We start from the raw sequence: 57,492 nt of genomic DNA on the forward strand, positions 1-57,492 counted from the left end.
TTTGATTTCTCGCGGAGTAACTTGTGATGCTGATAATCTTGTTGACTATCAGTCTGACTCCACAAGCACCCACACGAATTGCTTGATTCAGTTGTTAAAGAGCGGTTGGTTAAGATCTTTCGTCTCAGCCGAGGCGCGCATTCTACAGCAGCCTCATTTGCTGTCAAGTGATTATTTTCAGAAGCTTTCGAAGAATTCTTCAACAACTTCAACCACTTGCGCTTAAGATCTCTCCGAAGCGGGAGGCGAATTCTACAGCGTTACACGCTGCTGTCAACACCTCTTTTTCAACCTCCTTTTGGCTTCGATGAGCTGAAGCAACCCACTGCCGAAAACCGCGTAACTCATTGTTTACCAAGGAGTTTTCCGTTTCGACTGCGCCGGAAGTGGGGCGAATTATAGACAGATATAATTCGCCGTCAACACCTAATTTCAGACTTATTCGGATTTGAGCGTAATACGCGCAAATGCCTTCTTCCCAGCCTGACAAACGTGGGTAGCGCCCAGCTCATATATAAAGGTGCGATCAACCACCTCACCATCTATACGCACACCGCCCGACCCCAACAGATCACGAGCGACCGCCGAGTTCTTAACCAGACCCGCCTTATTAAGGACGGCCGCAATCGGCATTGCCTCGGTAGCGGTCAATTCAATCTCCGGCAGATCGTCCGGCAACTCGCCATCCTTCATACGGTTACCCGCAGCACGATGAGCACTGGCAGCAGCCTCTTCGCCATGGAAGCGCGCAACAATCTCCTCGGCCAGCTTGATCTTCACATCACGCGGATTCGCGCCCGCTTCGACGTCCGCACGCAGCGCATTGATTTCGTCCATCGAGCGGAAGCTCAACAACTCAAAGTAACGCCACATCAGCGCATCAGGAATGGAAACCAGCTTGCCGTACATAACACCCGGCGCTTCCTGGATGCCGACATAGTTGCCCAAGGACTTGGACATCTTCTTGACGCCATCCAGCCCTTCCAGCAAAGGCATCGTCAGAATGCACTGAGCTTCCTGCCCGTATGCGCGCTGCAATTCACGCCCCATCAACAGGTTAAACTTTTGATCGGTACCGCCCAACTCAACATCTGCACGCAGCGCCACCGAGTCATACCCCTGCACCAGCGGGTAGAGGAACTCATGAATCGCGATCGGCTGGTTGGTGGAGTAGCGCTTGTCGAAGTCATCGCGCTCAAGCATACGAGCCACGGTGTACTGGGACGTCAGACGGATGAAGTCTGCGGGGCCCATCTTGTCCATCCAGGTGGAGTTGAAAGCCACCTCGGTCTTGGCCGGGTCAAGGATCTTGAACACCTGGGTCTTGTAGGTCTCGGCATTATCGAGAACCTGCTCACGAGTCAGCGGCGGGCGCGTAGCACTCTTGCCGCTGGGATCACCAATCATTCCGGTGAAGTCACCGATCAGAAAGATGACTTGATGGCCCAGCTCCTGGAACTGACGCAGCTTATTAATAAGCACGGTATGGCCCAGATGCAGATCCGGCGCAGTCGGATCAAAGCCAGCCTTGATACGCAGGGGTTGGCCGCGCTTGAGCTTTTCGATCAGCTCAGCTTCAACCAACAGTTCTTCCGCACCACGTTTTATCAGCGCTAGCTGCTCTTCAACCGACTTCATAACAGACCCGCAAGGCTCAGATTCAAAAGGGAACCAACCATACAAGATCAGGGACTAATTACAAGTTTTGCCCTGCGCACGGACACCGTTCAGCGAGCCCGGCATTCGCGAGCTTGCGCCACAGATGATTTGGTTATATTTTATACAGTTATTTCATCTTCATCATGTCATTCATCTTTTCCATTTCATCTTCAAAGTCAAATTACCTATGACCACTGAACCGTCTAAAGCGCCGCCGCTTTACCCGAAGACCCACCTGCTCGCCGCAAGTGGTATCGCCGCCCTTCTCAGCCTGGCACTCCTGGTATTCCCTTCCAGTGACGTAGAAGCCAAACGAACATCCCTGAGTCTTGACCTGGAAAGCCCGGTTGAACAACTGACACAAGATCAAGACGCTTCCGACGCTCAACAAGCCACAAACACTGCAACTGAATCACCTTTCGCACAGATCGAAAGCACTCCCGAAGATACCCAGCAAGCCACCCAGGAACCACCTGCGGCAGCCGCCGCCAAGAATCCCCAGCATCGCGAAGTCATCGTGGGCAAAGGCGACACGCTGTCTACCCTGTTCGAAAAGGTTGGGCTGCCCGCCGCTGCCGTAAATGACGTGTTGGCCAGCGATAAGCAAGCCAAGCAATTCACCCAGCTCAAACGTGGCCAAAAGCTTGAATTTGAGCTGACACCCGACGGCCAGTTGAACAACCTGCACACCAGCCTCAGCGACCTGGAAAGCATCAGCCTGAGCAAAGGCGCCAAGGGCTTCACCTTCAACCGCATCACCACCAAGCCGGTTATGCGTTCTGCCTACGTACACGGCGTGATCAACAGCTCCTTGTCCCAATCGGCTGCCCGCGCCGGCCTGTCTCACAGCATGACCATGGACATGGCCAGCGTATTTGGCTATGACATCGACTTCGCTCAAGACATCCGCCAGGGTGACGAATTCGATATGATCTACGAACAGAAAGTGGCCAACGGCAAAGTGGTGGGCACCGGCAATATTCTTTCTGCGCGCTTCACCAACCGCGGCAAAACTTACACAGCCGTGCGCTACACAAACAAACAAGGCAATAGCAGCTATTACACGGCCGACGGCAATAGCATGCGCAAGGCCTTCATCCGCACGCCGGTGGACTTCGCCCGTATTAGCTCGCGTTTCTCCATGGGTCGCAAGCATCCAATTCTGAACAAAATTCGCGCACACAAAGGCGTGGACTATGCCGCACCGCGTGGCACGCCCATCAAAGCGGCGGGCGACGGCAAGGTACTGTTGGCCGGGCGCCGGGGTGGTTACGGCAATACCGTGATAATCCAGCACGGTAATACTTACCGTACGCTGTACGGCCACATGCAAGGGTTCGCCAAGGGTGTCAAAACCGGCGGCAACGTGAAGCAAGGTCAAGTGATCGGCTACATCGGCACCACCGGCCTGTCCACCGGACCGCACTTGCACTATGAGTTCCAGGTCAACGGCGTACACGTCGACCCGCTGGGCCAAAAACTGCCGATGGCCGATCCGATTGCCAAGGCCGAACGCGCGCGCTTCATGCAGCAGAGCCAGCCGCTGATGGCACGGATGGATCAAGAGCGCTCCACCTTGCTGGCTTCGGCGAAGCGTTAAGGTATGCCGCTCTATATCGGCGTGATGTCCGGGACCAGCCTCGACGGCCTGGATATCGCCCTTATCGAACAGGATGCGGCGATCAAGCTGATCGCCACGCATTACATCCCGATGCCAGACACCTTGCGTGCTGAACTGCTGAGCCTGTGCGCCAGCGGCCCGGATGAGATCGCCCGCTCGGCAATCGCCCAGCAACAATGGGTGACACTCGCCGCTCAGGGCATCCGGGCCTTGCTGGAGCAACACCACCTCAAGCCTCAGGACATACGCGCAATTGGCAGCCATGGGCAAACGATTCGCCATGAACCCGCTCGAGGCTTTACCGTGCAGATCGGCAACCCTGCCCTGCTCACCGAGCTGACAGGTATCAGCGTGGTCAGCGACTTCCGCAGCCGTGATGTCGCCGCCGGAGGCCAGGGCGCCCCCCTGGTTCCGGCGTTCCATGAAGCTTTGTTTGGCGAACACACTGGCAACCGTGCAGTGCTGAATATCGGCGGGTTCAGTAACCTCAGCCTCATCGAGACGGACAAGCCTGTAGCGGGTTTCGACTGCGGCCCCGGGAACGTTCTTCTGGATGCGTGGATTCACTTGCAGCGCGGCGAGCACTTTGATCGGAATGGGCAGTGGGCGGCGAGTGGCAAGACTCAACCCCAGCTACTCAACACATTGCTCAGCGACCCGTTCTTCTTGACCAAAGGTCCCAAAAGCACAGGTCGCGAAGTGTTCAATCTGGCCTGGCTGCAACAGCACCTGAGCCAGTTGCCCTTCTTTGCGCCCGAAGATGTGCAGGCCACTTTGCTGGAGCTGACGGCCCTTACCATCGTCGAGTCCCTGCAAAGCGCACAGCCGAACACAGAGACCTTACTCATCTGCGGCGGCGGCGCGCATAACGCGACGCTGATGAATCGGCTGACAACGCTGTTGCCTTCCACCCACGTCAGCAGCACAGCCACTTACGGGGTAGACCCAGACTGGGTCGAAGCTATGGCCTTCGCCTGGCTGGCCCATTGCTGCCTGGAAGGCATCGCCGCCAACCGACCCAGCGTAACCGGCGCCCGCGGGCTGCGTGTCCTTGGCGCGATCTACCCCGCCTAAGCCAGCTTCAGACAGCAAAACGCCGCTTGGCCCTTAAAAGCCAAGCGGCGTTTCTGTATCCGCTACCGATCAGATCGAGAACGAAGACCCGCAGCCACAGGTGGTGGTGGCATTAGGGTTCTTGATCACGAAACGCGAACCCTCCAGACCTTCCTGATAATCTACCTCGGCACCTGCCAGGTATTGGAAGCTCATCGGGTCGACAACCAGGCTGACGCCCTCTCGCTCGACGATAGTATCGTCATCGGCCACATCTTCATCGAAGGTAAAACCGTACTGAAACCCTGAACAACCGCCGCCCGTAACAAATACGCGCAGCTTCAAGCGATCATTACCCTCTTCATCGACCAGGCTCTTCACCTTGTGCGCAGCACCGTGGGTGAATTGCAAAGCCGTGGGGGTGAAGGATTCAACGCTCATGCTGATAATCTCCCGGCGTAGCGCCGCCATATGCGTAATGACCGGCATTATCCGCTTCTCCTAGAAAAGCGGTCAACTATTGTTACGGTATATCAATCGGTGCAGCCACCATAAAAACACGAAAGGCCCGATCAACGGGCCTTCTGCGTAACGACCAAGCTGCGTTAAGGCAACATGCCCGCATGGGCCAGGCCCAACTTCTCATCCAGACCGAACAGAATGTTCATGTTCTGCACCGCCTGGCCCGACGCGCCTTTGACCAGGTTATCGATCACCGACAGCACTACCACCAGGTCGCCATCCTGCGGACGATGCACGGCGATACGGCACACATTGGCGCCACGCACACTGCGCGTCTCCGGGTGGCTACCCGCCGGCATCACGTCGACGAACGGTTCATTGGCATAACGTTTTTCAAACAGCGCCTGCAAATCGACCGAGCGATCAGTGACGGTTGCATAAAGCGTGGAGTGAATCCCGCGGATCATTGGTGTCAGGTGCGGCACAAAAGTCAGGCCTACATCCTTGCCAGCCGCACGACGCAAGCCCTGGCGGATTTCCGGCAGGTGGCGATGACCTTTTACCGCATAGGCTTTCATGCTTTCCGACGTCTCTGAGTACAGAGACCCGACCGCCGCGCCACGACCGGCGCCGCTGACGCCCGATTTGCAGTCGGCGATCAGGCGCGACGCATCCGCCAAGCCCGCTTCCAGCAATGGCAGAAAACCCAACTGTGTCGCCGTCGGATAGCAACCCGGGACCGCAATCAGGCGCGCTTGCTTGATCTGCTCACGATTGACTTCGGGCAAGCCGTACACCGCCTCCTCCAACAACTGCGGGGCCCCATGAGGCTGGCCGTACCACTTGGCCCACTCATCGGCGTCCTGCAGGCGGAAGTCCGCCGACAAGTCGATAACCTTGGTGCCGGCCGCCAGCAACTCACCGGCCAAAGCATGGGCAACACCGTGAGGCGTGGCGAAGAACACCACGTCGCAGGCGCCCAGGGTCTTGATGTCCGGCACGCTGAACGCCAGGCCGTCATAGTGGCCTCGCAGGTTCGGGTACATATCGGCCACGGCCAGCCCGGCTTCGGATCGGGAAGTGATGACTACCACCTCAGCTTGCGGATGCTGAGCCAACAGACGCAGCAATTCGACACCGGTGTAACCCGTGCCGCCGACGATACCGACCTTGACCATAAACCTGCCCTCAACGAACCCACTGGAAAGCCGTCGATAATAGGGGCCGTATCGTCCTGCGACAACCGTCAACGTGACGTACGGGCGCATGAGCCACTACTATCTTCGCTACCGTGAACCTGGGAATAACCAAAATGCTCTATCTATGGGTCAAAGCCTTCCACATCGTCAGCATCGTCTGTTGGTTTGCCGGGCTGTTTTACCTGCCGCGCCTGTTCGTCTACCACGCCCAAAGCGAAGATAGCGTCAGCAAGGAGCGCTTCAGCGTTATGGAGCGCAAACTGTACCGCGGCATCATGGGGCCGGCGATGCTCGCCTCGCTGGTATTCGGTATCTGGATGCTGGTCCTCAACCCCGGCATTTTCCAGTCGGGCGCCTGGATCCACGCCAAGCTGACCCTGGTCGTTCTACTGATCGGCTACCACCACATGTGCGGAGCACAGGTAAAACGCTTCGCGCGTGGCGAAAACACCCGCAGCCATGTCTTTTATCGCTGGTTCAATGAAGTACCTGTTCTGATATTGCTGGCTATCGTAATTTTGGTCGTGGTCAAACCGTTCTAGTTTCAATTACTCGGGGGAACCTCCAATGTCGCTGCCCGCTTTGCTGGAACAACGCCTGCGCCTGCCCGTCGTGGTGGCGCCAATGTTTCTGATCTCCAATCCGCAACTGGTCCTGGCCTGCTGTCGTAACGGGGTGGTCGGCAGTTTCCCGGCACTCAATCAGCGCGAAAGCAGTGGCTTCAAGGCCTGGCTGGAAGAAATTGAAGCGGGCCTGGCACAGTTGGACAATCCCGCGCCCTATGCCGTGAACCTGATCGTGCATAACAGCAACCCACGGCTGGAGGCCGACCTGGCAATTTGCGTCGAGCACAAGGTGCCCATCGTCATCACCAGCCTGGGCGCGGTGAAAGAGCTGGTCGATGCCGTCCACAGCTACGGCGGCCTGGTGTTTCATGACGTCACAACCCGACGCCATGCCGAAAAAGCGGCCGAAGCAGGTGTCGATGGCTTGATTGCCGTAGCCGCTGGCGCGGGTGGCCATGCCGGCACCTGGAGTCCCTTTTCACTGATTGCCGAAATTCGCCAGTTCTTCGATAAAACCCTGCTGTTGGCCGGTTGCCTCAACCACGGGCATGAAGTTCTGGCCGCCCAATTGCTTGGTGCCGACCTGGCCTATTTCGGCACGCGCTTTATTGGCACCACTGAAAGCCAGGCACCGGATGCCTATAAAGAGATGCTGCTCACATCGCACGCCGCCGACATCGTGCACACTCCTGCTGTCTCCGGCGTGCCCGCAAGTTTTATGCGCCAGAGCCTGGAAAATGCCGGTTTTGATCTCGCTGCGCTTCAAGGCAAAGGTGAAATCAACTTCGGCTCCAAGCTCAAGCCATTGAGCGATGAGGCCAAAGCGTGGAAAACTGTATGGTCTGCTGGTCAAGGCGTCGGTGAGATCAACGATTTGCCTGGCGTAGACGAACTCGTTGCGCGCCTGGACGCAGAATATCGTCGGGCACGCGAGCGCGCGGCGCAGTTGCGCTGGCCACGCTGATCCATTTGCAAGGCCTGCCCATTGGGCGGGCCTCAATATTTTCCCTGATTAAGTGACAAGGATGCCCGCATGAGCGACAGCCGTTTCAAGATTGTGTTTGACGGAGCCTTGCGCCCGGGTGTCGAAAGCACCACCGCCAAGTTGAACCTGGCAGAGCTATTCAAAAGCGATGTCGAGGCGATCGAAAAGCTCTTTACTGGACGCCCGGTCGCGCTGAAGCGCGATCTGTCCCGCTCCGACGCAGAAACCTACCTCACGGCGCTGCAAAACGCCGGGGTCGAGGCACGCATCGAAGCAGAACAACCTGTGGCGTTCAGCCTTGCCGAAACCCACGAAACCGATTCTTCCGGCACCGACTTCTCCCGCGCCGCCGCATCTCCGTATGCACCGCCACGCGCAACAGTTGGCGATGACTTGCCAGAGTTCGCCACGCTCAAGGTCTTCACCGTGCACGGGCGCATCGGACGCCTGCGGTACCTGGCCTGGACACTGGCGCTGACCGTCGCCTTGCTGGTGGCCACAGGTATCATCAGTACCGTCGGCTTCGCCGTGGCGACAGCCTCACCCACTATCGCCATCATCCTCGGCTCGTTACTGGGTTTTGCACTGTTTGTTGCACTTGTAGTCGTGAGCGTGCAAATCGGTGTGCAACGCCTGCACGATATGGGCTGGTCGGGCTGGCTGTATTTGCTGAATCTGGTTCCGGTGGTCAATAGCGTGTTCCCCATTCTGCTGCTGGTATTGCCAGGCAACGCGAGTGCCAACCAATACGGCGCACCGCCACCACCGAACTCTACCGCGGTGAAAATCCTGGCCTCGCTGTGGCTGGCATTTATTCCATTGATGCTCATCATCGGCCTGACCCTGGGCATGAACGGCTATCTGGATCAACTTGAAGCCAACATGGACAGCAGCTACGAAAGCAGCACCCTTACCTCCGACGAAGACGCGGATCAAAGCGTCATTACTGATGAAGCCGCAGAGCAAAGTGCTGACGATGCAGCCGAACCTGTAGACTCTGCGCAACAGTGAAGAAACGCCCGCCTGCCTGTGACGCCACTGTCACAGGCAGGCGGCGTTGCGATGGAGAAAGGCATGACCCGTTACGCTCTGATCACCGGCGCCTCCAGCGGCATCGGCCTGGCTTTGGCCGAAGCGCTGGCTCGGCGCGGCCGCAGCCTGATTCTCGTGGCCCGTCAGCGTGATCAGTTGGAAAACATTGCCACTGAACTGACCCAACGCTTCGGCGTCGAGGTGCTGTTTCGTGCCTGCGACTTGGGCGAGCCGCTGCGCTTGTCCGGTTTTTTGCTGGAACTCGAAGAAGGCGAGCGGCAGATAGACCTGCTGGTCAATTGCGCCGGCATTGGCACCAGCGGGCCATTTTTGGCGCAGGACTGGATGACCGAGCAGGATCTGATCGAAGTCAACATCCTCGCGCTGACCCGTATGTGCCACGCCCTCGGAAACTCCATGGCGCTGCAAGGTGGCGGGCAGATACTCAATGTCGCCTCGGTCGCCGCTTTTCAGCCAGGCCCGTGGATGAGCAGCTATTACGCCAGCAAAGCCTATGTGCTGCACTTCTCCGAAGGATTGCGCGAAGAGCTGAAGACCTGCGGTATCAAAGTCTCGGTGCTATGCCCCGGCCCTACGCGCACCGCGTTCTTCGGTACTGCGCAGATGGACACTGTAAAACTCGACCGCAGCCAGCAACTGATGAGCCCGGAGGAAGTCGCGCTCTACACCGTACGTGCACTGGAAAAAAACAAAGCCATCATCATCCCCGGACGTCGCAACCGCTGGCTGACGTTCAGCCCACGTGTGAGCCCCCGCTGGCTGACCCGCAAGATTGCCGGCGCGATCAACAAAGCCTATTGCCAGCGTTGACCGCCTCAGTACACTCACCTTCACTGTTACCCTGGAGAAACAGCTGTGGATACTCTGTTCACCAAGATCATCAACCGAGAAATACCCGCCAGGATCATCTATGAAGATGATCAAGTGCTCGCCTTTCACGATATCGCCCCGCAAGCGCCGGTACATTTTCTGGTAATTCCAAAAAAACCGATTCGTACCCTCAATGACTTGACCGAGGAAGACAAAGCCCTGGCCGGTCATATTTTGTTCACTGCCCAGCGCCTGGCCGTGGAACAGGGCTGCGAAAAAGGCTTTCGAGTGGTGATGAACTGCAATGAAGACGGAGGACAGACCGTTTACCACATCCATATGCACGTACTCGGCCAGCGCCAGATGAACTGGCCGCCGGGCTGAGTGCCCAGGGTCAAATTGACTCAGCGCAAACGCTTCGCCCTCTCTTGCGGTAAACTGGCCGCCGAGATTCCTCCCGGAGGTCAGCATGACTACCCAACGACACTACTCGCCGATTGATCGTCTGCTGCTGCAAGCCGATATGGCCATGCGCACGCTGTTGCCATTCAGTGGCCAACCGTACCGCCCGTCACCCGCCATCGTACAACCCGATGCCCAGATGAGCGAAACGGACACCCGTCACGTCGCCGGCCTGATGCGCATCAACCACACCGGTGAAGTGTGTGCCCAGGCGCTGTATCAAGGCCAGGCATTGACCGCCAAGTTGCCACAGGTACGTGCGGCGATGGAGCATGCGGCCGAGGAAGAGATCGACCACCTGGCCTGGTGCGAGCAACGTATCCGCCAATTGGGCAGCCATCCCAGCGTGCTGAACCCGCTGTTTTATGGTTTGTCATTTGGTATCGGCGCCGCCGCAGGTTTGATCAGCGATAAAGTCAGCCTCGGATTTGTCGCCGCGACGGAGCATCAGGTCTGCAAGCATCTGGATGAGCATCTTGAGCAATTGCCGGCCGAAGATGAAAAGTCTCGCGCCATCCTTGAACAGATGCGCATCGATGAAGAACACCATGCAGACAGCGCGCTGGACGCAGGCGGTTTCCGCTTCCCGGCACCGGTGCGCTTCGGCATGAGCGTTTTGGCCAAGGTCATGACCAAAAGCACCTACAGAATCTAAATCAAAAAAGGGCGCTCCAAGCGCCCTTTCTTTTGCCCGCAGCTGCCGCAATCAACCCAATTCGATGATTTCATAATCGTGAGTAATGCTCACACCGGCAGCGCCCAGCATGATTGACGCCGAGCAGTATTTTTCGGCTGACAGCTCAATGGCACGCTTGACCTGGGCTTCCTTCAGCGCCCGGCCCTTGACCACAAAATGCATATGGATCCTGGTAAATACCTTGGGATCTTCAGTGGCGCGCTCGGCTTCCAGGAAGGCTTCACAGCTTTCCACCGCCTGGCGGGACTTCTTCAAGATGCTGACCACATCAAAATTGCTGCAACCGCCAACACCCAGCAGCAACATTTCCATCGGGCGTACACCCAGGTTACGGCCACCGGCTTCCGGCGGGCCGTCCATGACCACCACATGGCCACTGCCCGACTCACCGAGGAACATGGCTTCGCCCGCCCATTGGATGCGTGCCTTCATCGCCCAGACTCCACTGCTAAAAAAGGGTCGCCAGCTTAGCACAGGCCCTTGGAACAGCAGCGCCCCGGATAAAATCGATAAATGACTGCGTTTGCCGATAAATTGGCTAATCGAGGCAGAATGTGTCTGGTAAGCTGGCGCCAAATCAATGGCGCATTGCCATGATTCTTACAGCGTGCATCAACGCCGATGCCGCTGGATAAAAACAACGCCACTTACACCGCGCAGTCTTTTCGGGATACAACCATGGTTGCTCTTACTCCCACACCCAAGATCAAGAACCTCGACAAGCTATTGATGCATTGCCAGCGTCGGCGTCATCCGGCCAAGCACAACATCATCTGCGCTGGCGAGCGCTCGGAAACCCTGTTCTTCATAATCAAGGGCTCGGTCACCATCCTGATCGAGGATGAAGACGGTCGCGAAATGATCATCGCCTACCTCAACACCGGCGATTTCTTCGGAGAGCTGGGGTTATTTGAACAAGCAGGCAAAGAACAGCAGCGTAGCGCTTGGGTACGAACCAAAGTCGAGTGCGAGGTGGCCGAGATCAGCTATGCGAAATTTCGCGAATTGGCCCAACATGATCCGGACATCTTGTACGCCCTGAGCGGCCAGATCGCCCAGCGCCTGCGTGACACGACGCGCAAGGTCGGCGACCTGGCGTTCTTCGATGTGACCGGTCGCGTAGCGCGTTGCTTGCTGGAATTGTGCAAGCAACCCGATGCCATGACCCATCCCGACGGCATGCAAATCAAGGTCACGCGCCAAGAGATCGGGCGCATTGTCGGTTGTTCGAGAGAGATGGTCGGCCGCGTGCTCAAGGACTTGGAAGAGCGCAACCTGGTACACGTCAAAGGCAAGACGATGGTGGTCTTCGGCACCCGTTAAACCGGCATGAAGCTGGCCAGCATCTGACGGTACAACGTGTCGAGCCGATTAATCGCACCCGGTGCGGGAAAGGCTTCGTGCAGCGCAATGTGGCTCTCGGCGCGAACCCGCTGCTCCAAACCACAGGCTTGATTGAAGCGGTTGACCGCCGCAATCAACTCCTCACGATCGTTCTCCAGCAACATCGCCCCATGCACCAACCCGACCGGGCGGCCACCGCTTTGTCGCCAACGCTGGGCCGTGCCCACCATTTTGCGGCCATTGAGATTGACGTTGTAACGACCGTCGCAAAAGGCACCGTCAATTTCGCCGACGGATGCATCGCCGCCCAATTCAATCAACAGATCACAGATCGGCTGGCACAAGCGCTGATAACCCGTCTCGATGCGCCCTTGGTCGCCTTCGCTATGGGGCGGGGCATAGACCAGGGCGATATTCACCGTGGCACTGGACTGCGGCACCGGCTCACCGCCCGTTTCCCTCAGCAATACCGGCCATCCGGCTTGCGCCGAGATTTGGCTGGCCGCCTCGAAGGCCGGCAGCCGGCTTAGTCGACGCGGCATGACCAGCGCTTGGTCGCTGGGCTGCCAGAACAGCAGCCCGAATTCCTGCTCATGCGCGCAAACGGCTGCCAATAGGGCTTGCTCGGCGGCAAGGCCTGCTTCGACAGTCATGATCACGGGCTGGAGCATCGAGCACCTACCTATCTGAATAAACACAAAACCCAATGTGGGAGCTGGCTTGCCTGCGATAGCGGTGTGTCAGCTACACAGAGGTTGGCTGACCCGCCGCTATCGCAGGCAAGCCAGCTCCCACAGTTTCGAGCGTATTTCACATCAATCCAATGTCGAACTGCTGATCGTCGTACCACGCTCCGGAAAGAACAGGCGCTGCAGTTCCGCTCCCGGGTTTTCGGCACGCATAAACGTCTCACCCACCAGGAACGAGTAAACGCCGCTGATTTCCATCAGCTCCACGTCGGCACGGTTGACGATGCCACTCTCGGTAATCACCAGGCGGTCGCGGGGAATACGCGGCAACAGATCCAGGGTATTTTCCAGACTGACTTCAAAGGTATGCAGGTTACGGTTGTTGACCCCCACCAGCGGTGTGTCGAGGGTTTTCAACGCGCGCTCCAATTCGTCGCCGTCATGCACTTCGACCAACACATCCAGGCCGACGCTTTTGGCCACGGCCGCCAACTCCGCCATCTTCACATCATCCAGCGCGGAGACGATCAGCAATACGCAGTCGGCGCCCAGGGCGCGGGCTTCGACGATCTGGTACGGGTCAACCATGAAATCCTTGCGGATCACCGGCAACTTGCACGCCGCACGAGCTTGTTGCAGGAACAGATCGGAACCCTGGAAGTAGTCGATATCGGTCAACACAGACAGGCAAGTCGCCCCGCCCTTCTCATAGCTGACGGCGATTTCGGCTGGTACGAAGTTTTCGCGGATCACGCCCTTGCTCGGTGAGGCTTTTTTGACCTCGGCGATCACGGCCGGTTGTTTAAGCTTGGCCTGATTGATCAGAGCATTGGCAAAGCCACGCGGCGCATCAGCGGCTTTAGCCTGCGCTTCCAGCTCGGCCAGGCTCACACGGGCGCGGCGTTCGGCCACTTCTTCCGCCTTGCGGGCCAGGATCTTTTCCAGAACGGTTGGCACACTCATCCCTCATTCTCCATCTTGAATACGGCAGTGAATGCACCCAGCTCTTCGAGCTTCTCGCGAGCCAGACCGGTGTGCAGCGCATCGTGAGCCAGCGCGACACCTTCCTTAAGACTATAGGCATGGTCGGCTGCGTAAAGTGCCGCACCAGCATTCAGAACGATCATTTCCGCAGCTTTCTGGCCGTTTTCGGTTTTGCGACGTCCCAGGGCATCGCGGATCAGTTCCAGCGAAGCTGCCGGGCTTTCCACCGCCAGGCCGTGCAAGCTCTGGCTCTTCATGCCCAAGTCTTCAGGCTCGACCCAATACTCGGTGACCTCGTCGTTTTTCAGCTCCGCCACAAAGGTCGGCGCCGCCAGGCTGAATTCGTCCAGACCGTCTTTGGAATGCACTACCAGCACATGTTTGCTGCCCAAACGCTGCAACACTTCGGCCAGCGGCCGGCACAGCGCCTGGCTGAACACCCCCACTACCTGATGCTTCACACCGGCCGGATTCGTAAGCGGGCCAAGCATGTTGAACAGGGTACGCAGGCCAAGGTCCTTGCGCGGGCCGGCCGCGTGTTTCATGGCACCGTGATGGGATTGGGCAAACATGAAGCCGATGCCTACGCTGTCGATACAGCGCGCGACTTGCACAGGCGTGAGGTTCAGGTAGATGCCGGCCGCTTCCAGCAAGTCGGCACTGCCGCTCTTGCCCGACACCGCGCGGTTACCGTGCTTGGCAACGGTGCAACCGGCGGCAGCGACCACAAAGGATGAAGCCGTCGAGACGTTGAAAATGTTCGCACCGTCACCGCCGGTGCCGACCACATCGACGACGCCGTCGAGGGTCTTGAGCTCAACCTTGTCCGCCAGCTCACGCATTACCGACACCGCACCGACGATTTCGTCGATGCTCTCGCTCTTCATGCGCATGGCCATCATAAAGGCGCCGATCTGCGCGTCGGTGCATTGACCGGTCATAATTTCGCGCATCACATCGCTCATTTCAGCGGTGCTCAGGTCCAGATGGCCGACGATACGGCTCAGGGCAGTCTTGATATCCATGAAAAGTCCTTAGCGCGTGCCGCCGCTCTGCTTGAGAAAGTTGGCGAACAGCTCGTAGCCCTGCTCGGTCAGGATTGATTCAGGGTGAAACTGCACCCCTTCGATATTCAGTGTCTTGTGACGCAGGCCCATGATCTCATCGACCGAGCCGTCTTCCAGCTGGGTCCAGGCGGTCAGTTCCAGGCACTCAGGCAAGGTGTCGCGCTTGACCACAAGCGAGTGATAACGGGTCACCGTCACCGGCAGGTTCAGGCCATGGAACACACCCAGGTTGTTATGGAACACCGGGCTGGTCTTGCCATGCATCACCTGCCGCGCGCGCACCACATCGCCGCCGAACGCCTGGCCGATGGACTGATGGCCCAGGCACACGCCCAGGATCGGCAGCTTGCCGGCGAAATACTGGATGGCTTCCAGCGAGATGCCTGCCTCGGTCGGCGTGCAAGGGCCAGGCGAGACCACGATGCGCTCAGGGTTCAGGGCGGCGATTTGCGCGACGGTCAGTTCGTCATTGCGCACCACCTTGACCTCCGCGCCCAGCTCGCCCAGGTACTGCACCACGTTGTAGGTAAAGGAGTCGTAGTTATCAATCATCAGCAACATGTGGGTTCAAACCTCTTGAATTCACTGATTTCAAATGACCGCCTTCCAGGAGAGTAACCCGCTGCCAGACGCACGTTCCGGTTGCCGGGGCTGGCCGGCAAGGGGCGTCAAACACAGGGTGAAGAAGGCAAATCGGTACAGGTCCGGCCAGGCCGGCAGAGAAAAATGTCAGGCGCGCCAACGCCAACGGGCGTGTGCCTTGACTACTCGCATCAAGAGTTTGCTGATGATCAACACGGGGAGGGTCTCATTCATACGTTCAGGCACAGTAACGTAGCCTCGCCAGCGGTGCAATATGGAGCAGCAAATACGGGGCGCTCGTCCGCCATATGCAGGCACATAACCTGGCATTTAACTAAAGAAACAGCGAAAGTTTTGCTAGTGTTTCATTTCCAACACAAAAACAACCAAATGGAATATTGCATGCCCAGACCAGCGTTTTTCACGCCCCTTGCCGGCTGTCTCTTGTCACTGGCCTGCGCACAGGCCCTCGCGTCCCCAGCCCCCTACTCAACGATGGTGGTTTTCGGCGACAGCCTGGCCGATGCAGGCCAGTTCCCCGATGGCTCGAATGGCTCCACGCTACGCTTTACCAACCGTACCGGGCCAACGTTCCAGGGTGAGTACGGCCAGGTTTCATCGACCCTGCTGGGCGCCAGGCTGGGTGTGGCGCCCAACGACTTGAATGCTTCCACCTCACCGGTTCGCGCCGCTCAAGGCTTGCCAGACGGAAGTAACTGGGCAGTCGGTGGCTACCGTACCGATAACATCCTGGACTCTATTACCTCGGTCTCCAACGCTGCGATCCCGCCTGGCAATCCTGGCGGTGGCACAGTGTTGCGCAGTCGTCAGGGCTATCTACCGGCCAACGGCGGACGAGCCGACCCGAACGCGCTCTACTTCCTTTCCGGCGGCGGCAATGACTTCCTTCAAGGCCGCGTGCTCAGCCCCGCTCAAGCCGTCGCCGCCGGCGGGAGGCTGGCCGACAGTGCCCAAGTGCTGCAGCAAGCCGGTGCGCGTTACATCATGGTGTGGATGCTGCCCGATCTGGGGCTGACGCCCGCCATCAACGGCACCCCACAGCAGGCCGCCAGCTCTGCCCTGAGCAACATTTTCAACCAGTCGCTGGTACAGCGTCTGTCGCAAATCGATGCTCAGGTTATTCCACTGAACATACCGCTGCTATTGAACGAAGCCTTCGCCGATCCTGCGCGCTTCGGCCTCGCAACCGGGCAAAACCTGACCGGCACCTGCTTCAGCGGCAACAGCTGCACCGCCAACCCGATCTACGGCATCGGCGGTACCAACCCGGACCCGACCAAGTTGATCTACAACGATTCGGTCCACCCCACCATCGCCGGGCAACAGCTGATCGCCGACTACGCCTATTCACTGCTCGCAGCGCCCTGGGAGCTGACCTTGCTGCCGGAAATGGCCCAAGGCACGTTGCGCGCTCATCAGGACGAACTGCGCAACCAATGGCAAGCAGACAACGGCAGCTGGCAGGCCGTCGGCCAATGGCGTGCCATCGTGGCCGGTGGCGGTCAGCGTCTGGACTTCGATGATCAGAGCAGTTCAGCCAGTGGCGACGGCAGCGGCTATAACCTGAATATCGGTGGCAGCTACCGGCTGGATGAAAGTTGGCGTGTAGGCCTTGCCGCCGGCCTGTACCGGCAGACACTCGAAGCCGGGGCCAACGACTCGGACTACAAGCTCAACAGCTACATGGGCACGGCATTCGCGCAATATCAGCACAATCACTGGTGGGCCGACGCCGCGTTGACCGGTGGCAAGCTGGACTTCGACAGCCTCAAGCGCAAGTTCGCCCTGGGCGTCAACGAAGGCTCGGAGAAAGGTGACACCGATGGCTGGCTCTGGGCCCTGAGCGGCCGCTTGGGTTATGACATCGCTGCGCCAGGCAGCGACTGGCACCTGTCGCCCTTCATCAGTGCCGATTACGCGCGGGTTGAAGTGAATGGTTACTCGGAAAAAAGCAGCCGCTCCACCGCCCTGAACTTTGATGATCAACAACGCGACTCCAGGCGCCTGGGCGTCGGCCTGCAAGGCAGCTATCGCATCACGCCGCAAACGCAAGTTTTTGGCGAAGTGGCCCACGAGCATGAGTTTGAAAATGACACCCAGAAGGTGGATATTTCGCTCAACAGCGTGCAGGGGATCGACTTCAAGCTGGACGGGTATACGCCTCGCAGTAACGCTGACCGCTTGAGCCTGGGCGTCAGCCACAAGCTGACTCGGGACCTGGCGTTGCGGGCGGCATATAACGTGAGGAAGGATGACAACCTGACCCAGCAAGGGGTCAATGTGGGGGTGAGTCTGGATTTCTAAATACCACGCAAAACAAATGTGGGAGCTGGCTTGCCTGCTCCCACACTTTTTATTCCAGCTTTAGTCTTGTGGGGTTTGCTCTGCCAGCGCCACCGCGCGGAACATCGCCCGGCGCTTGTTCAAGGTTTCTTCCCACTCAAGGGCCGGCACCGAGTCCGCCACAATTCCGCCACCGGCCTGTACATGCAGTTCGCCATCCTTGATTACCGCCGTGCGGATCGCGATCGCAGTGTCCATATTGCCGTTCCAGGCGAAGTAGCCGACGGCACCGCCATACACGCCGCGCTTGACCGGTTCCAGTTCGTCGATGATCTCCATCGCTCGGATTTTCGGTGCGCCCGACAAGGTGCCCGCCGGCAAAATCGCGCGCAGCGCATCCATCGCCGTCAGCCCGGCCTTCAGTTCGCCAGTCACGTTAGACACGATGTGCATCACGTTGGAGTAGCGTTCGATGACCATTTTCTCGGTCAACTTCACCGAACCGATTTCCGAGACACGCCCGGTGTCATTGCGCCCCAGATCGATCAGCATCAGGTGCTCGGCGATTTCCTTGTCATCGCTGAGCAGGTCTTCTTCCAGCGCCAGGTCTGCCTCTTCGGTCGCGCCACGTGGGCGTGTGCCGGCAATCGGGCGTACGGTGATCAGGTTATCTTCCACACGTACCAGCACTTCCGGCGAACTGCCCACCACGTGGAAGTCGCCAAAATTGAAGAAGTACATATACGGCGTCGGGTTGAAGCAACGCAGCGCACGGTACAGGTCGATCGGCGCAGCCTTGAAGTCGATGGACATGCGTTGCGACGGCACCACTTGCATGCAATCACCGGCGAGGATGTATTGCTTGATGGTCTCGACGGCGCGCTCGTAGTCATCCTGCGTAAAGCTGGAGCGGAACACCGGGTCGGCTGCAGGTGGGCGGCTCAGGTCCAGGCCGCGACGCGGGGTGATCGGCTGGCGGAGCTTTTCCAGCAGCGCCTGCAGACTGGCCTGGCCTTGCTCGAAGGCATCCGCCTGAGCAGGGTCGGCAAGGACGATCGCATGCATCTTGCCGGCGAGGTTGTCGAACACCACGACCGCGTCGGAGACCATCAGCAGAATGTCCGGCACACCCAATGGGTCCGGGTTCGGGCATTTTCCAAGACGCTTTTCCACATAGCGCACGCAGTCATAGCCGAAGTACCCCACCAGGCCACCATTGAAACGCGGCAGGCCGGCTATGGTCGGGACGTTATAGCGCGCCTTGAAAGTTTCGACGAACGCCAGCGGGTCTTCGACCTCATGGCTTTCGATCTCGACACCATCATGGGTGATGCTCACATGATGGTCGTGCACCCGCAGCACCGTGCGGCAGGGCAGGCCGATGATCGAGTAACGGCCCCACTTCTCGCCGCCCTGTACCGATTCGAGCAGGTAGGAGTTGGGCGCATCGGCAAGCTTCAGATAGATCGACAATGGCGTATCGAAGTCGGCCAGGGTTTCGCAGGCCAGGGGAATACGGTTATAGCCGGCAGCGGCCAAACGCAGGAATTCTTCACGGATCATGGGGGAGCCTCGTGGCTTGAGGGTCAAACGGTCAGGTAGGCAAACGTGCCGCAGCGCGGCGAGAATCAGTCAGGCGCGCCAACGCCAGCGGGCCAGGGCCTTGATGACTTTCATCCAGAGTTTGCGAGTGACCACCACGATGGCGTTTCCAGAAGGGGACGGATCAATGTCGGGCAACGTTATCTCAGCGCCCGCTCCCAGGCAACCGGGGATTAGCAGTCGCAGATCATCAATCACCAGCGCCGGCGATTCTTCGGCAATCGGCCGCCCGTGGTTATAGCCGTAGCTCAAGGCCACGCACTGCACGCCTGCGGCTTTTGCCGCCAGTACATCACTGCGCGAATCGCCGACAAACAACGACTGGGACGCCGGGATATTCGCCATTTTCATGACGAAGAACAGCGCCGCCGGGTCAGGCTTCTTCTGCGGCAAGGTATCGCCACCGATGATCCAGCGAAAGTAACGGCCGATTTTCATCTGATCCAACAGCGGCGCGACAAAGCGCTCCGGCTTGTTGGTGATCAAGGCCATTTCCACGCCCTGCTTGCTCAGCCATTTGAGGGTGTCACGCACGCCGGGGTAGACCACCGTGAGTTCGTGGCCGTTCTCATACGCAACATTGAATAACTCTAGGGCGTGCTCGGCTTCGACCTCATCGACACCCGAAGCGTCGATATTGTTGGCCAGGGCCCGGCGCACCAACATCGGTGCGCCGTTGCCGACCCACTCGCGCACCGCCTCGATCCCCACCGGCTTGCGCCCCAGCTTGAGCAGCATCTGATCCACCGCAGCTGCCAGGTCAGGCACCGAGTCGATCAGCGTACCGTCCAGATCGAACATCACCAGTCGTGGCAGCTTGCCGGGGAACAGCTGCTCGAAGCCGCTCATGGACGCGTCAGCGCCAGTTCGGCACGCATCGTGTCGATGACAGCCTGGTAGTCCGGCGCATTGAAGATCGCCGAGCCTGCCACAAAGGTATCGGCGCCGGCGGCAGCGATTTCACGGATATTGTTGACGTTGACCCCGCCGTCGATCTCCAGGCGGATATCCCGGCCCGAGGCATCAATCAGCGCCCGCGCTTCACGCAGCTTGTTCAGGGTGCCCGGGATGAACTTCTGCCCGCCGAAGCCTGGGTTGACGCTCATCAGCAGCACCATGTCGACCTTGTCCATCACGTACTCAAGTACGCTCAGCGGAGTGGCCGGGTTGAACACCAGGCCCGCCTTGCAGCCGCCTTCGCGGATCAATTGCAGGGTGCGGTCCACGTGCAGCGTGGCTTCCGGGTGGAAGGTAATGTAGGTCGCGCCGGCCTCGATGAAGTCGCCGATGATGCGGTCCACGGGGCTGACCATCAGGTGGGCGTCGATCGGCGCAGTGATGCCGTACTTGCGCAGCGCTGCGCAGACCATCGGGCCGATGGTCAGGTTGGGCACGTAGTGGTTGTCCATGACATCGAAGTGCACGAAGTCGGCACCCGCGGCCAACACCTTGTCCACTTCCTCACCCAGGCGGGCGAAGTCGGCGGAGAGAATCGATGGAGCAATGACGAAGGGCTGCATGACGCACCTTTTTTGAGCTAAATCACGATGGCGCGCATTGTATACCTCATGCTTTGCTGCGCGCACCGTGACCTAACTCAACGGTTAGTAAGCCGCCCGGTAGATTTTCTCGATATCAGCCGCGCTGAGCTGGCGCGGGTTATTGCGCATCAGGCGCTCGATACCTGCGGCTTCCGTGGCCATGGAGGCAATGGCCTCCTCGGGCACCCCGAAACTGCGCAGCCCGGCGGGGATCTCGACCGCAGCGCACAATCGCGTCATCGCCTCCACGGCCCGATCGGCAGCCTCGCTGACACTCAAGCCCGTCACATTCACGCCCATGGCTTGGGCAATATCCTGCATGCGTTCGACGCAGGCCAACTTGTTCCAGTGCATGACATACGGCAGCAACAGCGCATTGCTGACGCCATGGGCAATATTGAAACGCCCGCCCAGAGGGTAAGCCAGCGCATGCACGGCACCGACTCCGGCGTTCCCGAAGGCCATGCCGGCCATGAGACTGGCGGTCGCCATATCATCACGGGCCTGCAAGTTGGCCGGGTTGGCGTAAGCCTTGGGCAGCGCGCTGGCGATCAGCTTGATCGCGCCGATGGCCAAAGCGTCGGTGATCGGCGAGGCGTTCAGTGACAGATAGGATTCGATGGCGTGCACCAGCGCGTCGACACCACTGGCTGCAGTGACACTGCGCGGGCAGGTCAGGGTCATCTGCGGGCTGATCAGCGCGACATCCGGCAGCAGATAGTCGCTGACGATGCCTTTTTTCAGCTGTGCGGCCTTGTCGGAGAGGATCGCCACATTGGTCACCTCCGATCCAGTGCCCGCCGTGGTCGGGATGGCAATCAGCGGCGGGCCTTTACGTGGCACCTGGTCAATCCCGAACAAGTCCGCCAGCGCGCCGTGATAACCGGCATAAGCCGCCACGCTCTTGGCGATGTCGATGGCACTGCCGCCGCCCACGCCAATGAGGCCGTCATGCCCGCCTTCGCGGTACGCACGCATGCAGTCTTCGACGATGGCGATTTCCGGGTCGGGCAGTACGCGATCAAAGACTTCGTAGGCACGCTCGCCCAAATGTTCGAGAGCCAGGGCCACGGTGCCAGACTTGACCAGTGCCGCATCGGTGACGATCAGCGGGTTATCCACGTCCAGCCGGGTCAGTTCTGCGGCCAACTGCTCGATGGCGCCCGCGCCGGTCAGCAGTTTATGGGCGATCTTGAATGAGGAAGTACTCATGTGCGCGGCCTCTTGTGTAGGGGGGGCTGGCACAAGAATAGCTGCCCATCGCGTGTTGTCTGCCATTCACTGGTTGAATGGTCACCGCCGATAACCGACGGGCAGAAAACCACGCCTCATATCACTGACAAATACTGACCAACCCATTAGGCTGCCCATATCATTTATGGCCGGAAATCAACCATGCTTTTTCTCCACCGTTCGGCACTGCCAGTGTTGTGCCTGTCGCTATTGTGTACCAGCGCCTTGCCTGTTCAGGCGGCCGACGCGCCAGCGCCCGCTGCCGAAAAACCCGCTGAGCGCCAACCCCTGCCCGAGCGCAGCCAGTCGCAAGCCAGCGCTCTGGAGCGGCAGATTCCGCAACCGGAACAACAACAGCTGCAAGCCGGTAGCGATTCATTTCTGGCCCTGTGGAAACCCGCCAACGGCGCAGAGGCCGAAGGTGTGGTGATTATCGTACCGGGCGCCGGGGAGAACGCCGATTGGCCGCAAGCAATCGCCCCCTTGCGGGGCAAGCTACCGGATGCCGCCTGGGGCACCTTGAGCCTGTCACTGCCGGACGTGAACGTAGACACCTTGCCGCCACGGGTCATCGAACCGCCCAAAGCCGCAGTCGATACCAGCAGCAAGGACGGCAGCACGGCCGCCAAACCGGTCGAACAGGCCGCCAGCGCCGAGGCCGAAGGCACTGACCCGGCGGTGGTGCCGGGTGCAGATGAACAGGACAAGACCGACGCCAAGCGCATTTTCGACCGCATCGACGCCGCCGTCGCCTTCGCCCAGACTCAAAGCGCCCGCAGCGTGGTGCTGCTCGGCCACGGCACCGGCGCCTGGTGGGCCGCACGCTACCTGAGCGAAAAACAACCGTCCCAAGTGCAGAAGCTGATCATGGTGGCCGGGAAAACGCCGGCGGCTCGCCAACCGGACCTGCAACAACTGGCGCCGAGTTTGAAGGTGCCCACGGCGGATGTGTTTTATCAAGACGCCCCCCAGGAGCGTAAAAACGCGCAGGAGCGTATCCAGGCGGCCAAGCGTTCAAAAAATGACGGTTACAAGCAGGTGTCGCTCACGGCGTTGCCCGGCAATAGCGCAGCAGAGCAGGAACAGTTGTATCGGCGGGTCCGCGGATGGCTCAGCCCGCAGGGCGGCGCAGACTGATCAGTTAAGGCTTTTGCAGGAGCGAGCTTGCTCGCGAAAAACCCATGGGCGTCGCGTTTATCCAGGAAACACGCGTTATCGTTGACGTTTTTCGCGAGCAAGCTCGCGCCTGCAAGAGGGCAAGTCCCCTCCCACATGAGCGTGGGCTCTCAGGCCAACAGCCTCAGCGAAAATCCCGGCGCTCGCGAATCAGCGCATAGGCGTTATGCAGTTCCCGGGTGCGCTCGGTGGCTTCACGCACTTGGGCGGGGCTGGCGCCCGTACCGGCGATCTTGTCGGGGTGATGGCGACTGAGCAGCCGACGGTAGGCGCGTTTGATCACCGAGGGCTCGGCGGTCGCCGTCACACCCAATATCCGCAACGCCTCCTGATAAGCGCCGCCACGATTGGCCAGCGGCTTGCGCTGCGGCGCGTAATCGGTTGCCAATGCCTGGAGCTGCTGCGGCGTCCAGCCCAGCCATTTGCCCCACAGGTCGATCAGGTCGCGCTCGGCGTCATCCGCCCGCCCGTCCGCCCAGGCCATGCGCCAACAGGCGCGCAATACACCTTCGGCCGCATGGGGTTGCGCCTTGAGCACACGCAGGTAGCTGCGCACGCGGTCGCTGCCGGACTTGCCTCGGTTGAAGGCGCTGATAGCGCGACGCTGGGCCGGCTCGGACATATCCAAAGCACGCATCTCCTGACGTGCCTGCTGGATATGCCCATCCACAATCCGGCCGTTACTCTTGGCCAACCGCCCCAACAGCACAAACAACAGTTCGTCATTGCGCAACGCCGGGCGCCCGCCCAGGCGCTCGCGCAACTGCGCCCAACTGTGCAGTTGCAAGCGACGATCCAGCGCCTGCCCCAGCAGTGCCCCCAACAAAGCCCCCGGAATACTGGCAATGGCAAAGCCAGCCCCGGCGCCGATCAGCGTCCCTGGCCACAACATTCTTACTGCTCCGCTGTCAGCAAGGTTTCGACCTGCGCCAAGCGCTCCAGCGTCCCGACATCCACCCAGCGTCCCGTCATGTGCTCCCCCGTTACCAGGCCTTTGGCCATGGCCGCGCGCAACAGCGGGGCCAACTTGAAGGCACCGGCGCTGCAACCCGCGAACATTTTGGGGTCGAGCACTGAAATGCCACTGAAGGTCAGGTTATCGGCACCGGGCGCGGCATCATGAAGCACGCCGTGATCCAGGTAGAAATCTCCGCCCGAAGGATGATGCGCAGGGTTGTCGACCATCACCAGGTGCGCCAGGCCCTGGATCGGCTGCTTGAGGCGAGTGAAATCGTAGTCGGTCCAGATATCGCCGTTGACTACCAGGAAGGGCTCGTCGCCCAGCAACGGCAACGCCTGGAATATTCCGCCCCCCGTTTCCAGCGGCTCACCCTCCGGCGAGTAGCGGATGCGCAGACCGAACTGGGCGCCGTCGCCCAAATAGTTTTCAATTTGCTGGCCGAGCCATGCATGGTTGATCACGATGTCGGTGAAACCGGCTTTCGCCAAGGCTTCAAGGTGATACTCGATCAGCCGCTTGCCGCCGGCTTGCACCAGCGGCTTGGGCGTATGCAGGGTGAGCGGACGCATACGCTCGCCCTTCCCCGCTGCCAGGATCATTGCCTTCATACAGTGGCCTCGGCGGGTTGGCGCAGGCTGGCAAGCAGCTCGCCCAGATCGCTCAACTCGGGCCGGTCGGCCAGCACCGCTTCTATATAGGCAAAGAAGCGCGGCACATCAGCCAGGTAACGCGGTTTGCCGTCACGGTGGCAAATACGCGAAAAAATACCAATGACCTTGAGATGACGCTGCACGCCCATCAGATCGCTGGCACGCAGGAAATCTTCGAAGTCATCCTGCACCGGGATCCCCAACTGCCCGGCGCGCTGCCAGTAGCCGTGCTGCCATTCACGCACACGCGCCTGGGGCCAACTGAGGAAGGCGTCCTTGAACAGGCAGGTAATGTCGTAAGTCACCGGGCCGTAGACCGCATCCTGGAAATCCAGCACGCCGGGGTTCGGCTCACTGATCATCAGGTTGCGCGGCATATAGTCGCGATGCACCAGCACCTTGGGCTGGGCCAGGGCACTGTCGATCAACTGCGCGCTGGCGCGTTGCCATAGAGCTTGCTGCTCAGCGTCAAAGTCGATCCCCAGGTGACGGCGCACGTACCATTCCGGGAACAACTCAAGCTCGCGACGCAACAAGGCCATGTCGTAGCTGGGCAATGGTGCGTCCATCGGCAATTGCTGGAAAGCCAGCAGCGCATCGATGGCATCGGCAAATAATTGATCGGCGTTTTCAGCGTCAATCACATCCAGATAGGTTTTTCTGCCCAGGTCATTGAGCAAAAGAAAGCCGCGAGGCAAATCTTCTGCATAAATTTTTGGCACATTTATTCCTGATTTCGCCAGCAAATCCGCGATATCGACGAAAGGTTTGCAGTTTTCCTGGGGGGGTGGCGCGTCCATCACGACGAACGTATGGGCACCGCCCTCCCACCGGAAGTAACGCCTGAAACTCGCGTCGCTGCTGGCCGCGGTCAATGTGGCCGGGGGTACGGGGCCCCAGTCCTGAGCGTTGAAGAGGATCGGCAACTGCTCATCCAGCCAGACTTCCAGCTGTTGTAAACGTAGATCTTGCTCGGGCATTACAAGGGTCTCCGACGGCGCTAGCCGTCAAGCGGGGCATGCTTTATTATCACGCATCTTTTTCAGACCATCGAGAGGCGTGCGGCCCAAACCGCGGGCAGATGGCACGCAGGAAGCCCGGACTAATAAGATGGCATTGAAATCCCCCGCGTTTCGTAGAAAATTTCCGTTGCTGGTAACCGGCAGTCTGCTGGCCTTGCAACCTTTCGCCACCTCATTCGTGGTCGCCGCGGAACAGTATGACTGCTCAGTCTCTGCTTCGGGTGCCTGGGATTGCGCGCCGAAGACCGCCGCAGCCCCGTTGCCACCGCGCCCGGTGCATGACGGTTCTGCCGTCAGCTCGGCCAACAGCACGCCGCAAGGCAAGGCTGGCGGCAGCGTCGACGCCGAACCCAAGACCGTGCTGGTCACCGAATCCAAGGGCCGTGGCCTGCGCTCGCGCAGCGCCGACTACAGCCACCTGGACTGGGTGCCTCGCGACAAGCTGACTGCAGCGCAGTTGGCCGAAACCGGCCCTTACTGCGGCGGCGCCTACATCGAGCCGACTCGTCCTGGCATGAACGACAAGACGGACAAGAGCGACGCGCCGACCTTCATCGGCGCCAAGGCCTCGCGTTACGAGCAGGAACAGCAGGTCGCCACCCTGGCCGGTGACGTGGTCATGCGCCAGGGCAGCATGCAGCTCGAAGCCGACGAAGCCAGCCTGTACCAGGCCGAGAACCGTGGCGAGCTGAACGGTAAAGTGCGACTGCGCGACAACGGCGCGCTGATCGTGGGTGACCATGCCCAGGTCCAGCTCGACACCGGCGCCGCCCAGATCGACAACGCCGAATACGTAATGCACAAGTCGCGCATTCGCGGTAACGCGCTGTACGCCAAGCGTGCCGAGAACGCGATCATCCGTCTCAAGGACGGTACGTACACCACCTGCGAGCCGGACAGCAACGCCTGGCAGCTCAAGGGCAACAACATCACGTTGAACCCGGCCACCGGTTTCGGTACGGCGACCAACGCGACGTTGCGGGTCAAGAACATCCCGATCCTGTACACCCCGTACATTTACTTCCCGATCGACGACCGTCGCCAATCCGGCTTCCTGCCGCCGAGCTTCAGCACCGGCAGCGAGACTGGCTTTACGCTGGTAACGCCGTACTACTTCAACCTGGCGCCTAACTACGATGCCACGTTGTACCCGCAATACATGACCAAGCGCGGCTTGTTGATGGAGGGCGAATTCCGCTATCTGACCAAGTCGAGTGAAGGGCAGTTTGGTGGGGCGTATCTTAATGATGATAGCGACGAGCGGAAGAAACAGACCGATTACGAAAAAACCCGTTATATGCTCAATTGGCAGCATAGAGGTGGGCTGGATTCACGATTGTCGACACTGGTTGATTACACCAAGATCAGCGATCCGTTCTACTTCCAGGACTTGAAGTCCTATCAGGAAGGCGTTCAGAGCCAGGATTTCCTGAACCAGCAGGGTTCTGTGAGCTACCGTGGCGACAGCTACCAGGCCGCCGTGAACTTGCAGTCCTACCAGTTGGCGACGATTTCTCAGATCACTCCGTATGATCGACTCCCGCAAATCACCTTTAACGGTACGCTCCCGTTTCAACCGGGTGGGCTGAACTTCTCTTATGAGACCGAAGCAGTCAGGTTTGATCGCGATCTCAGAAGTGGGAATGTTTTTGACAAAGATGGAGGCCCGTTCGGTGCGAATGGACTTCCCATCGGTGAGAAGCGCCTGGATGAAAACGTAACAGGTCTGACCCGTGCAAACGGTACTCGCCTGAACGTTGCGCCAGCCGTCTCGTACCCGATGAACTGGAGCTACGGTTTTATTACGCCGAAGTTGAAATACGTCTATACCAAATACGATTTGGATCTTGACGGTAAAGGCAAGGACCAAATGGCGCTGGCCGGCCAGACATTTAACAGTTCACAAGATCGCTCCGTGCCTATCGCAAGCATCGACAGCGGCCTGTACTTCGACCGCAAAACCAATTGGTTCGGCAAAGACTACAACCAGACCCTCGAACCTCGTGCGTTCTACCTCTACGTACCGAACAAAGATCAAACCGAGATCCCTGTCTTCGATACCAGCGAGAACTCGTTCAGCTACTCCTCGTTGTTCCGGGATAACCGCTTCAGTGGTTCCGACCGGATCGGCGACGAGAACAAGCTTTCCTTTGGCCTTACCAGCCGCTGGATCGAAGAAAACGGCTTCGAACGCCAGCGTGCCTCCATTGGTCAAGCGGTTTATTTCAAGGACCGTGAAGTTCAATTGCCAGGCGTCAACGCCAAGACACGTGATGATGCGCACTCCAACGTTTCTCCAATCGCGTTGGAATACGAGTTCCGCTTCAACCGCGACTGGCGCGCCACAGCTGACTACAACTGGGACACCGAAAGCCACGCCCCACGCTCCGGCAGCGCGATGTTCCACTATCAGCCGGAAGACAACCCGAACAAGGTCGTCAACCTGGGCTATCGCTATCGCAACGACCAGGTGGTCTACAACCAGTTAACCGGCAAATGGCAGTTTGGTGGAGACTTCGGCCAGGAAGGTGATCCGAACTTCGTGAAGGATTACTACAAAATCCAACAACACGACTTCTCGATGATGTGGCCGATCGTTCCGCAGTGGAATCTGATCACCCGCTGGCAGTATGACTATGCCCGCAACCGTACCCTGGAAGCCTTTGGTGGTTTCGAGTACGACAACTGCTGCTGGAAACTGCGCGTCATCAACCGTTACTGGGTTTCCAACGACGAATACAGCCAGATCGCCCCTCAGAACGAAAAGGGTGACCACGGGCTCTTCTTCCAGATCGTCCTTAAAGGACTCGGCGGCCTGACCGGCGCCAAGGTAGAGAGCTTCCTCGACAAAGGCATTGAAGGTTATCGTGAACGTGAAGACAAAGCTTTCTGAGTGTTTGCGCCCGCTAGTGCTGGGCGCGCTGTTCCTGGGGACCGTTTCGGCACACGCCGCGGTTCAACAGCTGGATAAAGTAGCGGCCATCGTCGACAACGACGTGATCATGCAGAGCCAGCTGGACCAACGGGTCAAGGAAGTACAGCAAACCATCGCCAAGCGTGGCGGTGGTGTGCCGCCTACCAGCGTTCTGGAACCCCAGGTACTGGAACGTCTGATCGTTGAAAACCTGCAATTGCAGATCGGCGAACGCTCCGGCATCCGGATTTCGGACGAAGAACTGAACCAGGCCGTTGGCACCATCGCTCAGCGCAACAATATGAGCATTGACCAGTTCCGCGCCGCGCTGGCCCACGATGGCCTGTCCTATGAGGACGCCCGTGACCAGATCAAGCGCGAGATGATCATCAGCCGTGTGCGTCAGCGTCGTGTGGCCGAGCGGGTCCAGGTATCCGAGCAGGAAGTGAAGAACTTCCTGGCTTCGGACCTTGGCAAGATGCAGCTTTCCGAAGAACTGCACCTGGCCAATATCCTTATCCCGACACCAGACAGTGCAAGCGCCGAACAGCTGAATGCAGCCGCCGCCAAGACCCAGGCGGTGTACGACCGCCTGAAAGCCGGTGCTGACTTTGCCCAGACTGCTATTGCCGTCTCCGGCAGCGATAACGCACTGGACGGTGGTGACATGGGCTGGCGTAAAGCTGCACAGCTGCCACCTCCGTTCGATCGCGAGCTGAGCTCCATGGAAGTTGGCGGTATCACCCAGCCAGCACGCACCCCAGGCGGCTTCATCATCCTCAAGCTGCTCGGCAAGCGCGGCGGCGAGACCTCGCTTAAAGACGAAGTACACGTTCGTCATATCCTGGTCAAACCCAGCGAAATCCGTACCGAGGCACAAACCAAGGAACTGGCGCAGAAGATCTACGACCGCATCGAAAGCGGTGAAGACTTCGCCACCCTGGCCAAAAGCTTCTCGGAAGACCCTGGCTCTGCCCTTAACGGCGGCGACTTGAACTGGATTGACCCCAAAGCCCTGGTGCCCGAGTTCCAACAGGTCATGGCCGACACCCCGCAAGGCGTATTGTCCAAGCCGTTCAAGACTCAATACGGCTGGCATGTGCTGGAAGTCCTTGGCCGTCGTGCCACCGACAACACCAACCAGGCACGCGAGCAGCAGGCTCTCACCGTACTGCGCAACCGCAAATACGACGAAGAGCTGCAAACCTGGCTGCGTCAGATCCGTGACGAAGCCTATGTAGAGAACAAGCTGCCAGGCGCCGAGCAAACAGGCACCGACCAGGCAGCCCAGTGAAACCCCAGCGTTTCGCGGTGACACCCGGCGAGCCGGCCGGCATTGGTCCAGACCTTTGCCTGCTGCTCGCCTCGCAACCTCAGCCACACCCCCTGATTGCCATTACCAGCCGCGACCTGCTCATTGAGCGGGCCGCGCAGCTGGGCGTGGCCGTCAACTTGCTGGAGGTGGCGCCGGGCAATTGGCCGCACGCACCCGCCCCGGCCGGCAGCCTGTATGTGTGGGACACCCCATTGCAAGCCAAGGTGGTCGCCGGGCAACTGAACACGGCCAATGCAGCCTTCGTGCTGGAAACCCTGACACGCGCCGGACAAGGCTGCATCGACGGTACCTTTGCCGGCATGATCACCGCGCCTGTGCATAAAGGCGTGATCAACGAATCCGGCATCGCGTTTTCCGGCCATACCGAGTTCCTGGCCGAGCTGACCCATACCGAGCAAGTCGTGATGATGCTGGCTACCCGTGGCCTGCGTGTTGCGCTGGTGACCACCCATCTGCCACTGCGCGATATTGCCGATGCCATCACCGCCGAGCGCATAGAGCGCGTCACACGCATCCTGCACGACGACCTGCAACACAAATTCGGCATTGCCCAACCGCGTATTCTGGTGTGCGGGCTCAACCCCCACGCCGGTGAAGGCGGCCACTTGGGCCATGAAGAAATCGACATCATTGAACCGACATTAGAGCGCCTGCGCCAAGAAGGCATGGACCTGCGCGGCCCATTGCCTGCAGACACTCTGTTTACCCCCAAATATCTGGAGCACTGCGACGCAGTGCTGGCGATGTACCACGACCAGGGGCTGCCCGTGCTGAAGTACAAAGGCTTCGGCGCTGCAGTCAACGTGACCCTGGGCCTGCCGATCATCCGCACCTCCGTCGACCATGGCACAGCCCTGGACCTGGCGGGCAGCGGCAAGATCGATACCGGCAGCCTGCACGTGGCCCTGGAAACCGCCTATCAGATGGCCGAGACCCGTATATGACTGAGCATTACCAACACCGGGCGCGCAAGCGCTTCGGGCAAAACTTCCTGCACGACGCTGGCGTGATCGACCGTATCCTGCGCTCCATCCACGCCAAGCCAGAAGACCGCCTGCTGGAAATCGGCCCGGGCCAGGGCGCGCTGACACAAGGCCTGCTGGCCAGCGGTGGGCAACTGGACGTGGTGGAACTGGACAAGGACTTGATCCCGATCCTCAACCAGCAGTTCGCCGGCAAGTCCAACTTCAACCTGCACCAGGGCGATGCGCTGAAGTTCGACTTCAATAGCCTCAATGCCGCGCCCAATAGCCTGCGGGTGGTGGGCAACCTGCCGTACAACATCTCCACACCGCTGATTTTTCACCTGCTGAACAACGCCGGGATCATCCGCGACATGCACTTCATGCTGCAAAAAGAAGTGGTGGAACGTCTGGCAGCCGGCCCCGGTGGTGGCGACTGGGGACGGTTGTCGATCATGGTCCAGTACCACTGCCGCGTGGAGCACCTGTTCAACGTAGGGCCTGGGGCGTTCAACCCGCCGCCAAAGGTCGATTCGGCCATCGTGCGACTGGTGCCTCACGCCGTGCTGCCGCACCCGGCCAAGGATCACAAACTGCTGGAGCGCGTGGTACGCGAAGCGTTCAACCAACGTCGCAAGACCCTGCGCAATACGCTCAAGGCCCTGCTGAGCAACGCTGAAATCGAAGCCGCCGGCGTCGATGGCAGCCTGCGCCCCGAACAGCTGGACCTGGCTGCTTTCGTACGCCTGGCCGACCAACTTGCCATCCAGCCAGCGCCAACAGAAGGATAAGGCTCAACGCGATCCAATGTGGGAGGGGGCTTGCTCCCGATAGGGGAGTATCAGTGGATACATTTTCAACTGACACATCGCTATCGGGAGCAAGCCCCCTCCCACATTTGGATCACGTATCTGGCCTAGTGCCCACCTCATGGCCTAGACTGACCCGCATCTGCTGTCCCCTGCTTTTAAGGCCTCTTGCATGTCCGATCCTCGCTATCAGATCGACGTCAGCGTCGTCACCCGCTTCCTGGCGGACCAATCGCAACCCGAACAGAACCGCTTTGCCTTTGCCTACACCGTCACCGTAAAAAACAACGGGTTGGTCCCGGCCAAGCTGCTGTCGCGCCACTGGGTCATCACCGATGGCGACGGCCAGGTCGAGGAAGTGCGCGGGGCAGGGGTTGTCGGCCAGCAACCGTTGATCGACAGCGGCGCCAGCCACACTTACAGCAGCGGCACGGTGATGACCTCCAAGGTCGGCACCATGCAGGGCTCGTATCAGATGAAAGCTACCGACGGTCATTTGTTCGATGCAACGATCAAGCCCTTCCGCCTGGCCGTGCCAGGAGCCCTGCACTGATGGCGACGTACGCGGTCGGCGACCTGCAAGGTTGCCTTGAACCTCTCAAGCGCCTGCTTGAGCGCGTAGCCTTTAACCCCGCAAGCGATCGCCTGTGGCTGGTGGGCGACCTCGTCAACCGCGGCCCGCAGTCATTGGAAACCCTGCGCTACCTCTATAGCCTGCGTGATTCGCTGGTATGCGTGCTGGGTAACCACGACCTGCACCTGCTCGCAGCCGGCAATAACATCGAGCGCCTGAAAAAGGGCGACACCCTGCGCGAGATCCTCGAAGCCCCGGACCGCACCGAGCTGCTCGACTGGCTACGCCGGCAAAAACTCATGCACTACGATGAGGGCCGCAACATGGCCTTGGTGCATGCAGGTATACCGCCTCAGTGGACACTGAAAAAAGCCCTCAAATGCGCCGCTGAAGTCCAAAGCGCACTGGCCGATGACACCCTGTACACCACCTACCTGGACGGGATGTACGGCAATGAACCGGTGAAATGGGACAACGACCTCAGCGGCGTCACCCGCCTGCGCGTGATCACCAACTATTTCACGCGGATGCGTTTCTGCACCGCTGAAGGCAAGCTGGACCTCAAGAGCAAGGAAGGCGCCGACACCGCACTACCCGGCTACAAGCCCTGGTTCGCCCACAAGGAGCGCAAGACCCGCGATACGAAGATCATCTTTGGTCACTGGGCCGCCCTGGAAGGCAAATGTGACGAACCCGGCGTGTTCGCCCTCGACACCGGTTGCGTGTGGGGCGGCGCCATGACCCTGATGAACATCGACACCGGCGAGCGCTTCGGCTGCCAGTGTGAGCCCCCTCTTTCCATTACCCAGCCGGCCGCCGCCAAGCCATAGGAGCCCGCCATGACCGAATTCAAACGTATCCCCCCCGAAGACGCCCAAGCGCTGCGCGAGCAAGGCGCAGTAGTGGTCGATATCCGCGACCAGCCTACTTATGCGGCGGCCCATATCACCGGCGCCCAGCATCTGGACAACGTCAACATCGCCGACTTCATCCGCGCCGCCGACCTTGATGCGCCGCTGATCGTGGCCTGCTACCACGGCAACTCCAGCCAGAGCGCCGCCGCCTACCTGGTCAGCCAGGGCTTCTCCGACGTCTACAGCCTGGACGGCGGCTTTGAGCTGTGGCGTGCGACCTATCCCGCAGAGATTTCCTCCAGCGATTCGCAATAATTTTTTTCACACCCCGCTACCCCGCGTGACGCTTGGGCTTGCGCCGTTTCTGACGAACGGCGCAGCCAAACTAATTGCGCATCGCGCCTTGACCTCCCGGATTCCGAACTATCCTTAAGCGCAGGCCATCCGAATCAGGGGAGAGCCGGTACACCGGCGTACGGGTCATCGGTAGCGTTTCAGGGTGTTCTGGGGGGAAAACAGCCATTGGCGTACGTCAATGACTGCCAGCATCCGCTGATTGATCCGGCGTCGGCTCCACGTATCGAGCGAGGTGACGACGTCATGAGTATCTTTAGCCACTTCCAACAACGCTTCGCGTCCACGCAGCAGGAAGAACTCACGCTTCAAGAGTATCTCGAGCTGTGCAAGCAGGACCGCAGCACCTATGCCTCTGCCGCCGAACGCCTGCTGTTGGCGATCGGCGAGCCGGAGCTGGTGGAAACCGCCAACAATTCGCGCCTGTCGCGGATATTTTCCAACAAGGTGATCCGCCGCTATCCGGCCTTTGAAGACTTCCATGGCATGGAAGAATGCATCGACCAGATCGTCTCCTACTTCCGCCATGCCGCCCAGGGCCTGGAAGAGAAGAAACAGATCCTCTACCTGCTCGGCCCGGTCGGCGGCGGCAAGTCGTCCCTGGCGGAAAAGCTCAAGCAACTAATCGAGAAAGTGCCCTTCTACGCGATCAAGGGCTCGCCGGTCTTCGAATCGCCCCTGGGCCTGTTCAACGCCACGGAAGATGGCGCTATTCTCGAAGAAGACTTCGGCATCCCGCGGCGCTACCTCAACACCATCATGTCGCCCTGGGCCACCAAGCGCCTGGCCGAATTCGGCGGCGATATCAGCCAATTCCGCGTGGTCAAACTCTACCCGTCGATCCTCAACCAGATCGGCGTGGCCAAGACCGAACCCGGCGATGAAAACAACCAGGACATTTCGGCACTGGTGGGCAAGGTCGATATCCGCAAACTCGAAGAGTTCCCGCAGAACGACGCTGACGCCTACAGCTACTCGGGCGCGCTGTGCCGGGCCAACCAGGGCTTGATGGAGTTCGTGGAGATGTTCAAGGCGCCGATCAAGGTGCTGCACCCACTGCTCACCGCTACCCAGGAAGGCAACTACAACAGCACCGAAGGCCTGGGCGCGATTCCGTTTACAGGGATTCTGCTGGCTCACTCCAACGAATCGGAATGGCACACCTTCCGCAACAACAAGAACAACGAAGCCTTCATCGACCGGATCTATATCGTCAAGGTGCCGTACTGCCTGCGGGTCAGCGATGAGATCAAGATTTACGACAAGCTGTTGTTCAACAGCTCCCTGGCCAAGGCCCACTGCGCACCCGACACCTTGAAGATGCTCGCCCAGTTCACCGTACTGTCGCGCCTTAAGGAGCCGGAGAACTCGAACATCTACTCAAAAATGCGGGTGTATGACGGCGAGAACCTCAAGGACACCGATCCCAAGGCCAAATCGATCCAGGAGTATCGCGACACGGCTGGCGTCGATGAGGGTATGAATGGCCTGTCGACGCGTTTTGCTTTCAAGATCCTGTCCAAAGTCTTCAACTTCGACCCTCACGAAATCGCCGCCAACCCGGTGCACTTGCTCTATGTGCTTGAGCAGCAGATTGAACAGGAGCAGTTCCAGGCCGAAACCCGTGAGCGCTACCTGCGCTTCCTCAAGGAATACCTGGCGCCGCGCTACATCGAGTTTATCGGCAAGGAAATCCAGACCGCTTACCTGGAGTCTTACAGCGAGTACGGCCAGAACATCTTCGACCGCTACGTGCTGTACGCCGACTTCTGGATCCAGGACCAGGAATACCGCGACCCGGAAACCGGCGAAATCCTCAATCGCGTGGCCCTCAACGAAGAATTGGAAAAGATCGAGAAACCCGCCGGCATCAGCAATCCGAAGGATTTCCGCAACGAAATCGTCAACTTCGTACTGCGCGCCCGGGCCAACAATAACGGCAAGAACCCTACCTGGCTCAGCTACGAGAAGCTGCGGGTGGTCATCGAGAAGAAAATGTTCTCCAACACCGAGGATCTGCTGCCGGTCATCAGCTTCAATGCCAAGGCCAGCAAGGAGGATCAGCAAAAACACAACGACTTCGTCACACGAATGGTCGAGCGCGGCTACACCGACAAACAAGTACGGCTGCTCTCCGAGTGGTACTTGCGGGTGCGTAAATCGCAGTAAGGCAGCGACGAGCGAACGCTGCCAGGCGTCTTGCCTGGCGGCTGACCGCTTGTCTCTAAGCTTCCAGCTCGCGGCTTGAAGCTTGTAACGTGAAGCTGCCCGGAGGGCTCCCCATGAGCTATGTGATCGACCGACGCCTCAATGGCAAGAACAAGAGCACGGTAAACCGCCAGCGTTTCCTGCGGCGTTACCGTGACCACATCAAAAAGGCTGTAGAAGAAGCTGTCAGCCGCCGCTCCATTACCGACATGGAGCATGGCGAGCAAATCAGCATTCCTGGCCGGGACATCGACGAGCCTGTGCTTCACCATGGGCGCGGCGGCAAACAGACTGTCGTGCACCCCGGCAACAAGGAATTCACCACTGGCGAACACATCCAGCGCCCACAAGGCGGTGGTGGCGGCAAGGGGCCGGGCAAGGCCGGCAACTCCGGCGAAGGCATGGATGAATTCGTGTTCCAGATCACTCAGGAAGAGTTCCTCGAATTCATGTTCGAAGACCTCGAACTGCCTAACCTGGTCAAGCGCAACCTGACCGGCACCGACACGTTCAAGACCGTCCGCGCGGGCATCAGCAACGAGGGCAACCCTTCACGCATCAACATCATCCGCACCTTGCGTTCAGCCCACGCGCGACGCATCGCCCTCTCGGGCAGCAGCCGCGCAAAGCTAAAGGCGGCCAAGGAAGAACTGGCACGATTGAAGCGTGAAGAACCAGACAACTTCGGCGATATCCAGGAAATCGAGGCAGAAATCGAGAAACTCAGCGCACGTATTCATCGCGTGCCGTTCCTCGACACCTTTGACTTGAAATACAACCTGCTGGTGAAGCAGCCCAACCCCAGCTCCAAGGCCGTGATGTTCTGCCTGATGGACGTCTCCGGCTCCATGACCCAGGCCACCAAGGACATCGCCAAGCGCTTCTTTATCCTGCTGTACCTGTTTCTGAAACGGAACTACGACAAGATCGACGTCGTGTTTATTCGCCATCACACCAGCGCACGGGAAGTGGACGAAGAAGAGTTTTTTTATTCGCGGGAAACCGGCGGCACCATCGTATCCAGCGCGTTGAAGCTGATGCAGGAAATCATGGCCGAGCGCTACCCTGCCAACGAATGGAACATCTACGCCGCCCAGGCCTCGGACGGCGACAACTGGAACGACGACTCGCCGATCTGCCGCGACATTTTGATCAATCAGATCATGCCGTTTGTGCAGTACTACACCTATGTTGAAATCACCCCCCGTGAGCATCAGGCCCTGTGGTTCGAATACGAGCGCATTGGCGAAGCCTTTGCCGACACGTTCGCCCAACAGCAACTGGTCTCGGCCGGCGATATTTATCCGGTCTTCCGTGAACTCTTCCAGCGCAGGTTAGTGACATGACCGCCAAAAAAGAGAACAAGCGCCAACCCATCTCCACTGGCTCCGAGTGGACCTTTGAATTGATCCAGGCCTATGACCGGGAAATCAGCCGTATTGCAGCGGGTTATGCCCTGGACACTTACCCCAACCAGATTGAAGTGATCACCGCTGAGCAAATGATGGATGCCTATGCCTCTGTGGGCATGCCGTTGGGTTATCACCATTGGTCCTATGGCAAACATTTTCTCAGCACAGAGAAGTCCTATACGCGAGGCCAGATGGGCCTGGCCTACGAGATCGTGATCAACTCCGACCCGTGCATTGCCTATCTGATGGAAGAAAACACCATCTGCATGCAGGCGTTGGTGGTGGCTCATGCCTGCTATGGACATAACAGTTTCTTCAAAGGCAATTACCTGTTTCGAACCTGGACCGACGCCAGCTCAATCATCGATTACCTGGTATTCGCCAAGCAGTACATCATGCAGTGTGAAGAACGCCACGGCATCGATGCGGTGGAAGACCTGCTGGACTCTTGCCATGCACTGATGAATTACGGAGTCGACCGCTACAAGCGCCCGTATCCGATTTCAGCCGAGGAAGAGCGCCTGCGCCAGAAAGAGCGAGAGGAGCACCTGCAGAAACAAATCAACGATTTGTGGCGCACCATTCCCAAGCGCGCCGGCAAAAACAACGACAAGGACAATGCACGCTTCCCCGCCGAACCTCAGGAAAACATCCTGTATTTTCTGGAAAAACACGCCCCGTTGCTGGAGCCCTGGCAGCGTGAGATTGTGCGCATCGTGCGCAAGATCGCTCAGTATTTTTATCCACAGCGTCAAACACAGGTGATGAACGAAGGCTGGGCAACATTCTGGCACTACACGCTGATGAACGACCTGTACGACGAGGGCCTGGTTACCGACGGCTTTATGATGGAGTTCCTCACGTCCCACACCAGCGTAGTTTTTCAACCTGGCTTCGACAGCCCGTATTACAACGGCATCAACCCCTATGCACTGGGTTTTGCCATGTACCGCGATATCCGCCGCATGTGCGAACACCCCACCGAGGAGGATCGTCGCTGGTTCCCGGAAATCGCCGGCAGCGACTGGTTATCGACCATCAAGTTCGCCATGAGCAGCTTCAAGGACGAGAGTTTCATCCTGCAGTACCTGTCACCCCAGGTGATTCGTGACCTCAAGTTGTTCAGCATTCTGGATGACGACCTGAAAGATGACCTGGTGGTGCCGGCTATCCACGATGAACCCGGCTACCGCATCATTCGCGAAACCCTGGCCGCTCAGTACAACCTGGGCAACCGTGAGCCCAACGTGCAGATCTACAGCATCGATGTACGCGGCGACCGTTCACTTACCTTGCGTCATCAACAACACGATCGTAAGCCCTTGGGCGACTCCACCGAGGAAGTGCTCAAGCACCTGCACCGACTCTGGGGTTTTGACATTCACCTGGAGACCCTGCAAGGCGATCAGGTGATGAAAACCCATCACGTGCCACCGCGCAGCGATCACAACGACAACGACTATGGCCGCCTGGACATGGCCGTCGTTCATCTCTGAAACAGCAAAGCCTCCATTGGTCAGGCACAGGCGTTATCCTGTGCCGCTAATGGAGGCGTTTTCATGAAAATCTACAAAGTCGGCGGCGCGGTGCGTGATCGCCTGCTGGGCATCAAGGTCACCGATGTCGACCGCGTCGTCGTGGGCGCAACCACCGAAGAGATGCTCGCCAAAGGTTATAAACCCGTAGGGGCTGATTTCCCGGTATTTCTCGACCCGAAAAACGGCGATGAGTACGCCCTTGCCCGCACCGAACGCAAGAGTGGCCGAGGCTACGGTGGCTTTGTGTTTCACGCGAGCCCCGATGTGACGTTGGAGGAGGACCTGATCCGTCGCGACCTGACCATCAACGCCATGGCAGAAGACGATGACGGCACTCTGACCGACCCTTATCAGGGCCAACGCGATCTGGAAGCGCGCATTTTGCGGCATGTTTCCCCCGCGTTCGCCGAAGATCCATTGCGGGTACTGCGCGTCGCCCGTTTTGCCGCACGTTACGCATATCTGGGTTTCACAGTCGCACCCGAGACGCTGGACTTGATGCGCCAACTAAGTGATTCCGGTGAACTGGAGGCTCTTACCCCCGAGCGCAGTTGGAAAGAAATCTCCCGCGCGCTGATGGAGGATCAGCCACAGGTTTTCATTCAGGTGCTGCGCGACTGCGGCGCACTGAAAACATTAATGCCGGAAGTGGACGCCCTGTTCGGCGTGCCGCAACCCGAGGCCCATCACCCGGAAATAGATACTGGCGTACACACCTTGAGCGTGCTGGAACAAGCTGCATTGCACAAACAGCCGCTCACCGTGCGCTGGGCCTGCCTGCTGCACGACCTGGGCAAGGGCCTGACGCCTGTGGATAAGTTGCCCCAGCATATTGCCCATGAACACCGAGGCTTGAAGCTGATCAAGGTGGTGAACGAACGTTTCAAGGTTCCGAAGGATTGCCAGGAACTGGCCTTGCTGGTGGGCCAATATCACACCCACGGGCATCGAGCGCTGGAGCTGAAAGCCTCGACTCTGCTGGAGTTGTTGCAAAGCTTCGACGTGTACCGCCGGCCGCAACGCTTCGAAGAATTTGTGGTGGCCTGCGAAATGGATGCCCGGGGCCGCAAAGGCCTTGAGCAGCGCAGTTATCCACAGGCGGATTATTTGCGCGGCGCGGCAAAGGCTGCACGCGAAGTACCGGTTGCGCCACTGCTGGAGAAAGGCTTCAAAGGCCCCGAACTGGGAGAGGCGCTAAAGCGCGAACGACTCAAGACGCTCAAAGCCTACAAGGAACAGCAAAAGCTCTTGTAGGAGCGAGCTTGCTCGCGAAGAACCTCAACGATGACGCAGCGCCCTCAGGTTTTTCGCGAGCAAGCTCGACTCCTACAAAAGAGCTTGTGGCGTGAGTGGCTGACCCTGCCACTCGAACGCCACAGGTGCCAATACCTGATCAATTTGCGCGTCTCGCCACAACTCGGCCATTGTTTTACCCGCCTCCGGATGCATACGGTCCGGCGCCATCATCGACAGCGGCCACAACACAAAAGCATTTTTCAGGATTTCTGCCCGTGGCAAGATCAACCCATCAAAATTGCCTACCAAGTCGCCATACAACAGCACATCGATATCCAGCGGCAACCCCTTGCGATCAGGCGCATATCGGCCATTATCGGCCTCGATGAGCTTGAGCCGACGGTCCAGTTCCATCAACGGCAGGTCGGTATAGGCCGACACCACCAGGTTGAAAAACAGCCCGCTCTTGATACCCACCGGCTGGCTCTCGAACACCGCCGAACAGCGCATCTGCGTCAGGAACCCTGCGAGCGCATCCAGGCCGGCGCATAGACGGCTCTCGCGCTCGATGTTGCTGCCAAGCCCGAGGTAAACCTGAGTCAACGACATCCGCGCTCGATCTCCACGCCCACGCCCTTGGCAGCGGGCACCGCGCCTGGCTTGGTCAACTTGAGGTGCAGCCAGGGAATCTGGAATTCGCTCATCAGCACTTCGGCCAGGCGCTCGGCAAAGGTTTCCACCAGCTGATACCGGGACTGCTCGGCAAAGGCCTGGATACGCGCGGATACACTGGCGTAGTCCAGCGCCAAAGTCAGGTCATCACCTGCGGCGGCCGGGCGATTGTCCCAAGCGAAGCTCAGGTCCAGGCGCAGGCATTGACGGATGCCGCGCTCCCAGTCGTAGGCCCCGATCACGGTGTCTACTTCCAGGCCTTCGATAAACACTCTGTCCAAGCACTCTTCTCCGCAGCACGACAAGGGCGCGATGCCCCGTTAGAATCAGGGCGTCCTCGCCCGGAATAGTTAGCATGTTTTGGTTACTGGCGATTCTCGCCTACCTGCTCGGCTCGCTGTCCTTCGCCATTTTGCTCAGCCGCCTGACGGGAAATCCCGACCCGCGAATGAGTGGCTCAGGCAATGCCGGCGCCACCAATATGTTGCGCCTGGCCGGCAAGAAACTTGCCGTCCTGACCCTGCTGGGCGACGTTTGCAAGGGCCTGCTGCCCGTGCTATTCGCCAGCCTCGCAGGCCTTACCCTGCAACAGCAGGCCTGGGTAGGCATATGCGCCGTCCTCGGCCACCTGTTCCCATTGTACTTCCGCTTTCGTGGTGGCAAGGGTGTCGCCACCGCGGCCGGGATGCTTTTGGGCATCTACCCACCGGCTGCATTGCTGGCCATGCTCGCCTGGCTGCTGACGTTTTACCTGACCCGTACCAGCTCGCTGGCCGCGCTGATTGCCACGCCGCTTACCCTGCCGCTGTTGGCCTGGCAGGCACCGCAGGCGTTACTGCCGATGAGCGTGCTGACACTGCTGATCGTGTGGCGCCACCGCGGCAATCTACGCGACCTGTTTGCCGGGCGCGAACGGCATTTTTAAATACGCCGCACGAAACCGGTTCACACAAGCCCTACAGCGGCGGCAACTGCTCCATCGGCCAGCGAGCCTGCACGCTGATCGCCAGGCTTTCATGCTGCCCGGCCTGCAAGCGCTGGCAGCCGGCGTAGGCAATCATCGCGCCGTTGTCAGTGCAGAATTCCGGACGGGCGTAGAACACATGGCCTTGCATGTCGCCGAGCATCTTTTCGAGCGAACTGCGCAATGCCTTATTGGCGCTGACGCCGCCTGCAATCACCAGCCGCTTCATACCTGCCTGCTTGAGGGCGCGCTTGCACTTGATGGTCAAAGTCTCCACCACGGCCTGCTGGAACGCCAGTGCGATGTCGCAACGGGCTTGCTGACTGTCGTCCCCGGCGCTGACGCTCTGCTGCCAGGTATTGAGCGCGGACGTTTTCAAACCGCTGAAACTGAACATCAGCCCCGGACGATCACACATCGGACGCGGGAAAACGTAGCGCCCGGCCACGCCGTTCTCGGCCAGACGGGCGATTTCCGGCCCACCAGGATAGTTAAGCCCCATCATCTTCGCGGTTTTGTCGAAGGCTTCACCGGCGGCATCATCCAGGGACTCGCCCAACAGCGTGTATTGGCCGATCCCATCGACCTGAACCAGCTGCGTATGACCACCCGACACCAACAAAGCGACGAACGGGAACTCTGGTGGTGTTTTTTCCAGCATCGGCGCCAGTAAATGGCCTTCCATGTGGTGCACACCGAGGGCGGGAATACCCCAGGCAAAGGCCAGCGCCTGAGCGCAAGAGGCCCCAACCAGAAGGGCTCCAACCAATCCGGGGCCTGCCGTGTAGGCGATGGCGTCGATCTCGGTCGGCACACAGCCAGCCTCGTCCAGCACCTGGCGAATCAACGGCAGCATGCGTTTGACGTGATCACGGCTGGCCAGCTCCGGAACCACGCCGCCATAGGCGCGGTGCAGGTCGATCTGACTGAACAGTGCATCGGCCAAAAGCCCGCGTTCACTGTCGTATAGTGCGACTCCGGTTTCGTCGCAGGAGGTTTCAAGTCCCAGTACTAGCATGGGTTTGCGCCTTGTAGAGGCTGAATTCGAAGGCGCGCATAATAGTCGCCACTCCCCCTCCCGACTAGCGGTTTTCGATCAGAGGCTTTGCATTCCGGGCAATGAGGGGTTAACATCCGCAACCCTTAAAAACCGACGACCTCAGCCGCGAATTTTTTGCGACGAGAACGTTGATTCCCGGTAATGAAAGAAGGTAGCTCTGGATGCCAGCCGTCAAAGTAAAAGAGAACGAACCCTTCGACGTAGCTCTGCGTCGTTTCAAGCGCTCCTGCGAAAAAGCCGGTGTTCTGGCTGAAGTTCGTAGCCGCGAATTTTATGAGAAGCCAACTTCTGAGCGTAAGCGTAAAGCAGCAGCCGCTGTTAAGCGTCACGCCAAGAAAGTTCAGCGCGAACAGCGCCGCGCCGTTCGTCTGTACTAATACACAGACGTTCGTAGCAAGCTTCTGCCAAGCCCGGCCCTCAGCCGGGCTGTTGGCATTTGCGGATATCGCTTGATGCTTCACCGTCGACGCCGCACATGCGACCGAGACACTGCTTCACACGTCAGGGCTGGCTCTTTTGCCAGCGGTGCACGTCTCTTCTGACGAGCCTAACAAGGCTACTGACGAGCACACCTATTCTTCAAGCAGACGATCAACTGTATCGGCTGTGCCCATTGATGCGTTTCCGAGGCCCACCGTTGGCCAAGACCGGACGCCCGGGCAACATTTCCATGCCGAACACTGATCAGAAACTACCCTCAGTGAATATTCGGCAGATACACTTCCTGATGACCCATGCAGACGATGATGATCAAGCACTCCCCACGTGCGCTTGAACACTTCACGGGCCCTCATTTACACGCAGTGATGACGAGAACGCCATGGCCGGGCTGATTCCCCAGAGCTTTATTGACGACCTTCTGAACCGCACCGACATCGTCGATGTTGTCAGCTCACGCGTACAGCTGAAAAAAGCCGGCAAAAACTACACCGCCTGCTGCCCGTTCCATAAAGAGAAAACTCCGTCATTCAGCGTCAGCCCCGACAAGCAGTTCTATTACTGCTTCGGTTGCGGCGCTGGCGGCAACGCCCTCGGCTTCCTGATGGACCACGACAACCTGGACTTCCCCCAGGCCGTCGAGGATCTGGCAAAAGCCGCGGGCATGGAAATCCCCCGGGAAGAAAGTGGTCGCCCGCACAAACCCCGGCAACCCACCGACTCGCCGCTGTATCCGCTGCTGACTGCGGCTGCCGACTTCTATCGCCAGGCGCTTAAAAGCCATCCGCAGCGCAAGGCCGCCGTCGACTACCTCAAGGGCCGCGGCCTTACCGGTGAAATCGCCCGCGACTTTGGCCTCGGCTTCGCCCCGCCCGGCTGGGACAACCTCTACAAACACCTGAGCAGCGATACTCTGCAGCAAAAGGCCATGATCGATGCCGGCCTGCTGATAGAGAACGCCGAGACCGGCAAGCGCTATGACCGCTTCCGCGACCGCGTGATGTTTCCGATCCGCGACAGCCGCGGCCGCATCATCGCCTTTGGTGGTCGCGTACTCGGGGACGACAAGCCCAAGTACCTGAACTCCCCGGAAACCCCGGTATTCCACAAGGGCCAGGAACTCTACGGCCTGTTCGAAGCGCGCAAGAACAACCGCAACCTCGACGAAATCATCGTGGTTGAAGGCTATATGGACGTGATCGCCCTGGCCCAGCAAGGTCTGCGCAACGCTGTGGCAACCCTGGGCACCGCCACCAGCGAAGAGCATTTGAAGCGTCTGTTCCGCGTCGTGCCCAGCGTGCTGTTCTGTTTTGACGGCGACCAGGCCGGCCGTAACGCCGCCTGGCGCGCGCTTGAGGCCACGCTGTCAAGCCTGCAGGACGGGCGCCGCGCACGTTTCTTGTTCCTGCCCGAAGGCGAGGACCCGGACACCCTGGTCCGCTCGGAAGGCACCGACGCGTTCCGTGCACGCATCAATCAACATGCACAGCCGCTGGCGGATTATTTCTTCCAGCAATTGACCGAAGAAGCCGACCCGCGCTCGCTCGAAGGCAAGGCCCATATGGCCACCCTCGCAGCGCCGTTGATCGACAAGGTACCAGGCGCCAATTTACGCACCCTGATGCGCCAGCGCCTGCTGGAAATTACCGGATTGAGTGGCGAAGCCGTGAGCCAGCTGGTGCACAGCGCACCGCAAGATGCGCCGCCAGCCTACGACCCAGGCATGGATTACGACGCCATGCCGGACTATGCCGACTTTCACCAGCCCCAGGAGGCCTTCGCGCCCCAGCAGGAGTGGACGCCGAAAAAGCCCGGGGCCGGCGGCAAGAAGTGGGACAAGAAACCCTGGAGCAAAAACGGCAAGCGCGGTGATCGCGATGAAGCCTACGCCCCACGCACACCCGTAGCCGTCGAAGCCCCGACGCTTATCGCGCTGCGTACGCTGATTCATCACCCGCAACTGGCCGGCAAGGTTGAAAGCGCCGACCACTTTGCCAACGAAAGCAACACCTACGCCCAGGTGCTGATTGCCCTGATCGAGGCGGTGCAGAAAAATCCCAAGCTAAACTCAATCCAGCTGATGGCTCGCTGGCATGGCACCGAACAAGGCCGCTTATTGAAAGCGCTGGCAGAAAAGGAGTGGCTAATTGACGGCGACAACCTTGAACAACAGTTTTTAGACACCATTAATAGGTTATCTGCGGGTCAGCACACTCAGACCCTCGATGAGCTCATTAAGAGAGCAAGGCAGCCGGGATTGTCGGCTGAAGAGCAGATTCAGATAGCAAAACAGATGCGCGACCTCTTAAAACAGAATGTTTACGCATCAAACCCGACCTCAGCTGGCGTGTGAGGTCATAGCTCGGGTATAATCCTCGGCTTGTTTTTTGCCCGCCAAGACCTTCAGTGGATAGGGTGTTATGTCCGGAAAAGCGCAACAGCAGTCTCGTATCAAAGAGTTGATCACACTTGGTCGTGAGCAGGGTTACCTGACTTACGCGGAGGTCAACGACCACCTGCCTGAGGATATTTCAGATCCGGAGCAGGTGGAAGACATCATCCGCATGATTAACGACATGGGGATCAACGTATTCGAAGTCGCGCCAGATAAGGATTCCCTTATGCTGGCCGATGCTGATACCGACGAGGCCGCCGCTGAGGAAGCTGCTGCCGCGCTGGCTGCAGTAGAGACCGATATCGGCCGCACGACGGACCCGGTGCGCATGTATATGCGCGAAATGGGTACTGTTGAGTTGCTGACACGCGAAGGCGAAATCGAAATCGCCAAGCGTATCGAAGAGGGCATCCGTGAAGTGATGGGCGCAATTGCGCACTTCCCTGGCACGGTTGACCACATTCTCTCCGAGTACACCCGCGTCACCACCGAAGGTGGTCGCCTGTCCGACGTCCTGAGCGGTTATATCGACCCGGACGACGGCATTGCGCCGCCTGCCGCCGAAGTACCGCCGCCTGTCGACGCCAAAGCCGCGAAAGCGGATGACGACGCCGAAGATGACGACGCCGAAGCCAGCAGCGACGACGAAGATGAAGTCGAAAGCGGCCCGGACCCAATCGTCGCGGCCCAGCGTTTCGGTGCGGTTTCCGATCAAATGGAAATCACCCGCAAGGCCTTGAAGAAGCATGGTCGCTCCAACAAGCAGGCAATTGCCGAGCTGGTGGCGCTGGCCGAGCTGTTCATGCCGATCAAGCTGGTGCCCAAGCAATTCGAAGGCCTGGTTGAGCGCGTTCGTAGCGCCCTTGAGCGCCTGCGTGCACAAGAGCGTGCGATCATGCAGCTGTGCGTGCGTGATGCCCGTATGCCGCGTACCGACTTCCTGCGCCAGTTCCCGGGCAACGAAGTTGACGAAAGCTGGACCGACGCACTGGCCAAGGGCAAGGCGAAATACGCCGAAGCCATCGGCCGTCTGCAGCCCGATATCATTCGCTGCCAGCAGAAGCTGACTGCGCTTGAAACCGAAACCGGTCTGACGATTGCAGAAATCAAGGACATCAACCGTCGTATGTCGATCGGTGAGGCCAAGGCCCGCCGCGCGAAGAAAGAGATGGTTGAAGCGAACTTGCGTCTGGTGATCTCGATCGCCAAGAAGTACACCAACCGTGGCCTGCAGTTCCTGGACCTGATCCAGGAAGGCAACATCGGCTTGATGAAAGCGGTAGACAAGTTCGAATACCGTCGCGGCTACAAGTTCTCGACTTATGCCACCTGGTGGATCCGTCAGGCGATCACTCGCTCGATCGCCGACCAGGCCCGCACCATCCGTATTCCGGTGCACATGATCGAGACCATCAACAAGCTCAACCGTATTTCCCGGCAGATGTTGCAGGAAATGGGTCGCGAACCGACCCCGGAAGAGCTGGGCGAACGCATGGAAATGCCTGAGGATAAAATCCGCAAGGTATTGAAGATCGCTAAAGAGCCGATCTCCATGGAAACGCCGATTGGTGATGACGAAGACTCCCATCTGGGTGACTTCATCGAAGACTCGACCATGCAGTCGCCAATCGATGTCGCCACTGTTGAGAGCCTGAAGGAAGCGACTCGCGACGTACTGTCCGGCCTCACTGCCCGTGAAGCCAAGGTACTGCGCATGCGTTTCGGCATCGACATGAATACCGATCACACCCTTGAGGAAGTCGGTAAGCAGTTTGACGTGACCCGCGAGCGGATCCGTCAGATCGAAGCCAAGGCGCTGCGCAAGTTGCGCCACCCGACGCGAAGCGAGCATCTGCGCTCCTTCCTCGACGAGTGATACCAGAACCCCCGGCCCAGGCCGGGGGTTTTGTTTTGTACAGATTAAATCCCCCGCAACACCCCTCCCCCGAAATGCCCGTCTACACTCGAACTATTCCCCGTGCCATAACGAGACCGTTATGCCCAGATTGCCGACTGTGTTGCTACTGTCGCTGCTGACCTGGACCGCAACGGCTGGCGCGTTGACTCTCACGGAGGATGAGCGTAGCTGGTTGGCGGACCATCAGGAGCTTCGCCTTGGGGTGGACGCGTCCTGGCCACCCTTCGAATACAGAGACGAAAATGGCCGTTACCAAGGCCTGGCTGCCGATTATGTACGCCTGATCCAGGACCGACTGGGTGTCAGGATCAAGCTGATAGAACCGGAAAACTGGACCGCTGTCCTTGAACAAGCCCGGAGCAACCAGCTCGACTTGCTACCCGGCATCATGTCCACTCCGGAACGCCAAAGCTTCCTGGCCTTTACACGCCCCTACCTCGACTTCCCGATCGTCATTCTCGCCCATGAAGGCGGCGCGAAACCCCGTAATCTAAAGGATTTGTACGGGCTGAAAATTGCCGTGGTGGAAAACTATGCGCCCCATGAATTGCTGCGCACCCACCATCCGGACCTGAATCTCGTGGCGATGCCCAACGTCAGTTCGACGCTGCAAGCCCTGGCCACCGATGAAGTGGATGCGGTCGTTGGCGATCTGGCGTCCAGCGTCTGGAGCCTGCGCCAACTGAAACTCGATGGTTTGTACGTCAGCGGCGAAACGCCCTATCGCTACCAACTGGCAATGGGCGTCCCGCAGGAACAGAAAATGCTGGTGGGCATCCTGGATAAAGTCCTCGCCGACCTCAGTTCATCCGAAACCGATGCGATCCAGCAACATTGGGTCGGCAGTTTCACCGATCACCGCACCTTTTGGGTCGACTTGCTGAAGTACGGCCTGCCCGCCGTATTGTTGCTCAGCACCGTGCTGGCCGTGGTCATTCGGATCAATCGCCGGCTCAGCTCCGAAATCTCCCGCAGGGTCGCCCTTGAACAAGAACTGCGTAGCAGCGAATACCACTATCGCGGCCTGGTAGAAAGCCTGTCTGCCATCGCTTGGGAAGCGAGCATCAGCGACTTCACCTACAGCTATGTGTCGCCCCATGCCGAAGACTTGCTCGGCTATCCGCGCGCCCACTGGCTGATTCCGGGCTTCTGGCGCAACATCATTCACCCCGCCGACCTCACGCGCACCGAAGCGTATTGCTACCGAGAAACCCGTGCCAACCGCGATCACAGCGTCGATTACCGGGTCATCACCGCAGACGGCCGTTGCCTGTGGGTACGCGACATTGTCAGCCTGATCGAACACGGCCATGAGCCAGTGCTGCGCGGCCTGATGATCGATATCAGCGAAGCCAAGCGCACCGAGGAAGCCCTGCAACTGTCCGAGCAGAAATTTGCTTCGGTGTTCCAGCAATGCCCCGACATCCTGGTGATTGCCAGGCTATCCGATGGCTGCCTGCTGGAGGTCAACAAGGCATTCGAGGACCAGATTGGCCTGAGCTTTGATGAGGTCGTGGGCAAAACCGCCCCGGACCTGAACATATGGGGCATTCAGGGCGTCGGCCCGGATTTGCTGCAACGGGCACAGACCACCAGCATCCGCAACCTGGAAATGTCCTTCCTGCGCAGCAATGGCCAGGCGTTTACGGGGCTGATCTCAGCCGAGCCTTTCCAACTCGACACCACCGAAGCCCTGGTGGTGGTGGTGCGCGATATCACTCAGCTCAAGGAAACCCAACAGCAGCTGCAAACCTCCGAAGAGAAATTCGCCAAGGCATTCCATGCATCCCCCGATGGTTTGCTGCTGAGTCGCCAAAGGGATGGCCTATTGATTGAGGTGAACGAAGGTTTCAGCCATCTGACCGGCTTCACCAGCGCCTCTTCGCTCGACCAATCAGCCATGGACCTGGGTATCTGGGTCGACCTCAACGAACGCAAGCAGATGCTGGAATTGATGCAGCGCGACGGCTTCGTACGTGACTTCATCTGCCATATCCGTCGCGCCGACGGCCAGATTCGCCTCTGCGAAGTCTCCAGCCGCCCCCTGCCCATCGGTGACGAAGACTGCATGTTGACCATCGCCCGAGACATCACCGAACGCCAGCAGATGCAGGAAAAACTACAACAGGCCGCCACGGTATTCGAAAGCACCGCTGAAGGCGTCCTGATCACCGACACACGGCAGAACATCAGCGCGGTCAATCGCGCCTTCAGCGAGATCACCGGCTACAGCGAAGCCGAAGCCCTCGGCCATACCCCGCGCCTGCTCGCTTCGGGGCTGCATGACAGCGCATTCTATGCGGCGATGTGGCACCAATTGACGGCCCATGGGCACTGGCAGGGGGAGATTTCCAACCGTCGCAAGAACGGCGAGGTGTACCCAAGTTGGCTGACCATCAGCGCCGTGCGTAACCACGACCAATTGATCACGCACTTCGTTGCCGTGTTTGCCGACATCTCCAGCCTCAAGCTGGCCCAGGCGCGCCTGGACTATCAGGCCCACCACGACCCGCTGACTGGCCTGCCCAACCGCACGCTGTTTGAAAATCGACTGCAGGCTGCCCTAAACGGCCAGCAGGAAAGCGGCAGGCAAGGCGCAGTGTTGTTTCTTGACCTGGATCGCTTCAAACACATCAACGACAGCCTCGGCCACCCGGTCGGTGACCTGCTGCTCAAAGACATCGCCGTGCGCCTCAAGCAGCAACTGCGCGACGTCGACACCGTTGCCCGCCTGGGCGGGGATGAATTCATCATCTTGCTGCCCGGCTTGCAGCAGCCCGGCGATGCCCAGCATCTGGCGAACAAATTGCTCGACTGCTTCACTCCCCCGTTCCAGGCCGGTGAACACGAGTTTTTTATCAGCGCCAGTATCGGCACCAGCCTCTATCCACAGGACGGCACCGACGTCGCCACCCTGGTCAAGAACGCCGACGCTGCGATGTACCGCTCCAAGGCAAAGGGCCGCAACCGTGTCGAAAGCTATACCCGTGACCTGACGGCCCAAGCCAATGAACGCGTGGCGCTGGAACACGAGCTGCGCCGCGCCATCGAACGTGAAGAACTGAGCCTCTATTACCAACCCAAGCGCAGCCTGTTGACCCAGGAGCTGATCGGCGCCGAAGCCCTGATCCGCTGGCATCACCCGACCTTGGGCGACGTGCCGCCCGAGCACTTCATCGCTCTGGCCGAAGAGAACGGCACGATCCTGCAGATTGGCGACTGGGTGCTGGAACAAGCCTGCCGCCAGTTGCACGCCTGGCAAGAGGCTTTTGACGATTTCGGGCCACTGTCGGTCAACCTCGCAGGCGCGCAACTGCGTCACCCCAACCTACTGTCACGCATCGAGCAACTGCTGCGCGACTACCGCCTTGAACCGGGCTGCCTGCAACTGGAGATTACCGAAAATTTCATCATGAGCCAGGCCGAAGAAGCCCTGGGCGTTCTGCATCAACTCAAACGCCTGGGCGTGCAACTGGCGATCGATGATTTCGGCACCGGCTACTCGTCCCTCAGCTACCTCAAGCGCCTGCCCCTGGACTTCCTCAAGATCGACCAATCCTTCGTTAGGGGCCTGCCCGACGACCCCCACGACGTCGCCATCGTGCGCGCCATCATCGCCCTGGGCCACAGCATGCAATTCACCATCATCGCCGAAGGCGTGGAGACCCCAGCGCAGCAAACATTCCTCGCCGCCGAAGGCTGTGAACAGATGCAAGGCTACATCGTCAGCCTGCCCCTGCCACCGGAGCTTTTTGCCGCGAGCTTCCTTCGTACGAAGCTGGAGGATTTTTCGGATGGCACAGTGAACAAACCATCGTTATAATCCGCGACCTACTGAGGGCCTATAGCTCAGTTGGTTAGAGCAGGGGACTCATAATCCCTTGGTCGCAGGTTCGAGTCCTGCTGGGCCCACCACACAAGAAAGCCGCGCATTGCGCGGCTTTTGTGCATCTGGCATTTCACTCAAGCGGACAATTCACGCAGCGCCGCCGTCGCCAAAAAACCTGATCGCGAAGCGTAGCGATGATCTTTTTGCACGCGTTCGTCAATCCGGTGAAGAAGCTGCTCGGGTAAAGAAGCATTGAACCGTACCGACTTACCCAAGTAAGGCGTGAGATCAAAATCAACAATCGCCCAGACACCACCGGCGTAGTCCGGATTTTCGAGATGAGCATCAACCTCTTGCGCCTGCGGAAGGTTTTCCTCGTCGGCAACCAGCCCCTCGAGGTGCAGCGCCAGCGCCTCCCGTACATTATCCAACGCTTCGGAAAACGAAGAGCCCGCCGAGAAGCAACCGGGTAGATCAGGGACTGTTACGCTGTAATCCGAATCAGCATCTTTATGTACTACCACTGGAAATTTCATCATTCCTCCTCTGAACAAGCCCACTGGGCTCCTTCACCGTCAGCCTGGCTCATCACTTAAGCCCTGCTGATTTAAAAATACTATGCAAAGTGCCTTTGGCAATCTCTGACTTGGGATGAGGGACGGTCACTCGCCCCCGCTTTATAGGATGTTTGAACTGGTGATGACTGCCCTTTGTCGCCACCTCAAACCATCCATCCGCAACCAGCAGATCAATTACCTCTCTACTTCTCATCGCCCCACCTTGCAGTGTGTATACTACACACTACCAATGAGCAGCGCGCTTTTTACACACACAAACATACCAATGAAAAGACCGTCCAACCTTTGAACGGGCCCCAGACAAAATATGATGACAACGAGGTAGACCGTCTCACCAGCAAACTTCTGTCAGTTTTTATGCACTGGAGCGTTAAGCTCCCTAGCGGGTCACGCTCAAACCTTCCGTGTCTGCCATCTCGGCCAAACATGCCTGTAACATAAATCCCGATTACACCCCGCACCGGAGTCCTCCTTGCCCGCCCTAGACGAAATCGACCGCCAACTGATCGCCGCCCTGCAGCTCAATGCCCGCGAAAGCGTGGCCATGCTTGCCCGGCAATTGGGGATTGCGCGCACCACCGTCACGTCACGCCTGGCACGCCTGGAGAAAACCCAGGTGATTACCGGTTACGGCGTGCGCCTGGGCCAGCGCGTCGCGGACGGGGGTTTGCAGGCTTATGTGGGGATTACCGTGCAACCACGCTCTGGCAAAGAAGTGCTGCGCAGGCTGAGTGCGATGGCGCAGGTGCAGCAGTTGTGCGCGGTAAGTGGTGAGTTCGATTACGTGGCGTGGCTGCGCACCGATTCGCCGGAACAGTTGGATCAATTGCTCGATCAGATCGGCAGTGTCGACGGGGTGGAGAAAACCACCACGTCGATCATCCTCAGTAACAAATTGGACCGCGGACAACCAATCTGATCATCATGATCGTCGATTTGACTAAAAACAGTGCAATCCGACGACACATTGCGTCTTATTAACGAGCGCAACGCTCCCTAAACTGGCTGCCATCTTTTTCTATACTCCACGGGCCCCCTCCCGCCGAGCCGTCAGTAAGGTCAGCCATGAGCATTCCGTCCAGCACTATCAGCAAGACCAATCGCCACCCCGCAGACGGCAAGAAGCCCATCACCATCTTCGGTCCGGATTTCCCGTTTGCCTTTGATGACTGGATCGAGCACCCCGCCGGCCTGGGCAGTATTCCCGCCGCCAACCATGGCGCCGAAGTGGCGATCGTGGGCGCGGGTATCGCTGGCCTGGTCGCGGCCTACGAGCTGATGAAGCTGGGCCTCAAGCCAGTGGTGTATGAAGCCTCGAAGATGGGTGGCCGCTTGCGCTCCCAGGCCTTCGAAGGCGCCGAAGGCATCATCGCCGAGCTGGGCGGGATGCGTTTTCCGGTGTCGTCGACGGCGTTCTATCACTACGTAGACAAGCTGGGCCTGGAAACCAAACCCTTCCCCAACCCACTGACCCCGGCATCCGGCAGTACCGTGATTGATCTGGAAGGCCAGACCCACTACGCGCAAAAACTCTCCGACTTGCCTGCGCTGTTTCAGGAAGTAGCCGATGCCTGGGCCGACGCCCTGGAAGCCGGTTCGCAGTTTGGCGATATCCAACAGGCAATCCGCGACCGCGATGTGCCGCGGCTCAAGGAACTGTGGAACACGCTGGTGCCACTGTGGGATGACCGTACCTTCTACGACTTCGTCGCCACTTCCAAGGCCTTTGCCAAGCTGTCGTTCCATCATCGCGAGGTGTTTGGTCAGGTCGGTTTCGGCACCGGCGGCTGGGACTCGGACTTCCCCAACTCCATGCTGGAAATCTTCCGCGTGGTGATGACCAACTGCGACGACCATCAACACCTGGTCGTAGGCGGCGTAGCGCAAGTGCCCATGGGCATCTGGCGCCATGTGCCGGAGCGCTGCGCCCATTGGCCGGCCGGCACCAGCCTCAGCTCGCTGCATAGCGGCGCACCACGGGCGGGGGTCAAACGCATTGCTCATGCCGCCGATGGCCGTTTCGCCGTCACTGACAACTACGGCGATACTCGCGAATACGCTGCGGTGCTGACCACCTGCCAAAGCTGGCTGCTGACCACCCAGATTGAATGCGACGAAACCCTGTTCTCGCAAAAAATGTGGATGGCCCTGGACCGCACGCGCTACATGCAGTCGTCGAAAACCTTCGTGATGGTCGATCGCCCATTCTGGAAAGACAAAGACCCGCAAACCGGCCGCGACCTGATGAGCATGACCCTCACCGACCGCCTGACCCGCGGCACCTATCTGTTCGATAATGGCGACGACAAGCCGGGGGTGATTTGCCTGTCGTACTCATGGATGAGCGACGCGCTGAAAATGCTGCCTCAGCCTATCGACAAGCGAGTCAAGCTGGCTCTGGACGCGCTGAACAAGATCTACCCCAAAGTGGATATCAAGGCGCGCATCATCGGCGATCCGATCACGGTTTCCTGGGAAGCCGACCCGCACTTCCTCGGGGCTTTCAAAGGCGCACTGCCCGGCCACTACCGCTACAACCAGCGGATGTACGCGCACTTCATGCAGAAAGACATGCCCGCCGAACAACGCGGGATCTTCATTGCCGGTGACGACGTATCGTGGACACCCGCCTGGGTCGAAGGGGCCGTACAAACCTCGCTGAACGCGGTATGGGGCATCATGAGCCACTTCGGTGGCAGCACCCACCCAGAGAACCCGGGCCCCGGCGATGTGTTCGATGAAATCGGGCCAATCGCCCTGGCCGAGTAAGGAGTTGAACATGCGTGTCGCCCTGTACCAATGCCCACCACTGCCGCTGGATGTGGCCGGTAATATCCAGCGCCTGCGCCAGTTGGCGCAAGAGGCATCCGACGCCGATGTGCTGGTACTGCCGGAGATGTTTCTCTCTGGCTATAACATTGGTGCCGAAGCTGTTGGCGCGCTGGCCGAGGCTCAGGATGGGGTGTCTGCCCAGGCAATCGCCGAGATTGCGCAAAACGCCGGGCTGGCCATTCTGTATGGCTATCCGGAGCGGGCAGACAATGGGCAGATCTACAACGCCATACAACTGATCGACGCCGACGGTCAGCGCCTGTGCAACTATCGCAAGACCCACCTGTTTGGTGATCTGGACCGCGCCATGTTCAGCGCCGGCGACGATGATTTCCCGGTGGTGGAGCTTAACGGCTGGAAGTTGGGTTTTCTGATCTGCTACGACCTGGAGTTTCCGGAAAACACCCGGCGTCTGGCCCTGGCCGGCGCCGAACTGATCCTGGTACCTACCGCCAACATGGTGCCGTTCGACTTTGTCGCCGACGTCACCGTGCGTTCGCGAGCCTTTGAAAACCAGTGTTTTGTGGCCTATGCCAATTATTGTGGGCACGAAGGCGAGATTCATTACTGCGGGCAGAGCAGCATTGCCGCGCCGGATGGCCAACGTATCGCCCAGGCCGGCCTGGATGAAGCCTTGATCGTCGGCACCCTGGATCGCCAGTCAATCCTCAACGCCCGCGCCGCCAACCACTACCTGCAAGACCGCCGCCCCGAACTCTACGGCGCGCTTCACAAGCCCTGACCCCATGGGTTTGCTAGCATAGGCACTCCTCACGCCTCGGAAGTGCCCATGCCTGCGCCGGTTCACCCTCACCCCCTTCATCTGACCCTGGCCAATGGCCTGCGGGTATCCCTGCGCCATGCGCCGCGCTTGAAGCGTTGCGCTGCCGTTTTGCGCGTGGCTGCCGGCAACCATGATGTGCCATTGGCCTGGCCGGGGCTGGCGCACTTTCTTGAGCATTTGCTGTTTCTCGGTACCGAACGATTTCCGAGCGGGCAAGGATTGATGGCCTACGTGCAGCGCCTCGGTGGCCAGGTCAATGCCAGTACCCGCGAGCGCACCACTGAGTACTTCTTTGAACTGCCGGTGGCGGCCTGCGCTGACGGGCTCGCACGGTTGGCGGATATGTTGACTCATCCACGCCTGACACTCGACGATCAACGACGTGAACGCGAAGTGCTGCACGCGGAGTTCGTCGCCTGGTCCGAAGACGTCAAGGCACAACAGCACGTTGCGTTGTTGCAAGGGTTGGCGGCTGATCACCCGCTGCGAGGATTCCATGCCGGTAACCGCGACAGTCTGCCGGTGGAACTCGACGATTTTCAAACAGCCTTGCGCGAATTTCACCGGCACTCCTATCAAAGCGGGCAGATGACCTTGAGCCTCGCCGGTCCGCAATCACTGGCCGATTTACAAGCCCTTGCCCAGCAGTTCAGTGACGCACTGATTACCGGGCCACTGCACCCGCAAGCCGCCCCACCGCCCCTGATGCAAGGCCAGGCACGCAGTTATCAACACACCGCCAATCAGCACTTGCATCAGGTCATCACCTGTAACGCCCCCCGCCAGGCACTGGCGTTTCTCTGCACCTGGCTCAACGCCTCCGCGTCGGGCGGGTTGTTGGCCGAATTGAAAGCTCGCCAGCTGGCCAGCACGCTGCATGCGTCTGTGCTGTACCACTACGCCGACCAGGCGGTGCTGGATATCGACTTTACCCTCGATAGCAACAGCCAACCGGCGACGCAGATCGAAGCCTTGCTGTACGACTGGCTGAGTTTTTTCGCACACAGCGACTGGAATCCGTTACGCGAAGAGCTTGCCTTGCTCAATGCACGTCAGCAGCAGGTTCAAGGCGCCCTGGCCTTGGCTCGCAACGACAGCGAAGACCTGTCGGACCAAGACATTGCAGCCCTCAAGGCCATGCTTGAAACACTGCATCTGCCCGCCTCTGAACACAGCTGGCAACTCCCACCCGGCAACCCCTTTCTTCGGCCGCCGGCCAAGGAAGAACGCGCCGGTTTGATCCGCGGCCAAACCAGCGCCCATCGGGGTTTGCGTACCTTTGCGCAGGATCGCTCACGGGGTCGAAGGGAGTTATCGGCGCTGACCTTCAGCAATGTATGGGCGGATGACACCGACGAAGGCGCGCTGTACCTGCATTGGCGGTTTGAGGCTGCCGTGCCTGCCGGATTGGAAAGCCTGTTGCAGCCACTGCGCGAGCAAGCCCGTCAAGCGGGCGTCGAGTTATCCTGCGAAACCATCGGCAACGATTGGCGGGTCAACATGCACGGCCTTCACGAGCCGATGCCGGCTGTGCTCGAAGCGTTGGCGCGGTGCCTGAGCAGTTCGGATGTACATCTGTTAACACCTATGCCCACGCCGATGATCGCCATTCGCGAACTTATCAAGGCATTGCCGGCTTGCTGCGCCGGTGTTTCAGCCGACTCCTCGGGTGCACCCGCGTCCTGGTCCACCGCTCACTGGCAAGGCCTGGGCGCGGGCTTGCCGGCAGGGTGTGAAGCGGCGATCAAAATCGCAGCCGCCCGCCTGCCAGGGCAGCCGAACACCATTCAATGCACACCTGAAGTTCTCGACGGGCAGCGAATCTGGCACTCGGTAAACACCGTATCCAGCGACGCTGCGCTGCTGCTTTTTTGCCCAGCGCCAAGTCAGTCTGTCGTCGACGAGGCCAACTGGCGGTTGCTCGGGCATCTGCTCCAGGGCCCGTTCTACCAGCGTTTGCGAGTTGAACTGCAAATCGGCTACGCCGTGTTCAGCGGCATCCGACAAGTCAATGGGCAAACCGGCCTGGTGTTTGGCGTGCAATCGCCCAGCCTGTCATTGGACGCAATCGTCGAACACCTGCACACCTTCCTGCAGCAACTG

Annotated in this window: 51 protein-coding genes and 1 tRNA gene (1 of these 52 only partly in view); 32 read left to right on the top strand and 20 right to left on the bottom strand. The window is 59.2% G+C overall.

All coding sequences use genetic code 11. From position 1 onward, the window contains the following. Window positions 1–438: 438 nt before the first annotated feature. The gene (tyrS, locus tag JFT63_RS12335) at window positions 439–1,638 is read right to left on the bottom strand and encodes a tyrosine--tRNA ligase (protein ID WP_057702281.1); all 1,200 of its coding nucleotides are present in this window, start codon (window positions 1,636–1,638) and stop codon (window positions 439–441) included. 208 nt (window positions 1,639–1,846) lie between these two features. Here tyrS and JFT63_RS12340 point away from each other — a divergent pair, with 208 nt between their 5' ends. Both JFT63_RS12340 and JFT63_RS12345 read left to right on the top strand, forming a co-directional pair. Next, window positions 1,847–3,259, top strand: a complete 1,413-nt coding sequence (locus tag JFT63_RS12340) for a peptidoglycan DD-metalloendopeptidase family protein (RefSeq protein ID WP_198844062.1) — start codon at window positions 1,847–1,849, stop codon at window positions 3,257–3,259. Window positions 3,260–3,262: 3 nt separating this feature from the next. Next, entirely contained in the window at window positions 3,263–4,354 is a 1,092-nt protein-coding gene (locus tag JFT63_RS12345) for an anhydro-N-acetylmuramic acid kinase (protein ID WP_198844063.1), read from the top strand. A 69-nt stretch (window positions 4,355–4,423) separates the two neighbouring features. Here JFT63_RS12345 and erpA read toward each other — a convergent pair whose 3' ends face one another. After that, window positions 4,424–4,774, bottom strand: a complete 351-nt coding sequence (erpA, locus tag JFT63_RS12350; protein WP_003176443.1) for an iron-sulfur cluster insertion protein ErpA — start codon at window positions 4,772–4,774, stop codon at window positions 4,424–4,426. Between the two features lie 164 nt (window positions 4,775–4,938). After that, window positions 4,939–5,973, bottom strand: a complete 1,035-nt coding sequence (gene argC / locus JFT63_RS12355; protein WP_122736018.1) for an N-acetyl-gamma-glutamyl-phosphate reductase — start codon at window positions 5,971–5,973, stop codon at window positions 4,939–4,941. A 134-nt stretch (window positions 5,974–6,107) separates the two neighbouring features. Between argC and hemJ the strand changes: the two genes are divergently transcribed. The 6 genes from hemJ to coq7 all read left to right on the top strand — a co-directional run bounded on the left by hemJ (window position 6,108) and on the right by coq7 (window position 10,525). Beyond that, the gene (gene hemJ / locus JFT63_RS12360) at window positions 6,108–6,536 is read left to right on the top strand and encodes a protoporphyrinogen oxidase HemJ (protein WP_057702277.1); all 429 of its coding nucleotides are present in this window, start codon (window positions 6,108–6,110) and stop codon (window positions 6,534–6,536) included. A 25-nt stretch (window positions 6,537–6,561) separates the two neighbouring features. Continuing rightward, window positions 6,562–7,524 carry an NAD(P)H-dependent flavin oxidoreductase gene (locus tag JFT63_RS12365; RefSeq protein WP_186560369.1) on the top strand — a complete coding sequence of 321 codons (963 nt, stop codon included), beginning with the start codon at window positions 6,562–6,564 and terminating at the stop codon, window positions 7,522–7,524. Window positions 7,525–7,593: 69 nt separating this feature from the next. After that, window positions 7,594–8,556: a DUF805 domain-containing protein gene (locus JFT63_RS12370; RefSeq protein ID WP_198844064.1), complete on the top strand. Its 963-nt coding sequence runs from the start codon at window positions 7,594–7,596 to the stop codon at window positions 8,554–8,556. A 63-nt stretch (window positions 8,557–8,619) separates the two neighbouring features. Beyond that, window positions 8,620–9,408 carry an SDR family NAD(P)-dependent oxidoreductase gene (locus JFT63_RS12375; RefSeq protein WP_198844065.1) on the top strand — a complete coding sequence of 263 codons (789 nt, stop codon included), beginning with the start codon at window positions 8,620–8,622 and terminating at the stop codon, window positions 9,406–9,408. 45 nt (window positions 9,409–9,453) lie between these two features. Continuing rightward, window positions 9,454–9,792 (top strand): histidine triad nucleotide-binding protein, encoded by a 339-nt coding sequence (locus JFT63_RS12380; RefSeq protein ID WP_032879203.1) that lies wholly within the window; start codon window positions 9,454–9,456, stop codon window positions 9,790–9,792. 85 nt (window positions 9,793–9,877) lie between these two features. Further along, the gene (coq7, locus tag JFT63_RS12385; RefSeq protein ID WP_005792017.1) at window positions 9,878–10,525 is read left to right on the top strand and encodes a 2-polyprenyl-3-methyl-6-methoxy-1,4-benzoquinone monooxygenase; all 648 of its coding nucleotides are present in this window, start codon (window positions 9,878–9,880) and stop codon (window positions 10,523–10,525) included. Window positions 10,526–10,576: 51 nt separating this feature from the next. On the opposite strand, the gene JFT63_RS12390 is transcribed toward coq7, so the two are convergent. Next, window positions 10,577–10,999, bottom strand: a complete 423-nt coding sequence (locus JFT63_RS12390) for an OsmC family protein (RefSeq protein ID WP_057702272.1) — start codon at window positions 10,997–10,999, stop codon at window positions 10,577–10,579. A 246-nt stretch (window positions 11,000–11,245) separates the two neighbouring features. Here JFT63_RS12390 and crp point away from each other — a divergent pair, with 246 nt between their 5' ends. After that, window positions 11,246–11,890, top strand: a complete 645-nt coding sequence (crp, locus tag JFT63_RS12395) for a cAMP-activated global transcriptional regulator CRP (protein ID WP_057702302.1) — start codon at window positions 11,246–11,248, stop codon at window positions 11,888–11,890. On the opposite strand, the gene JFT63_RS12400 is transcribed toward crp, so the two are convergent. The 4 genes from JFT63_RS12400 to JFT63_RS12415 all read right to left on the bottom strand — a co-directional run bounded on the left by JFT63_RS12400 (window position 11,887) and on the right by JFT63_RS12415 (window position 15,212). Beyond that, window positions 11,887–12,582 (bottom strand): lipoate--protein ligase family protein, encoded by a 696-nt coding sequence (locus JFT63_RS12400; RefSeq protein ID WP_198844066.1) that lies wholly within the window; start codon window positions 12,580–12,582, stop codon window positions 11,887–11,889. The two genes, crp and JFT63_RS12400, sit on opposite strands and share 4 nt — an antisense overlap. 144 nt (window positions 12,583–12,726) lie before the next feature. Further along, window positions 12,727–13,563, bottom strand: coding sequence for an indole-3-glycerol phosphate synthase TrpC (trpC, locus tag JFT63_RS12405; protein WP_186560364.1), 837 nt, complete (start codon window positions 13,561–13,563; stop codon window positions 12,727–12,729). Then, on the bottom strand, window positions 13,560–14,609 hold the full coding sequence (trpD, locus tag JFT63_RS12410) for an anthranilate phosphoribosyltransferase (RefSeq protein WP_003194694.1): 1,050 nt from the start codon (window positions 14,607–14,609) through the stop codon (window positions 13,560–13,562). Before trpD ends, trpC begins: the two co-directional genes overlap by 4 nt. Window positions 14,610–14,618: 9 nt before the next feature. Beyond that, window positions 14,619–15,212, bottom strand: coding sequence for an aminodeoxychorismate/anthranilate synthase component II (locus JFT63_RS12415; RefSeq protein ID WP_057702269.1), 594 nt, complete (start codon window positions 15,210–15,212; stop codon window positions 14,619–14,621). A gap of 423 nt (window positions 15,213–15,635) precedes the next feature. On the opposite strand from JFT63_RS12415, the gene estP reads away from it, so the two are divergent. Then, window positions 15,636–17,558 carry an esterase EstP gene (gene estP, locus JFT63_RS12420; RefSeq protein ID WP_198844067.1) on the top strand — a complete coding sequence of 641 codons (1,923 nt, stop codon included), beginning with the start codon at window positions 15,636–15,638 and terminating at the stop codon, window positions 17,556–17,558. Window positions 17,559–17,618: 60 nt separating this feature from the next. Here the strand turns inward: estP and trpE are convergent, their stop codons facing one another. The 4 genes from trpE to JFT63_RS12440 all read right to left on the bottom strand — a co-directional run bounded on the left by trpE (window position 17,619) and on the right by JFT63_RS12440 (window position 21,892). Next, window positions 17,619–19,100: an anthranilate synthase component I gene (gene trpE, locus JFT63_RS12425; protein WP_198844068.1), complete on the bottom strand. Its 1,482-nt coding sequence runs from the start codon at window positions 19,098–19,100 to the stop codon at window positions 17,619–17,621. Window positions 19,101–19,169: 69 nt separating this feature from the next. After that, the gene (locus JFT63_RS12430; RefSeq protein WP_057702266.1) at window positions 19,170–19,988 is read right to left on the bottom strand and encodes a phosphoglycolate phosphatase; all 819 of its coding nucleotides are present in this window, start codon (window positions 19,986–19,988) and stop codon (window positions 19,170–19,172) included. Further along, window positions 19,985–20,659: a ribulose-phosphate 3-epimerase gene (gene rpe / locus JFT63_RS12435; protein ID WP_057702265.1), complete on the bottom strand. Its 675-nt coding sequence runs from the start codon at window positions 20,657–20,659 to the stop codon at window positions 19,985–19,987. Before rpe ends, JFT63_RS12430 begins: the two co-directional genes overlap by 4 nt. A gap of 84 nt (window positions 20,660–20,743) precedes the next feature. Beyond that, window positions 20,744–21,892, bottom strand: a complete 1,149-nt coding sequence (locus tag JFT63_RS12440) for an iron-containing alcohol dehydrogenase (protein WP_198844069.1) — start codon at window positions 21,890–21,892, stop codon at window positions 20,744–20,746. A 183-nt stretch (window positions 21,893–22,075) separates the two neighbouring features. Here JFT63_RS12440 and JFT63_RS12445 point away from each other — a divergent pair, with 183 nt between their 5' ends. Next, a complete protein-coding gene (locus tag JFT63_RS12445) occupies window positions 22,076–23,050 on the top strand; it encodes an alpha/beta hydrolase family protein (RefSeq protein WP_057702263.1) in 975 nt (324 codons plus the stop codon). Between the two features lie 163 nt (window positions 23,051–23,213). On the opposite strand, the gene JFT63_RS12450 is transcribed toward JFT63_RS12445, so the two are convergent. Genes JFT63_RS12450 through JFT63_RS12460 form a run of 3 tightly spaced genes read right to left on the bottom strand, consistent with a single transcriptional unit; the run spans window position 23,214 to window position 25,680 of the window. Continuing rightward, window positions 23,214–23,981 (bottom strand): TerB family tellurite resistance protein, encoded by a 768-nt coding sequence (locus JFT63_RS12450; RefSeq protein WP_198844070.1) that lies wholly within the window; start codon window positions 23,979–23,981, stop codon window positions 23,214–23,216. A gap of 2 nt (window positions 23,982–23,983) precedes the next feature. After that, window positions 23,984–24,658 (bottom strand): N-acetylmuramate alpha-1-phosphate uridylyltransferase MurU, encoded by a 675-nt coding sequence (gene murU / locus JFT63_RS12455; protein WP_057702261.1) that lies wholly within the window; start codon window positions 24,656–24,658, stop codon window positions 23,984–23,986. Then, window positions 24,655–25,680, bottom strand: coding sequence for an aminoglycoside phosphotransferase family protein (locus tag JFT63_RS12460; protein ID WP_198844071.1), 1,026 nt, complete (start codon window positions 25,678–25,680; stop codon window positions 24,655–24,657). The genes murU and JFT63_RS12460 overlap by 4 nt, the downstream gene beginning before the upstream one ends. Window positions 25,681–25,810: 130 nt before the next feature. Here JFT63_RS12460 and JFT63_RS12465 point away from each other — a divergent pair, with 130 nt between their 5' ends. The 11 genes from JFT63_RS12465 to JFT63_RS12515 all read left to right on the top strand — a co-directional run bounded on the left by JFT63_RS12465 (window position 25,811) and on the right by JFT63_RS12515 (window position 39,937). Next, window positions 25,811–28,615, top strand: coding sequence for an LPS-assembly protein LptD (locus tag JFT63_RS12465; RefSeq protein WP_198844072.1), 2,805 nt, complete (start codon window positions 25,811–25,813; stop codon window positions 28,613–28,615). After that, window positions 28,596–29,930, top strand: a complete 1,335-nt coding sequence (locus JFT63_RS12470; protein WP_164366076.1) for a peptidylprolyl isomerase — start codon at window positions 28,596–28,598, stop codon at window positions 29,928–29,930. Before JFT63_RS12465 ends, JFT63_RS12470 begins: the two co-directional genes overlap by 20 nt. Next, window positions 29,927–30,916, top strand: coding sequence for a 4-hydroxythreonine-4-phosphate dehydrogenase PdxA (gene pdxA, locus JFT63_RS12475; protein ID WP_198708074.1), 990 nt, complete (start codon window positions 29,927–29,929; stop codon window positions 30,914–30,916). The genes JFT63_RS12470 and pdxA overlap by 4 nt, the downstream gene beginning before the upstream one ends. Next, window positions 30,913–31,725, top strand: coding sequence for a 16S rRNA (adenine(1518)-N(6)/adenine(1519)-N(6))-dimethyltransferase RsmA (rsmA, locus tag JFT63_RS12480; protein WP_057702256.1), 813 nt, complete (start codon window positions 30,913–30,915; stop codon window positions 31,723–31,725). Before pdxA ends, rsmA begins: the two co-directional genes overlap by 4 nt. Before the next feature lie 190 nt (window positions 31,726–31,915). After that, window positions 31,916–32,296, top strand: a complete 381-nt coding sequence (gene apaG, locus JFT63_RS12485) for a Co2+/Mg2+ efflux protein ApaG (protein ID WP_186560348.1) — start codon at window positions 31,916–31,918, stop codon at window positions 32,294–32,296. After that, window positions 32,296–33,147, top strand: a complete 852-nt coding sequence (locus JFT63_RS12490; RefSeq protein ID WP_198844073.1) for a symmetrical bis(5'-nucleosyl)-tetraphosphatase — start codon at window positions 32,296–32,298, stop codon at window positions 33,145–33,147. The genes apaG and JFT63_RS12490 overlap by 1 nt, the downstream gene beginning before the upstream one ends. Window positions 33,148–33,156: 9 nt before the next feature. Beyond that, on the top strand, window positions 33,157–33,486 hold the full coding sequence (glpE, locus tag JFT63_RS12495) for a thiosulfate sulfurtransferase GlpE (RefSeq protein ID WP_198844074.1): 330 nt from the start codon (window positions 33,157–33,159) through the stop codon (window positions 33,484–33,486). A gap of 285 nt (window positions 33,487–33,771) precedes the next feature. Beyond that, complete coding sequence (locus JFT63_RS12500; RefSeq protein ID WP_003194732.1) at window positions 33,772–35,694, top strand: PrkA family serine protein kinase; 1,923 nt, start codon at window positions 33,772–33,774, stop codon at window positions 35,692–35,694. Between the two features lie 113 nt (window positions 35,695–35,807). Next, entirely contained in the window at window positions 35,808–37,079 is a 1,272-nt protein-coding gene (locus tag JFT63_RS12505) for a YeaH/YhbH family protein (protein WP_032879178.1), read from the top strand. Then, on the top strand, window positions 37,076–38,641 hold the full coding sequence (locus JFT63_RS12510; RefSeq protein WP_057702252.1) for a SpoVR family protein: 1,566 nt from the start codon (window positions 37,076–37,078) through the stop codon (window positions 38,639–38,641). The genes JFT63_RS12505 and JFT63_RS12510 overlap by 4 nt, the downstream gene beginning before the upstream one ends. A 63-nt stretch (window positions 38,642–38,704) precedes the next feature. Then, entirely contained in the window at window positions 38,705–39,937 is a 1,233-nt protein-coding gene (locus tag JFT63_RS12515) for a multifunctional CCA addition/repair protein (RefSeq protein WP_198844075.1), read from the top strand. Between the two features lie 72 nt (window positions 39,938–40,009). Here the strand turns inward: JFT63_RS12515 and folK are convergent, their stop codons facing one another. Both folK and folB read right to left on the bottom strand, forming a co-directional pair. After that, complete coding sequence (gene folK / locus JFT63_RS12520; RefSeq protein ID WP_198844076.1) at window positions 40,010–40,528, bottom strand: 2-amino-4-hydroxy-6-hydroxymethyldihydropteridine diphosphokinase; 519 nt, start codon at window positions 40,526–40,528, stop codon at window positions 40,010–40,012. Next, entirely contained in the window at window positions 40,519–40,872 is a 354-nt protein-coding gene (gene folB, locus JFT63_RS12525) for a dihydroneopterin aldolase (RefSeq protein WP_032803736.1), read from the bottom strand. The genes folK and folB overlap by 10 nt, the downstream gene beginning before the upstream one ends. Window positions 40,873–40,946: 74 nt before the next feature. Between folB and plsY the strand changes: the two genes are divergently transcribed. Then, window positions 40,947–41,516, top strand: coding sequence for a glycerol-3-phosphate 1-O-acyltransferase PlsY (plsY, locus tag JFT63_RS12530; RefSeq protein WP_057702248.1), 570 nt, complete (start codon window positions 40,947–40,949; stop codon window positions 41,514–41,516). Between the two features lie 31 nt (window positions 41,517–41,547). Here plsY and tsaD read toward each other — a convergent pair whose 3' ends face one another. Beyond that, window positions 41,548–42,573 carry a tRNA (adenosine(37)-N6)-threonylcarbamoyltransferase complex transferase subunit TsaD gene (gene tsaD / locus JFT63_RS12535; RefSeq protein WP_198708079.1) on the bottom strand — a complete coding sequence of 342 codons (1,026 nt, stop codon included), beginning with the start codon at window positions 42,571–42,573 and terminating at the stop codon, window positions 41,548–41,550. Between the two features lie 203 nt (window positions 42,574–42,776). On the opposite strand from tsaD, the gene rpsU reads away from it, so the two are divergent. From rpsU to JFT63_RS12560, 5 genes are all read left to right on the top strand, one after another. Continuing rightward, on the top strand, window positions 42,777–42,992 hold the full coding sequence (gene rpsU, locus JFT63_RS12540; RefSeq protein ID WP_002551877.1) for a 30S ribosomal protein S21: 216 nt from the start codon (window positions 42,777–42,779) through the stop codon (window positions 42,990–42,992). A gap of 443 nt (window positions 42,993–43,435) precedes the next feature. Beyond that, the gene (gene dnaG, locus JFT63_RS12545) at window positions 43,436–45,406 is read left to right on the top strand and encodes a DNA primase (protein WP_005792066.1); all 1,971 of its coding nucleotides are present in this window, start codon (window positions 43,436–43,438) and stop codon (window positions 45,404–45,406) included. A 67-nt stretch (window positions 45,407–45,473) separates the two neighbouring features. Continuing rightward, window positions 45,474–47,324 (top strand): RNA polymerase sigma factor RpoD, encoded by a 1,851-nt coding sequence (rpoD, locus tag JFT63_RS12550; RefSeq protein ID WP_005792068.1) that lies wholly within the window; start codon window positions 45,474–45,476, stop codon window positions 47,322–47,324. Window positions 47,325–47,445: 121 nt separating this feature from the next. Further along, window positions 47,446–51,189: an EAL domain-containing protein gene (locus JFT63_RS12555; protein WP_198844077.1), complete on the top strand. Its 3,744-nt coding sequence runs from the start codon at window positions 47,446–47,448 to the stop codon at window positions 51,187–51,189. Window positions 51,190–51,204: 15 nt separating this feature from the next. Beyond that, a tRNA-Ile gene (locus JFT63_RS12560) sits at window positions 51,205–51,281 on the top strand. Between the two features lie 48 nt (window positions 51,282–51,329). Here the strand turns inward: JFT63_RS12560 and JFT63_RS12565 are convergent. Then, window positions 51,330–51,731, bottom strand: a complete 402-nt coding sequence (locus JFT63_RS12565; protein WP_057702301.1) for a type II toxin-antitoxin system HicB family antitoxin — start codon at window positions 51,729–51,731, stop codon at window positions 51,330–51,332. Between the two features lie 52 nt (window positions 51,732–51,783). Continuing rightward, window positions 51,784–51,966 carry a type II toxin-antitoxin system HicA family toxin gene (locus JFT63_RS12570; protein WP_082629601.1) on the bottom strand — a complete coding sequence of 61 codons (183 nt, stop codon included), beginning with the start codon at window positions 51,964–51,966 and terminating at the stop codon, window positions 51,784–51,786. A gap of 279 nt (window positions 51,967–52,245) precedes the next feature. Between JFT63_RS12570 and JFT63_RS12575 the strand changes: the two genes are divergently transcribed. The 4 genes from JFT63_RS12575 to pqqF form a co-directional block, all read left to right on the top strand. Continuing rightward, the gene (locus JFT63_RS12575; RefSeq protein ID WP_003194755.1) at window positions 52,246–52,692 is read left to right on the top strand and encodes an Lrp/AsnC family transcriptional regulator; all 447 of its coding nucleotides are present in this window, start codon (window positions 52,246–52,248) and stop codon (window positions 52,690–52,692) included. Window positions 52,693–52,859: 167 nt separating this feature from the next. Next, window positions 52,860–54,542 carry a flavin monoamine oxidase family protein gene (locus JFT63_RS12580; RefSeq protein ID WP_057702300.1) on the top strand — a complete coding sequence of 561 codons (1,683 nt, stop codon included), beginning with the start codon at window positions 52,860–52,862 and terminating at the stop codon, window positions 54,540–54,542. A gap of 10 nt (window positions 54,543–54,552) precedes the next feature. After that, on the top strand, window positions 54,553–55,347 hold the full coding sequence (locus JFT63_RS12585) for a carbon-nitrogen hydrolase family protein (RefSeq protein WP_057702245.1): 795 nt from the start codon (window positions 54,553–54,555) through the stop codon (window positions 55,345–55,347). A 48-nt stretch (window positions 55,348–55,395) separates the two neighbouring features. Then, window positions 55,396–57,492, top strand: partial view of a pyrroloquinoline quinone biosynthesis protein PqqF gene (gene pqqF / locus JFT63_RS12590; RefSeq protein ID WP_198844078.1) — the 5' portion only. The gene runs 279 nt beyond the window's last position; 2,097 of the gene's 2,376 nt are visible here — the first part of the coding sequence; the start codon lies at window positions 55,396–55,398; its stop codon lies off the right edge, out of view.

This window comes from Pseudomonas sp. MF7453, from assembly GCF_016405455.1.
Taxonomy (GTDB): domain Bacteria; phylum Pseudomonadota; class Gammaproteobacteria; order Pseudomonadales; family Pseudomonadaceae; genus Aquipseudomonas; species Aquipseudomonas paralactis.

What these genes read in the sequence shown, in the direction of transcription:
- tyrS (WP_057702281.1), bottom strand. Translation starts at nt 1,638, where the DNA reads ATGAAGTCGGTTGAAGAGCAGCTAGCGCTGATAAAACGTGGTGCGGAA.
- JFT63_RS12340 (WP_198844062.1), top strand. Translation starts at nt 1,847, where the DNA reads ATGACCACTGAACCGTCTAAAGCGCCGCCGCTTTACCCGAAGACCCAC.
- JFT63_RS12345 (WP_198844063.1), top strand. Translation starts at nt 3,263, where the DNA reads ATGCCGCTCTATATCGGCGTGATGTCCGGGACCAGCCTCGACGGCCTG.
- erpA (WP_003176443.1), bottom strand. Translation starts at nt 4,774, where the DNA reads ATGAGCGTTGAATCCTTCACCCCCACGGCTTTGCAATTCACCCACGGT.
- argC (WP_122736018.1), bottom strand. Translation starts at nt 5,973, where the DNA reads ATGGTCAAGGTCGGTATCGTCGGCGGCACGGGTTACACCGGTGTCGAA.
- hemJ (WP_057702277.1), top strand. Translation starts at nt 6,108, where the DNA reads ATGCTCTATCTATGGGTCAAAGCCTTCCACATCGTCAGCATCGTCTGT.
- JFT63_RS12365 (WP_186560369.1), top strand. Translation starts at nt 6,562, where the DNA reads ATGTCGCTGCCCGCTTTGCTGGAACAACGCCTGCGCCTGCCCGTCGTG.
- JFT63_RS12370 (WP_198844064.1), top strand. Translation starts at nt 7,594, where the DNA reads ATGAGCGACAGCCGTTTCAAGATTGTGTTTGACGGAGCCTTGCGCCCG.
- JFT63_RS12375 (WP_198844065.1), top strand. Translation starts at nt 8,620, where the DNA reads ATGACCCGTTACGCTCTGATCACCGGCGCCTCCAGCGGCATCGGCCTG.
- coq7 (WP_005792017.1), top strand. Translation starts at nt 9,878, where the DNA reads ATGACTACCCAACGACACTACTCGCCGATTGATCGTCTGCTGCTGCAA.
- JFT63_RS12390 (WP_057702272.1), bottom strand. Translation starts at nt 10,999, where the DNA reads ATGAAGGCACGCATCCAATGGGCGGGCGAAGCCATGTTCCTCGGTGAG.
- crp (WP_057702302.1), top strand. Translation starts at nt 11,246, where the DNA reads ATGGTTGCTCTTACTCCCACACCCAAGATCAAGAACCTCGACAAGCTA.
- JFT63_RS12400 (WP_198844066.1), bottom strand. Translation starts at nt 12,582, where the DNA reads ATGCTCCAGCCCGTGATCATGACTGTCGAAGCAGGCCTTGCCGCCGAG.
- trpC (WP_186560364.1), bottom strand. Translation starts at nt 13,563, where the DNA reads ATGAGTGTGCCAACCGTTCTGGAAAAGATCCTGGCCCGCAAGGCGGAA.
- trpD (WP_003194694.1), bottom strand. Translation starts at nt 14,609, where the DNA reads ATGGATATCAAGACTGCCCTGAGCCGTATCGTCGGCCATCTGGACCTG.
- JFT63_RS12415 (WP_057702269.1), bottom strand. Translation starts at nt 15,212, where the DNA reads ATGTTGCTGATGATTGATAACTACGACTCCTTTACCTACAACGTGGTG.
- estP (WP_198844067.1), top strand. Translation starts at nt 15,636, where the DNA reads ATGCCCAGACCAGCGTTTTTCACGCCCCTTGCCGGCTGTCTCTTGTCA.
- trpE (WP_198844068.1), bottom strand. Translation starts at nt 19,100, where the DNA reads ATGATCCGTGAAGAATTCCTGCGTTTGGCCGCTGCCGGCTATAACCGT.
- JFT63_RS12430 (WP_057702266.1), bottom strand. Translation starts at nt 19,988, where the DNA reads ATGAGCGGCTTCGAGCAGCTGTTCCCCGGCAAGCTGCCACGACTGGTG.
- rpe (WP_057702265.1), bottom strand. Translation starts at nt 20,659, where the DNA reads ATGCAGCCCTTCGTCATTGCTCCATCGATTCTCTCCGCCGACTTCGCC.
- JFT63_RS12440 (WP_198844069.1), bottom strand. Translation starts at nt 21,892, where the DNA reads ATGAGTACTTCCTCATTCAAGATCGCCCATAAACTGCTGACCGGCGCG.
- JFT63_RS12445 (WP_057702263.1), top strand. Translation starts at nt 22,076, where the DNA reads ATGCTTTTTCTCCACCGTTCGGCACTGCCAGTGTTGTGCCTGTCGCTA.
- JFT63_RS12450 (WP_198844070.1), bottom strand. Translation starts at nt 23,981, where the DNA reads ATGTTGTGGCCAGGGACGCTGATCGGCGCCGGGGCTGGCTTTGCCATT.
- murU (WP_057702261.1), bottom strand. Translation starts at nt 24,658, where the DNA reads ATGAAGGCAATGATCCTGGCAGCGGGGAAGGGCGAGCGTATGCGTCCG.
- JFT63_RS12460 (WP_198844071.1), bottom strand. Translation starts at nt 25,680, where the DNA reads ATGCCCGAGCAAGATCTACGTTTACAACAGCTGGAAGTCTGGCTGGAT.
- JFT63_RS12465 (WP_198844072.1), top strand. Translation starts at nt 25,811, where the DNA reads ATGGCATTGAAATCCCCCGCGTTTCGTAGAAAATTTCCGTTGCTGGTA.
- rsmA (WP_057702256.1), top strand. Translation starts at nt 30,913, where the DNA reads ATGACTGAGCATTACCAACACCGGGCGCGCAAGCGCTTCGGGCAAAAC.
- apaG (WP_186560348.1), top strand. Translation starts at nt 31,916, where the DNA reads ATGTCCGATCCTCGCTATCAGATCGACGTCAGCGTCGTCACCCGCTTC.
- JFT63_RS12490 (WP_198844073.1), top strand. Translation starts at nt 32,296, where the DNA reads ATGGCGACGTACGCGGTCGGCGACCTGCAAGGTTGCCTTGAACCTCTC.
- glpE (WP_198844074.1), top strand. Translation starts at nt 33,157, where the DNA reads ATGACCGAATTCAAACGTATCCCCCCCGAAGACGCCCAAGCGCTGCGC.
- JFT63_RS12500 (WP_003194732.1), top strand. Translation starts at nt 33,772, where the DNA reads ATGAGTATCTTTAGCCACTTCCAACAACGCTTCGCGTCCACGCAGCAG.
- JFT63_RS12505 (WP_032879178.1), top strand. Translation starts at nt 35,808, where the DNA reads ATGAGCTATGTGATCGACCGACGCCTCAATGGCAAGAACAAGAGCACG.
- JFT63_RS12510 (WP_057702252.1), top strand. Translation starts at nt 37,076, where the DNA reads ATGACCGCCAAAAAAGAGAACAAGCGCCAACCCATCTCCACTGGCTCC.
- JFT63_RS12515 (WP_198844075.1), top strand. Translation starts at nt 38,705, where the DNA reads ATGAAAATCTACAAAGTCGGCGGCGCGGTGCGTGATCGCCTGCTGGGC.
- folK (WP_198844076.1), bottom strand. Translation starts at nt 40,528, where the DNA reads ATGTCGTTGACTCAGGTTTACCTCGGGCTTGGCAGCAACATCGAGCGC.
- plsY (WP_057702248.1), top strand. Translation starts at nt 40,947, where the DNA reads ATGTTTTGGTTACTGGCGATTCTCGCCTACCTGCTCGGCTCGCTGTCC.
- tsaD (WP_198708079.1), bottom strand. Translation starts at nt 42,573, where the DNA reads ATGCTAGTACTGGGACTTGAAACCTCCTGCGACGAAACCGGAGTCGCA.
- rpsU (WP_002551877.1), top strand. Translation starts at nt 42,777, where the DNA reads ATGCCAGCCGTCAAAGTAAAAGAGAACGAACCCTTCGACGTAGCTCTG.
- dnaG (WP_005792066.1), top strand. Translation starts at nt 43,436, where the DNA reads ATGGCCGGGCTGATTCCCCAGAGCTTTATTGACGACCTTCTGAACCGC.
- rpoD (WP_005792068.1), top strand. Translation starts at nt 45,474, where the DNA reads ATGTCCGGAAAAGCGCAACAGCAGTCTCGTATCAAAGAGTTGATCACA.
- JFT63_RS12555 (WP_198844077.1), top strand. Translation starts at nt 47,446, where the DNA reads ATGCCCAGATTGCCGACTGTGTTGCTACTGTCGCTGCTGACCTGGACC.
- JFT63_RS12565 (WP_057702301.1), bottom strand. Translation starts at nt 51,731, where the DNA reads ATGAAATTTCCAGTGGTAGTACATAAAGATGCTGATTCGGATTACAGC.
- JFT63_RS12570 (WP_082629601.1), bottom strand. Translation starts at nt 51,966, where the DNA reads ATGAGAAGTAGAGAGGTAATTGATCTGCTGGTTGCGGATGGATGGTTT.
- JFT63_RS12585 (WP_057702245.1), top strand. Translation starts at nt 54,553, where the DNA reads ATGCGTGTCGCCCTGTACCAATGCCCACCACTGCCGCTGGATGTGGCC.